This is a genomic window from Sphingomonas sp. Ant H11 (genome assembly GCF_000797515.1).
Classification (GTDB): Bacteria; Pseudomonadota; Alphaproteobacteria; order Sphingomonadales; family Sphingomonadaceae; genus Sphingomonas.
Genome location: NZ_JSBN01000063.1, coordinates 1 through 56,344, shown reverse-complemented (window position 1 = coordinate 56,344; position 56,344 = coordinate 1). Strand labels below are relative to the sequence as shown.

Genomic DNA, 56,344 nt, shown 5'->3' with positions numbered 1-56,344 from the left:
CGATCTGCGTCCGTGACAGGCGCAGCGCGGGCCGCGCAGCGATCGGCCGCATCCCGATCCCTTCGCACACCTCCTGCAACTGCGCCGCAGCCTTGCCCCCGCCATGCCCGCCATAAGATACGATCATGACCGGCTTGTCGGCCCATTCGCGGTAGAGGTGGTCGATCGCGTTTTTTTTAGAGCTGCCGGATAACCCCAATTATATTGCGGTGTGACGAAGATAAACGCAGCCGCGCTGGCGATCTTCCGGCTCCATTCGAGGGTCAATGCCGAGGCGTAGCTGGCGCGCTGCGGCATTTCCGCCTCATCATCCATCGGCAACGGCCAATCGCGCAAATCGACGACTTCGAAGGTGTCGTCGTTTTTGCGACCGGCCCAGCGTGGCGATCCATTGCGCAATCTGCGGGGAGATCCGGCGGGGTCTTACACTGCCGGCGATGACGAGCGTGGGGGATGCGTGTATCATGCAGCCTTTATGCCACTTTGGAGGCTTGAGGTAAAGAGTGTATAATACAGCTAGTATCGATACCGTCGCTCGCGCGCTCGTTGATCTGCTGGGGTTTTTCAGCAGCCCGCAGCGCGTGGACCTGTTGCTGAAAGAGGCGGGTGTGGTGCTCGACCGCGCGCTGGTGCCGCTGTTGGTGGGGATCGCCACGCGGGGCACGCTGAGCGTGGCGGCGCTGGCCGATCAGGTGGGGCGGGACTCGACGACGGTTAGCCGCCAGATTGCGAAGCTCGAACAATTGGGCCTTATCGCAAGATCCCGGCGAAACGGACCGGCGAATCCGGATGGTCACGCTCGCTCCCGCGGGCGAGGCGCTGGCGCGCTCGGTTGCGGCGGCGCGGCAGCGCTTGCTGGCGCGCGCGCTCGCCGCCTGGAGTGAGGATGATTTGGCCGACCTTGGCCGCTTGAATGCGAAGTTCGTGGAGTCGCTTGCCCACGCCGCGCAGGCAGGAAGCGAAGCAGAGCGCGGCTAGAACCGCAGCTCGTCATACACTTTCGACACGTCGCCGTTCCACACGCCGTGATATTTCTCCAGCAGCAATTCGGCGGGCACCTTGCCGCTGCGCACGATCTCGCGCAGCGGATCGAGGAACCCGGTTTCGTTGCTGCCGCTCGAATCGATGCGGCCCCGCGCGGTGAGGCCGGCGCTGGCGATGTCGATCACTTCACCCGCGATCGCGCGCAAGGTGCGCCCGCCTGCGATCGGTGCGTCGAGCCCGAGCTTGGGCACTGCATCGCGCAGCGCCTGGCGTTCCTCGATCGTCCAGTGCTTGACCACATCCCACGCCGCATCGAGCGCACCCTGATCGTAGAGCAGGCCGACCCACAGAGCAGGCAGTGCGCAAATCCGCCCCCACGGGCCGCCATCGGCCCCGCGCATTTCGAGAAAGGTCTTCAGCCGCACTTCGGGGAAGGCGGTGGAGAGGTGGTCATTCCAGTCGTCGAGCGTCGGCTTCTCGCCGGGCAGGACCGACAATTCGCCCTTCAGGAAATCGCGGAAGGACAGGCCCGCAGCATCGAGATAGCGACCGTCGCGATAGACGAAGTACATCGGCACATCGAGCGCGTATTCGGTGTAGCGATCATATCCAAAACCGTCCTCGAACACGAACGGCAACATGCCGGTGCGCGCGGGATCGGTGTCGGACCAGATGTGGCTGCGGTACGACAGCATCCCGTTGGGTTTGCCCTCGGTGAAGGGCGAATTGGCGAACAAGGCGGTGGCGAGCGGTTGCAGCGCCAACCCGACGCGGAACTTCTGCACCATGTCGGCTTCGGAACTGTAATCGAGGTTCACCTGGATCGTGCAGGTGCGCAGCATCATGTCGAGGCCCATGCTGCCGACGCGCGGCATGTGGCGCAGCATGATCGCATAGCGGCCCTTGGGCATGATCGGCAGCTCGGCGCGGGTCTTGTCGGGCCACATGCCGAGGCCGAGGAAACCGATGCCGAATTTGTCGCCGATCGTCTTGATCTGCTGCAGATGCCGCCCGGTCTCGGCGCAGGTCTGGTGCAGATTTTCGAGCGGGGCACCCGACAGTTCGAACTGGCCGGCCGGTTCGAGGCTGATCGATCCGTCGGTGCCGTTCAGCGCGATGACGTTGCCGCCTTCCAGCACGGGTTCCCAACCGAATGCGGTCAACGCGTCCAGCAAATCCCGAATGCCGCCCTTTTCGGTGTAGCTCGGCGCGTGATGATCGCTATCGGCATAGACGAACTTCTCATGCTCGGTGCCAATCCGCCAGCGATCGGGAGCCTTCTCGCCCCGCGCGAAGCTGGCGACGAGCTGGTCGCGCGATTCGATCACGGGAGAGCTCTTTTTGGTTTCGGGGCGCGTGGTCATGATCGCGCCTTAGCGCCGCCTGAGGCCGCCCGCCAGCGCGTTTCGTTTAGCTACCGATGCGCCTCACCAATCGCCGCGCGCGGCCATCCACAGCGCGACCGCCGCCGCCGCTGCCGTGTCCGCGCGCAGAATGCGCGGGCCCAGGCCGATGGCGACAGCACTTGGCACGGCTCGGATCGCGGCGCGTTCGTCATCGTCGAAGCCGCCTTCAGGACCGATCAGGATCGCTGCCGCACCACTTGCCGCGCGCATTGCTGCCAAAGCGGGCGCACCGCCAGTTTCGTCGGCGAAGAACAGCGCGCGGTCTGCGGGCCAGTCGCGCAGCAGGGCGGACAGCTTCACTGGCTCGGTCAGTTCGGGCACCGCCGTGCGACCGCATTGTTCGGCCGCCTCGATCATATGCGCGCGCAGCCGCTCGCCATTCAATCGGTCGACGATCGTGCGGCGGGTCAGCACCGGCACGAGGCGCGCGACGCCAAGCTCGCACGCTTTCTCGGCGACCCAGTCGATCCGACCTTTCTTGATCGGGGCGGCGCACAGCCACAGGTCGGGCACCGTCTCGGCCTCGCGCAGCTTTTGGGTGACGTCGAGCATGAGGTCGCGCTTGCCGACACTGGCGGCGACGCCCAGCCATTCGCCCGATGTGCCGTCGAACAGCTTGACCGGATCGCCCGCTTTCATCCGCATCACGCTGACCAGATAGTGTGCTTGCGGGCCATCGACGCGTAGCGGGCCGAGGCCGAGCGGTGTCTCGACGAACAGCCGCGGGGTCGATTGCGGGGGCCAGGCGGGGGTGGCGGGCATCGCTGCGCCTTAGAGCAGGGGCGTGGGGCCTGGCAAATCGGCGGCGTTCACTTGCGTCCCTGCCACAGCGCCCGCAGCGCCACGGCGAACAGGGCAAGTCCGACCACCCCCAGCAGCGCCCATCCCGCCATTACGCCGACGCCGCGCGCCACCGCCCACAGCAACGCCTCGAAGAACCGCCCGATCGCGACGGAGAGATGGATCACGCTGCCCGCCTTTGGGAAAACTGCGCCCTTATTCGGGTCTTGGCACCGCTATCGGCGCGGAGCGTGGCGAAGTCGAGGCTATGCGCGCCGGGGCTGTTGCGCGGCCGCTGGCTGGTGCATGGAGCGCGCATGACTGCTGCCGATCTTACCCCCGATACCGAACATCGCGGCCTTGTCGGCCTGTTGCCCGCTGCGGTGCGCCCGTTTGCGCTGCTGGCGCGATTCGATCGACGATCGGGTGGTGGCTATTGTTCTGGCCGGGGGGCGTGGGGCGTCGCGCTGGCAGGCGGGGCGGTGTCGCGCTGGGATTTGATCCTGTGGCTGCTGCTCGGCAGCATCGCCATGCGCGGCGCGGGCTGCGTGTATAACGACATTGTCGACCGCGATCTCGACCGGCAAGTGGCGCGCACTGCCGCACGACCTTTGGCGAGCGGGGCGGTCTCGTTGAAGGCGGCATGGGTGTGGCTGGCGGTGCTGTGCCTGCTCGGGTTGCTCGTGCTGCTGCAACTCACCCTGTATGCGGGCGTGGTCGCGCTGCTGAGCCTTGCCCCGGTCGCTGCCTATCCCTTCATGAAGCGCATTACCTGGTGGCCGCAAGTGTGGTTGGGCCTCGTCTTTTCCTGGGCGGCATTGGTCGGGTGGAGCGACATCATGGGCGCGCTCACCGCGCCCGGCCTGCTGCTCTATGCCGGGTCGATTTGCTGGGTGGTCGGCTATGACACGATCTACGCGCTGCAGGACCGTGAGGATGATGCGCTGATCGGGGTGCGCTCCTCGGCGCTGCGGATGGGCGCGCGGGTGCGGTTGGGCGTCGGCCTGTTCTATCTGGCGGCGCTGGTGCTGTGGGCGGGGGCGATCTGGGTGTTGCGGCCCGATTGGCTGGCGCTGGTCGCATTGCTGCCGGTGGCGGGGCATTTCGCCTGGCAAGTCGCGACCCTGTCGCCGGATGATGGTGCGGGGGCGCTGCACCGCTTCCGCTCCAACCGCTTTGCCGGGTTGCTGATGTTTCTCGCCTGTGTGGTGGTGGGCACGCCCTGGCCCTATTGATCGAGGTCGCGCGTGGTTGCGCGGGCGTGTTGCCGCTCCTAAGTCCAAAGGCATGTTGACACCAGACCAAGGGCGCGATCGCGCCGCCGCTATCGTCTCCCGCGCGCGCGCTGCCGGGGCCGATGCCGCCGATGCGGTGTATGCCGCCGACACCGCGCTCGACATTTCGGTGCGGCTGGGCGCGCTGGAGGATGTCGGCCGTTCGGAAAGCGCCGAGCTTGGCCTGCGCGTGTTCGTCGGCAAGCGTTCGGCGAGCGTGTCCACCTCCGATCTGTCGGACGGTGCCCTTGCCGCTTTGGTCGACCGCGCGATCGCGATGGCGCGCGAGGCACCCGAGGATGCCTGGGCCGGTCTCGCCCCGGCCGAGCGGCTGATGCACGGCACCCCCCCCGTTGCTCGATATCGACGATTTGGCGCAGGGTGGCAGCGAGCCCAGCCCCGAGGGGCTGCGCGATGCGGCGCTGGCCGCAGAAGATGCCGCGCGGGCAGTGGCGGGCGTCACCAATAGCGAGGGCGGCTCTGCCAGCGCCTCGCGCTCGATCTGGGCGCTCGCCACCAGCCACGGCTTTGCCGCCGCTTATGCCGCGACCGGTTATGGCCTGTCGGCCAGCGTACTGGCGGGCGAGGGCGGGGCGATGGTGCGCGACTATGCCTATAGCTCGGCGCGCCACTTGCGCGCGCTGGAAGCGCCCGAGGTGATCGGCACGCGCGCGGGCGAGCGCGCGGTCGCCCGCGTCAATCCCGGACGGCTTGCCAGCGGGCCGATGACGGTGGTGTTCGATCCGCGTGTGGGCTCCAGCCTGCTCGGGCATCTGACCGGGGCGATTTCGGGGCAGGCGATTACGCGCAAGACCAGCTTCCTGCTGGAGGCGCTCGGCACGCAGGTGTTTGCGAGCGGCGTGACCGTGCTCGACGATCCGCACCGCCCGCATGGCCTGCGCTCGCGCCCGTTCGATGGCGAGGGGCTGCCGGTGTCGCCGACCGCGATCATTGAGGCGGGGATGCTTGAACGCTGGCTGCTCGACAGCGCATCTGCGCGGCAATTGGGGCTCGAGCCGACCGGCCATGCCGCGCGCGGCGTGAGCGGCGCGCCCGGGGTTTCGACCAGCAATTTGCATATGGCGGCGGGACATGTCCCGCCGGAAACCTTGATCGCCGACATCACCGACGGCGTGTTCGTCACCGAGCTGATCGGCATGGGCGTTAACGGCGTTACCGGTGATTACAGCCGAGGGGCAGCGGGATTCCGGATCGAGCGGGGGGAGATTACCGGGCCGGTTGCCGAGTTCACCATTGCCGGCAATTTGAAGGATATGTTCCTTAACCTGCGCCCGCGAACGACCTGGAATTCCGCTATGGTACCAATGTGCCGACGCTCAGGATCGAGGGGATGACGGTGGCGAGTGGCTGATGCGGGCCTGGCCGACGCAGTGGCAGCGATCGCCGAGGAGGCGGGGGCGCTGGCGCTGCGGCATTGGCGCACCGATTTTCACCGCTGGGAGAAGGGGCCGAACGACCCGGTCAGCCAGGTCGATCTCGACGTCAACGCATTGCTCCACGCGCGGTTGTCCGCGTTGTTGCCCGACGCCGGATGGCTGTCCGAGGAAACCGCCGACAATGCCGACCGTCTCGCCTGCGGGCGGGTGTGGGTGGTCGATCCGATCGATGGCACTCGGGACTTTATTCGTGGGCGGGACGGCTGGGCGGTGTCGGTGGCGCTGGTCGAGCACGGCCGGGTGACGATCGGCATTTTGGATGCGCCTGCCCGCAATGACGTGTGGCAGGCGGTCTTGGGGCACGGGGCGACGCGCAATGGCGCTGCGATCCATGTCGGCGACCGGCGCGTGTTCAGCGGATCGCGCGTGCCAAGCGATGGCCTGCCCAAGGCCGACCGCGATCTGGTCGCGGTGGCGAAGCCCAATTCGATCGCGTTGCGCATCGCGATGGTGGCAGCGGATGAGGCCGATCTCGTGGCGACACTGCGCTGGGGCTATGAATGGGACGTCGCCGCCGCCGCGCTGATCGCGGCGGAAGCGGGGGCAACGGTTACCGATGCCTTTGGCGCGCCGCTTGCCTTCAACACGCCGCGCGCGCAAGCGTTCGGCGTGCTGGCGACCGCGCCCGGCATCCATGCGGCGGCGGTCGAACGCCTGAGCGAACGCGCGCGGACGCTATCGGTCTGAGCAGGCAAGAAGGGGCAACCATAGCAAAGACGGCGTTTGTCCGACCGCGCGGGGTCGTCCTTCAGCAATCCACGCCTTCCCGGGCTAAAGCAGGATGACCTTGTCTTAACCCGCTCGAAACGAACGGATGGGGAGACGATCCGACCAAGGGCCGTTGTGCGCTAAACCTCATCCCGATACTTGATCTCCAGAAACCGGCCACGCGTTTCGAGCGAGTCGAGGTCCCCCTGCGCGATCTGGGCCGACATATCGCCGATCTCGTCGTCGATGAGCTTCAGCGCGTCCGCCAGTTGCGCATCGGGGCTCTTGCCGTTCCGCGCGACGCCGCGCAGGGGCGGGGGGACCTTGGCATAGCCTTTGAGCAGTTCGGGCAATTGCTCGCCGATCAGCTTGCGCACTTCGGCGGCGACGGGTTCGCGTTCGTCGAGCGTGGCGAGTTGCGGCGACAGCGTTTCCAGCTTCACGCCGATGCCGTCGACCAATGTCTGCGCCGGCGCGGGCAGCAGCTTGCGCTGGGTATCGAGCCATTGCTCGGTCATCAGCGGCAGCGCTTTCAGCGGGACTTGCGTCAGTTGCTCGGCGCGCACCGCAGGGGTCAGCGTTGCGAACAACAGGAACAGCGTCACCGCCACCAGCAACGCGCCGACCAGCAGCGCGCCACCCATGCCGAGCGGCACGAACCAGCCGATCGCGATCGCCGCGACGACGATCGCGAGGTCGGCGCTTGCCGCCAGCGTGAGGCGTCGGGCGATGGCGGTGCCTTGCCGCCGCCGCTTGACCAGCGCCTCGCGACCGGCGCGGGTGCGCTCGAGCAATTCGCCGGCGCGTGCGATCTGGCGATCGACATCGGTCACCGCGCGCTACTCCGCTTCCAGCTTGAAGCTGGCGTCGGGGCCGGACAGGCGGTTCTGCGCGGCACCCTCGGCGCGGGCGATATAGCCCTTCGACTTTTCGACTTCGTTGGACAGCGTGCCGACCGTCGCCTTCATCGAATCGAGCGCTTTCAGCTTGAAGCTGTCGATCGCGTCCATCGTGTCATAGATGTTCTGGAAGGCGCGCTGCAGCGTTTCGACCGGGATGGTCGAGGCGGCGGCCTGTTCGTGGATGGTCGCGGTCTGCGACTTCAGCAGCTTGCCCGTCGCATCAATGATGTTCGCGGTGGTCGTGTTGAGCGCGGTGATCTGATCGAGCACCAGTTTCTGGTTGGCCAGCGCCTGCGCCACCGTAACCGCGGTGCGCAAGGCGGAAACGGTGGTGGTGGAGGCGCGATCGACCCCCTTCACCAGCTCGACATTGTTCTTCTTGACCAGATCGAGCGCAAGATAGCCCTGCACCGTCACCGCCATTTGCGTCAGCAGGTCCTGCGTGCGCTGGCGGACATAGAAGAGCGCGCTTTCGCGGATCGCCTTGGCCTTGGCCGGGTCGCTATGGTCGAGATCGTTGGCTTTCTCTTCCAGCCGCGCATCCATTTCCTTGGACAGCACGATCATCTGTTCGAGCCGCCCCATTGCAGTCCACAGATTGGCGCGCTCGGTGTCGATCGCGGCATTGTCCATCAACAGCTCGTCCTTGCCGCGCGCGAGCGTCTTGAGGATCGCCGAAATGTGCGATTGCGAGGAACGATATTTGTCGAAATAGGTGTTGATACCGCCGCCAAAGACCTTGCTCAGCAGGCCGCGGCCCGAAATGAGCTTGCCGTTGACCGACGGATCGAGCTTTTCGATCGTACGGCGCAGTTCGGTAAGGTCGGCACCGATCCCGGTCTCGCCGTCCATCGCCTTGACCGGGCGATCAAGAAAGCGGTTCGACTGATCGGCGGCGGCGCGGATTTCCTTCTGGCCCATCGCCGAGATGGCATCGACGCGCTTGCCGAATTCGGGAGAGTTCACATCCTGCGCGACGAGATCGTCGACGAAATCGGCGACCTTGGCTTGCAGCTTGGTGCGCACGCCTCTTCGACCGGGACGAGACCCACCGCCTTTTCGGGCGCGAGCGCGGGCACCGGGTCAGGTGGGGTCAGCACCAGGGGGGTCGTTTCGCTATCGGCAGCGGTCGCCATGTCGTCACTCCAGCCGGGGATGCCCCTAAATGAAGCGGAATGCTGCGGGGTTCAAGTGTATCGTTTTTATAATACACCAATTGTCACGCAATCGTCACGATAAAGACCCGAATCCGACGCGAGGTGCCGATACCGCACCGCAACAAAGTGTGTAAAACAAAAGGGGTTATCGATGCGTCGTTCCTTCTCGCTCGCGTTTGCGGGCGTTCTCCTCGGTTGTTCGTCAACGGCGGCGCTCGCCCAGTCGGCTACCGCTGCGGAGACGCCCGATGCGCAAGGCGGTGACATCATCGTCACCGCGCAGAAGCGCGAGCAGAAGCTCCAGGACGTGCCGATTACGGTGACGGCAGTGACCGGTGCCAAGATGCAGGAGCTTGGTGTCAATTCGCTCGCCGAAGTCGCGATGTATATCCCGGGCCTGCGTATCCAGGAGCAGAGCGACAATAACCCCGGCTTCGTGATCCGCGGCATCACCTCGGACAGCGGCTCGGCGCAGCAGGGCGCGCGCGTTTCGCTTTATTACAATGGCGTCGATATTTCGCGCACGCGTGGCGCGTATCAGGATCTGTTCGATCTGGAGCGGATCGAAGTCGTGAAGGGGCCGCAGGCAACGCTGTTCGGCACCGCCTCGGCAGTTGGCGCGGTGAACATCATCTCGGCCCGGCCAAGGGCTGGAACCTCGGCCGGGATCATTGCGTCCTACGGCAATTACAATCGCGGCCAGGTCTCGGGCTTCGTCAATGTCGGCAATGACACGCTCGCGGCGCGTCTCGCCTTCGCCTACAAATATCATGACGGCTTTGTCCGCAACATCGCCGGTGACCCCAATGTGCCCAACCAGAATCAGGGCAAGACCAAGCAAGACGATCTCAATGGTCAGGATCAGCGCGGCATTCGCGGTTCGGTGCGCTGGGCACCGACCGATGCGCTTACCGCCACTTTGGTGCTGACCTATGACGGCCAGCGCAACCCCGGCACGGCGTTCCGTTCGCGCGCGCAAGCGCCGACCGGCGGCAATGGCGGCGACTATAGCTACGCCGAACTGTCGGGTTCGCCTTATAGTGCGCAAGTGCTGGGGGGCGCCAAGCTCGGCCTGAAGCGTGACGTCTATGACGCCAACTTCACGCTGACGGCGGAACTGGCCCCAGGTGTCAGCTTCACCACCGTCAACGGCTATCGCAAGTTCAACAGCAACGAAGTGTTCGACGCCGATGGCGGCCCGGCCTGGTATCTGGAGTTTGCCGAGGATGCGCGCGGCGACCAATATAGCCATGAAGGCCGCTTCAACTTCACCGGCGACACCTACCGCGCGTCGTTCGGCTGGAACGCGTTCTTCGAAAACAATCTGCAGCGCGTGCCCTTCTCGACCGAAGAGGGCACCTATCTGACCTGCGCCGGTGCCTTGCCCGCCGGGACGCGCGCCGCCTTGCTCGCGGCTGGCATCCCGAGCGGCCCGGGTTGCGTCCTGCCGAATGGCACCGTTGCCGCGGCGGGGGCGACCGCGCTGTTGACGCGCGGCTCGGCGACCGCAATTCCGTATTCCTCGGTCTTCACCAACTACGGCACCAACGACACCTATTCGGTCTTCGCCGACGGCACCTGGCTGCCGACCCCGCGGCTCGAACTCACCGCCGGTGCGCGCATCCTGATCGAGAAGCGCAAGTCGGGCTACAGCTCGGTGCAGCCCAATTCGGTGCTTGCCGGCGTGCCGTTGTTGCCCACGGTCAGCACGGGCGGCGTCAAGTTCACTGCGCAGCGCAGTTTCTCGGCGATCCTGCCGCGCTTCAACGCGCTGTATCGTTTGACCGATGGCATCAACCTTTATGCCACGATCAGCAAAGGCCGCCGCTCGCCGGTGGTGCAATTGTCCGCGGCGACTTCGGGTGGCGTGGCGGTGCCGAGCCTGCAAGTGGTGCCCGACGAAGTCGTGTGGAATTACGAAGCCGGTATCAAGGCCAAGATCGGCGCGTTCAGCGGATCGCTCGGCGTCTTCTACCAGGATTATAACGGCTTCCAGGTGACCGTTACCGACGGCGCGGGCAAGACCACCACGCAAAGCGCGGGCAAGGCGCGCAACCCCGGCGTCGAGCTGGAGGGCAATTGGCGGGTCAATTCGCTGCTGCAGCTGTTCGGCAACTTTGCCTATGTCGATGGCAAGATCGCCAATAACCCGGCCTATGGCGTCTATTCGGGTGCGCAGTTCCGCCTGCAGCCGAAATATAGCGCTTCGGGCGGCGCGACCTTGCGCGTTCCGGCCGGAAGCATGACCTTCTACGCCACGCCCTCGGCCACCTATCAGAGCAAGGAATATTTCGAGCTGCCCAATTCTGAGGCGATCAGCCAGGGCGGCTATGCACTGGTCAACGTCCGGGCGGGCGTCGAGCTGGCGGGCGGGCGTTATCAAATCGGCGGTTTCGCCCGCAATGCGCTCGACCGTAAATATCTGATCGACGCGGGCAACACCGGTGGCGGTTTCGGTATTCCGACCTATATCCGTGGCGAACCGCGCGTTTACGGCGTCGAAGTCAGCGGCAAGTTCTGATCGCCGCACTTCGTTCAGCTTGATCGAAACGGGCCGGGCAGCACAGTGTGTTGCCCGGCCTTGTTGCACCGCACCGTTTCGGCTAGGGGCACGCGATCCTTTTCCCGATTTTGTAACGAGACAGACATGAGCCTCCGCAACGTGGCCATCATCGCACACGTCGATCATGGTAAGACAACTCTGGTCGATCAGCTCTTCCGCCAGTCCGGCACCTTCCGCGACAACCAGCGCATCGAAGAGCGCGCGATGGATTCGAACGACCTCGAAAAAGAGCGCGGCATCACCATTCTCGCCAAGCCGACTTCGGTCGACTGGACTCCGCCGGGCGAAACCGAGAGCGTGCGCATCAACATCGTCGATACCCCCGGCCACGCCGATTTCGGCGGCGAAGTGGAGCGCATCCTGTCGATGGTCGACGGTGTCGTCCTGCTGGTCGATTCGTCGGAAGGCGCGATGCCGCAGACCAAGTTCGTCACCGGCAAGGCGCTGGCGCTGGGCCTGAAGCCGATCGTCGTGGTCAACAAGGTCGATCGCAACGACGCGCGCATCCAGGAAGTGCTGGACGAAGTGTTCGACCTGTTCGTGTCGTTGGACGCGAATGACGAGCAGCTCGATTTCCCCGTGCTCTACGCCTCGGGCCGCAACGGCTATGCCTCGACCGACATGGACGCGCGCGAAGGCACGCTGATCCCGATGTTCGAGACGATCATCAGCCACGTTCCGCCACCCGCCGTGGAAGTGGCAGGCGTGCCGTTCACCTTCCTCGTCACGCTGCTCGACCGCGATCCATTCCTCGGCCGTATCCTGACCGGCCGCGTCAATTCGGGCACGGTCAAGGTCAACCAGCCGATCCACGCGCTCGACAATGATGGCAAGATCATCGAGACCGGTCGCGCCTCCAAGATCATGTCGTTCCGCGGGCTCGACCGCGTGCCGGTCGACGAAGCCAAGGCAGGCGACATCATCAGCCTCGCCGGTCTGACCGTCGCGACCGTCGCCAACACCATCGCCGACATCACCGTGACCGAGCCGCTGCACGCACAGCCGATCGATCCGCCCACGCTGTCGATGCGCTTTGCCGTCAACGATTCGCCGATGGCGGGGCGTGAGGGCACCAAGGTGACCAGCCGCATGATCCGCGACCGTTTGTTCCGCGAAGCCGAATCGAACGTTGCCGTGAAGGTGGTGGAAGCCGCCGACAAGGACAGCTTCGAAGTCGCCGGTCGCGGCGAGCTTCAGCTTGGCGTGCTGATCGAGACGATGCGCCGCGAGGGTTTCGAACTGGGCATTTCGCGTCCGCGCGTGCTGTTCCAGGAAGATGAGGACGGCAAGAAGACCGAGCCATATGAAACGGTCATCATCGATGTGGACGAGGAATATTCGGGCACCGTCGTCGAGAAGATGAACCTGCGCAAAGCCGAGCTGACCGACATGCGTCCGTCAACCGGCGGCAAGACGCGCATCACCTTCTCCGCGCCGTCGCGCGGGATGATCGGCTATCACGGCGAGTTCCTGTCGGACACGCGCGGCACCGGCATCATGAACCGCCTGTTCGAGCGTTACGGCCCGCACAAGGGCAATATCGAAGGCCGCAAGAACGGCGTGCTGATCTCGAACGGGGCGGGCGAAGCGAATAGCTATGCGCTAGGGCCGCTCGAAGAGCGCGGCATCCTGTTCGTCGGGCACGGCGAGGCGCTGTACGAGGGCATGATCGTCGGCGAGAACGCCAAGCCGGACGATCTCGAAGTCAACCCGATGAAGACCAAGGCGCTGACCAACTTCCGCGCTTCGGGCGGCAAGGACGATGCGATCCGCCTCACTCCGCCGAAGAAGATGACGCTGGAACAGGCGATTGCGTACATCGACGATGACGAAATGGTTGAAGTGACGCCCAAGTCGATCCGCCTGCGCAAGCGCTACCTCGACCCGAACGAGCGCAAGCGCGCGGCGCGGGCGAAGCAGTCGTAAGCGACGCGAGAGCGTGGTAACACCGGGGCCGGGCGCGACAGCGTCCGGCCTTTTTTGTTTGGGGGTATGGCGGGACAGGGCTGACGCGCTGCGCTGCTTTTGGCGCTCAGTGGAAGAAATCGCCGGCGACGGAGCGGCGATGGGGCGATGCCCTAATCGGTGCCCACGCGGCACCCAATAAGTAACTTCCGCAGCTTTCGCTTGCTCCGCCGCAGGGCGCATAGCGCGCGCGGGGGCGCGTCGCCGTCGCGCTGCACTCGCGATGGCGACGGTTCCCGTTGCCAGCGCACGAACACCACAGGAGCACCTATGTCCACCGATCCGAAATCCACCGATTTGTCGCGTCGTCGGCTCTTGTCGCTTGCGGCGGCCGGGGGCGGTGCGTTGCTGGTGGGCGCTGTCGCCGCCGCACCTGCTGCCGCCGCGACCAAGCTGCCGCAAACGGCTGTCCATTATCAGCCCCAACCCAAGGGGAAGGCGCGGTGCGACACCTGCCTCCAGTGGCAAGCCCCCAAGGCGTGCAAGCTGGTTGCGGGCGATATCGCGCCATCGGGCTGGTGCTCGCTTTACGCGCACAAGGCCTGAACGCAGCGAGTGCGGCACGGCTGCCAGACCCCCCCGTTTCGTTCATCCTGCAGCAAGAAACTGTTGCAGATATGTGACGAAACGGGCCGTCAGGACTTTATCCTTGCTGCAGTGCAACTTAGCGTGATGACCCTTGTTGGGTCGGCTGCGGGACACCGACGCGATCGTCGGCACCCCTAACAGTCGAACAAAGGTCATTATTATGCGTACTTTCAAACTCGCCGCCGTCGCCTTGGCGGCTTTCGCCAGCGTCCCGGCTTTCGCGCAGGACGCCGCACCGGCCGCACCGGCAGACACCACGCCGACCGCACCCGACGGCTCGCGCGCGTTTGGCATCGAGCCTTACATCGGCGTGATGGGCGGCTGGGAACAGTTCGATAACGAGCGCAACCACGGTATCCCGCAGGCGCTGAACGCCGATGGCTCGCTGCGCAACAACTACCGTCTCGCAGGCGCGTTGGTACAGGGCGTGGCCGGCATCAACGTGCCGCTGGGGCCGGTGTTCGTCGGTGCGGAAGGCAATCTTGCCAAAGGCGTCTCTGGCAACATCAACTGGGAATATGGCGCAGCCGGTCGTTTCGGCGTGCGCGCCGGTGACAGCGGCATGTTCTACGGCAAGGTCGGCTATCAGTGGGTCGAGTTCGATCATTATTCGACCTACTCGACCGGCAATACCAGCAAGAAGCAGTATGGCGACATCACCTACGGGATCGGCACCGAGTTCGGCCCGAAGGACATCGGCCTGAAGGGCATCACCGGCAATGCCGGCGTCCGCATCCGTGCCGAAGTGAACACTTATGGTGATTTCCACAGCTTCCGCCCGATGATGGGCCTGATCACGCACTTCTAAGCCTTACGGCTTAGCGTGTCGGAAGGGGCGGGGGATGGCGACATTCCCCGCCCTTTTTGCGTGCGGGGGCGCTAGGGGCGCTTCCTCTTAAAGAGGACCATCCCAATTCCGTTCGGGCTGAGCCTGTCGAAGCCCCGCCCCCGGCCCTATGCGAGCCCTTCTCTTGCGGAGAGGGCCCTTCGACAGGCTCAAGGCGAACGGAGGTGGATTCTCCCTCAAAATTAGACTCTAGCGCTTCACGCCTTTGAGCATTTGCCACACCTTGGGCGCACCGGTCGGTTTCGCCACGCCGTCGAGCCGTTCGGCGCGCAGGATCGGGATCGGCTTGACCATCAACTGGCCCTTGAACGCTCCCTCGCCGCCCGGAGAGGTCGGCTCGGCGAGCATCCGCTTGACCACGTCCATGCCTGCAACCACGCGCCCGAAGGCGGCATAGCCGACAAAGCCCGGTCGCGCGTCGAGCGAGGGGTTGGGGCCGACCATGATCGAGAAGTTCCCCGTCGCCGAATCGGTGCGGTCATAGCGCGCCATCGACAGCACGCCGTCGAGATGCTTGATCCCGGTCTGGCTGGTCGGCTCGAGCGGCACCAGACCGAGCATGCGGTGCGCATCGGTGCCGATGCCGCCTTGCACGAAACCCGTTTTGGGCGCGGTCTTGCGGCGTGTCGCGCGGTAGAAGCTGGTGCCTTCGAACCGGCCATCGTCGACATAGGCGAGGAAATTGGCGACCGTCGCCGGGGCATGGCGCGCATCGAGCGCGATCACGATCGGCCCCGCGCCTGTCACCAGCCGCACGCGCACGATTGCGGGTTCGCGGGAAGGGGGCGGGGGCAGGGGGTGCCTTGGCAGCGGTGACGAGCGCGAGCGCCCCGATCAACAGCAACGCGCGAACCCGCATCAAACCCTTACCCTTCACCCAGCGCCAGCAATGTCGTCCATTCGGCGTCGCGCACGGGCGATACCGAAAGCCGCGACTGGCGCAGCATCGCCAGATCGGCAAGCCCCGGCGTTGCCTTGATCGTCGCCAGCGGGACGGGCCGTGGCAAAGCGGCGAGCGGTTTGACCGCGACGGACACCCAGCGCGGATCGTCGCCATCGGGCCGGGCGGTGCGCGCGATCTCGACCGTTCCGACAATCTCCTTGGGACCGCCGCTATGGTAGAAAAAAGGCCCGGTCGCCGACCTGCATCGCCTTCAGATGCAAGGCGGCGGCGGCGTTGCGCACGCCGGTCCATTCGGTGCTGCCCTCGGCCAGCAGATCATCCCAACTGTAGCTGTCGGGTTCGGATTTGAGCAGCCAATAGGCCATCGCGACTTTCCTTCGCTGAACACCGGTTAAACACACCATTCCGCCCGCATTCAGGGCGACTCGCATATTGGTTGCAACAAGCTAGTCCGCCAATGCGTTATAGGGAGATGCATGCAGGGCTGCTGGAGTGAGGAGATTCGAGATGAACAGCCTGTTGAAGAAGATCGGTCTGGCAGCGGCGCTCGGCGCGACGGCTCTGACGGCGGCGGCTCCGGCGGAGGCGCAGCGCTGGGGTGGCGGATGGGGCCATCGCTATTATGGCCATAATGACGGCACCGGCACCGCCATCGTCGCGGGTATCGCTGGGCTTGCAGTGGGTGCCGCGCTCGCGTCGAACCGCAATGATCGCTACCGCGACGACTATTACCGCGAGCGCGGCTACGATCGTTATTATGACGACCGGTATTACCGCAGCCACGGTTACTACCCCAATGACGGCTATTACGCCTATCGCGCGCGTGCGGGCTATGACCGCTGCTGGATCGAGCGGCGCTACGATCGCTATTATGACGATTGGGTCCGCGTCCGCGTCTGCGATTGATCGCGGAGCGATCGGCAACACGGCGCGGGGCTTCGGCTCCGCGCCGTTTTCGTATCTGGCGTACGCGCCCATTTTGCGCCATGAGCCGCAATCATGACCGAGACCGATCTCCCCCCCGACCGCCTGTCTTCCAACCCGCGCAGCCCGCATTATGACGAAGCGGCGCTGTCGCGCGGCATCGGCATTCGCTTCAAAGGCGCACAGCGCCATGACGTGGAGGAATATAGCCGCTCCGAAGGCTGGATTCGCGTTGCCCTGGGCAAGAAGGTCGATCGCCATGGACAGCCGCTGACGCTGAAGCTGTCGGGTGAGGTCGAGGCCTGGTTCGAGCGGCCGGCCGAGGGTGCCGAGACCGACGCTTAACGCAAAATAACCGTCATGCCGGGCTTGTCCCGGCATCCACCGTGCCGCGTGTCCTGCGCGCGCGTGTCATTGGCAGGGGTGGACCCCGGGACAAGCCCGGGGTGACGGAGATTGGGTTCAGTGGACGAAGCGCGCCACCACGTCGCGATAGCTGCGCGACACCTTCACCTGCGCGTTCGACTGCAGCACCAGGAAGCATTCGCCATTGGTGTGCGGCTTTACCTCTTTGACCAAATCGAGGTTGACGATGGTCGAGCGGTGGACGCGCTGGAAGCGGCGCGGGTCGAGGCGGCGTTCGAGATCCTTCATCGTCTCGCGCAGCACCAGCGAATTGTCGCCGGTCTTGATGACCATATAGTCACCGGCGGCCTCGATCAGTTCGATCGTGTCGACGTCGACGCGGAAGATCTGCCCGCGATCCTTGATGTTGATGAGCTTTTCGAAGCGGTTGGATGAAACCTGTTCCCCGCCATCGGTGAGCGTCTCGACCGAGTCCGGCGCGATCTCGGCGATCACTTCCTTCAGCCGGTCGACCTCCTCGATTCCGCGCTTTTCGGTCAGGCGCTGGCGCACACGGTCGAGCGTGTCGGCGAGGCGACTCTCTTCGACCGGTTTCATCAGATAATCGACCGCGTCGGTCTCGAACGCCTTTAGCGCATGGTCGGAATAAGCGGTCACGAACACGAATAACGGTGGTTCTACCTCCATCAGCCCCTGGACGACCGAAAAGCCGTCAAAGCCGGGCATTTGAATGTCGAGAAAAACGAGGTCGGGTTTGTTGGTCTTGATCGAGCGGATGGCCTCGCGGCCATTCTGGCAGGTATCGATGATCTCCACATCTTCATGGGCGGCCAGCCGCAGGGCGAGGCCCTGGGTTGCCAGTTTTTCGTCGTCGACGAGGATGGTGCGGATCGTCATGCGGCCTCTTTCTTCGGTTCCTCGAGCTGGAACGGGATTTCGATCTCGACCCCGAAACCGCCCCCCGGGATCGATCGCGTCTCGAATCTATGGTCCGGCCCATAAGCCTGGGCCAGTCTTTCCCTGATATTGGCAAGCCCGACCCCGGTTGAAAGGGTCTGGCTCGCAGAAACGCTCGGCCGTCCCCTGCTTTCGTTCAAGCCGGGGCCGGTGTCGGATACGACGATCTGCACCCTATCCCCGGCGAGCCGCGCCGTTACCGCGATTTCGGCACCGTCTTCCTGCGGCGTCACCGCATATTTGATCGCATTCTCGACCAGTGGCTGCAGCAGCAACGACGGTAGCCGCGCCTTGGCGACCCGCGGATCGAGCTCGAAGGTCGGCCGCAACCGATCCTCGAAGCGCATCTTCTCGATTTCGAGATAGAGCTTCAGCGTTTCGAACTCTTGCACCACCGTCACATTGGCGGTCGGTTCGTTGGCCAACGTATAGCGCAGGAACGAGGATAGTCGCCCGAGCATGGCGTTGGCGCGCTCGGTCTCTTTCAGCAGCACCAGCGTGGAAATGGAGTTGAGCGTGTTGAACAGGAAATGCGGGTTGAGCTGATAGCGCAGCATCGCCAGCTGCGCCGAGGAAGCGGTGTTCTCGAGCGCGGCGAGCTGGTCGATCTGATCCTCGACGATCAGATAGAAATTGATCCCGAAATACAACGCGGTCCACCCGGCGAGCACGGTGAAGTTGAGGAAGATCGTGCCCAATACCAGCCCGAGGTTAAGCCCGGGGTTGCGCGCGTTGATGAAGGAAAACGAAAAGGCGTCGAGCACCGCATAGACCAGAGTCGCAGCGGCGAGTGTCAGCACCGTCAGGATTGCCATCGCAAAGCGCGGCTGGCGACGGTAATAATGATACAGCGTCGAGAGCAGCAAGGTGATGCTGTATCCCACGATCGATTCGATCACGACCGGCACCATGCTGGTCATGTCGCTGGCGTTCGAAATGCTCGAAACGCTGCGCAGGATCAGATAGCCAGTCCACCCCGCCGCCTGCAGCGTCCAGAAGGCGCGGTTCTTGTCCTCGAAGAAGGGCCGCGAAAGGATCGCGGGTTGGGGGGGAAGCGACATGGGGCAGTCTTAGCCCGGCTGGGAGCGATGCGCAAAGTACGCTATCGTCCGCGCCACCGCGATAAGGCGGGCCCTCGCGCTGCATAACAAGCGGAGGAAGACGAGAGGAGAGAGAGCCGCATGAACCATCAGCCCGACCGCGCGCGCTTCAGCGCGATGGAGCATGGCACCCAGGCCGACTGGAAGATCATCTCCGGCCATTTCGCCGATTTCGCCAAGGGCTTGCCTGCGCGGGTGCTGACGCATTTGCAGTTGCTGGACGGCGATTATGGCGGCTTCCCGGTCGATCGGCTCGAACATTCACTGCAAACCGCGACGCGCGCGTACCGCGATGGCCGCGATGAAGCCTATGTGGTGATGGCGCTGTTGCACGACATTGGCGACACGCTGGGGACCTTCAATCATCCCGAGATCGGCGCGGCGATGTTGCGTCCGTTCGTGTCGGACCAACTGCACTGGATCGCCAACACGCACGGCGTGTTCCAGGGCTATTATTTCTTCCATTACATCGGCGGCGACCGCGACATGCGCGAATCGTACCGCAGCCATCCGCATTTCGAGGCGTGCGCAGAGTTTTGCGAGAAATACGATCAGGCTGCCTTCGACCCGAATTACGACAGCGCGCCGCTATCCTTTTTCGAGCCGATGGTGGGCCGGGTGTTCGCGCGGCCGATCACCTCCATCTATGCGAAGGTGGCGGAAGCAGGGGCGAGCTGACGTTCACGCCGGGCGGGCCGCAGAGTTAAAAAAAAAAAGGCCGCCGTCCCAGGGGACGGCGGCCAACTTTCTTAGGGTAAGAGCGCGTTAGAACTTAAAGCGTGCGCCGACGCGGATGAGGTACAGCGACTGAGCAGTGTTCACCGTTTCGTTCGGCGACTTGAAGCTGCTGTATTGATACTTGGCGCAAGCCCCGGCTGGATTGGTCGCGACCCGACCACACCCGTGAGTGCAGCTCCCGCCGCGTTGAGGCAGGTTACCTGCACCACCGCCGAAGTGTACGGGAAGCCGGTATAATATTGACCGCCCCAGTTCTTGTTCAACAGGTTGGGCAGATTCTCAATGTCGGCAAACAACGAAATCCGCGAATGGAAGACGTAGGCCGGAAGTTCCTGCTCAAGATGGAGGTCGATACGGGTATTAGCGCGTGCCCGGGCGATGTTCTTAGGAGCAATCTTTCCGCGGAAATTCTTCAACTGCGTATTGTTGATGAGGTTGTCGAGCGCGGTCGCAGTTGTCGTATCATTCGCGGCATAGGTGACCAACGGATCGTTGAGGCCGGTCGGCACGTAGAGCAGGTAACGATCATTGTTCCCGGTGGTGCCGAATACCGACGAGCGACCCGTCGAAGTGTCCTGCATCGAGAAGCTGTAATGCTGTCCGGCGCGCGTTTCACCGAACAGTTGCACGACGGTGCGATAGTCGCCGAAGAAGGCGTGATCGAAGCCGACGCTATACTTGAACTGCCACTTTGTTTCGTTGCTGCTGATGCCGTAGCTGGCGTTGTTCGGATCAATCGAGGCTTGGGCGGCATAAAGCGAGCTTGCCACCGAAGACGTCGCGTTGCTGACGTCCTTCACGTCCTGCCAGGTGTAGCTGCCACCCACCGACAGGCCCCATGCAAAGTCTTTGTTAGCGCGCAGCGTGAAAATGTGGCTGCGACCACGCGACGTGTTGCCGATCTGGATGTCCGTGTTGGTATCGGCGGTTTGGATGCCAGCGCCCGGCGTCGGCAGGAAAGTGTAGCGTGGGCGGCCGTCCGGCAGGGTGCCGACAATCTGCGAGCGCAGATCGGTGAAGGTAACGGCCTGATTGACCTTCGAGAATACATAGTCCGCGCCCAGATCAACCCCGAACAGGCGGTAATCGGCCGAGAGCGTTGCGCGGGTCTGCGAAGGCAAGCGGAAGTCCGGTGCTACCGATGCCGTGGGTGCCGTCAGAAGCGACGCCGTATTGGAGGCGAGGAATGTATTGACTGCGCCCGGGATCGACGACCCCGTAACACCGTTGAGAGCAATCGCGCAGAGTGCAGCATTCGCACCGGTATTATAGGGAGCCGCGCACGTTGCGGTCGCCGTGCTCCCCGCCGCAACCGTTGCACGGTTTACAGTCGAGATACGGTTCTGGATGAAACCGCTGTTGCCGTACGAGTTCGAGAAATAGATGTCGGGCGTACCGCCGCTAAAAATGCCGATGCCACCACGCAGGCTAAGCGACGGAAGCGGCTTGTAGCTAAAGCTTACGCGCGGCTGGAACGCGCCCAGACCGTCAAAATTGTTGGTGTTCGAAAAGCCATAGCGATTGTAGAAATTCGGATTGTTAATAACCTGGCTGCGCGATCCATAGAGATCGTACCGGACGCCATAGGTAAGCCGCAGTTCGGGTGTGACGGACCAATCGTCCTGAAGGCCGAAGGTGTAGACGCCATATTTGAAATTGGACGTCGTGTCGTTCGGGTTCAGCGTCAGTGCGTTCTGATAGTCGAAAGAGCTCGCGTTGCGATTCTGGAAATCGGCGATCGAGTCAAAGTAATAGGAGCCAGCGCTATATTGCAGGAAGGCGTTGGTCGTGCGGTTCTCGGCGTATTCAAACAGGCCCTTGAAATCGTGCTGCCCAGCCTTGAAGCGCAGCAGGAAGGAGCCGTCATAAGTGTCCGTGAACAGAGCGTTGGTCTGACGGCTGATGTCCGGGCCAAGCGCGACAACCGGGTTGCCGCTGCCGCAGGAGGTCGCATTGTCGCCGTTACCAGCAACCGGCGTAAGGACGCTGGTCGGGGCGGTGCAGACGCGGAACTGCGCAAAGCCGCGGCCCAATTCAGGATTCTGGCCACGCGTATAGGCCTTGTAAACGAAACGCGTTTCGGTCGAGACCCGGTCACTCCAATCCGAGTTCAACTGGGCAATACCGGTACGCAGCAGTTCGGTCAGCTTGTAACCGTTCGAGGCGAGACCAAGAGCAGGCGACGTCGTCGATCCGCTGCTGTTTTGAAGGTTGTCCTGCGCATCGTATGCGTTGATGTAAGTAAGCGATAGGCGCTGGCCTTCAGTGACGTTCCAGTCAATTTTACCGACGATTTTCTCGTCGAGGTTGTTCGTAATCGCAAGAACCCCGCCGGCGTCGTAGTTATAAACACTTTTTGCGATCGACTGGACCGAGGCTACCTGCGCGTCGGTCAGATTGGGGACCTGGTTTACCGCTCCGGGGCTGAGTGGGCGGGGGTCAGTGTTCTTTTCATACGAAACCATCACGAACAGCTTGTCCTTGATGATCGGACCCGAGGCCGTAACGCCGTAGGTCTCACTCTTATATTTTGGCAAAGCGACGGGCAGCGCGCCGATTTGATTTCCCTGCAGACCGTCGGTGCTCTGCGAATAGAAACCGTTCAGGTGGTAGGAATTTGTGCCCGACAGCAGGGTCGTGTCGATGACGCCGCCCTGGAAATTGCTCTGGCGGATATCATACGGTGCGATCGAAACCGACACCTGACCGATCGCGTCAAACGGAACCGGGCCTCGCTTGGTGGGGCTGGCATCAGGGTTAAGGCCGAAGTTGTCGCCAACCTGCGCGCCGTTGATGGTGAAGCGGTTGAAGCGGGGATTTACGCCAGCGAAGGATACGGCGCTGCCGCCGCCGCTGCTGCGGTCGAACGTCGCGAAGGGGCTGCGACGTTCGATGTCGCGAATGTCTCGATTGACCGAGGCGACTTTGCTGACGTCGCGTTGGTTGAGGACGGTCTGCGGACCATCCGACGTAATGCCGGCTCGTTTGATTGATTTGGCGGTCACGACGATGTCAGCGCCGCTGTCAGATTTTGCGCCGACCTCGATCGGAAGATCGTAAGGAGCACCAACAACCGTGAAGATTCCGGTGATCTGAGTGTTGCCGGCGGCGCTTGTCACGTCGATCGTATAGGGACCGCCAGCGCGCAGGCCGGATGCCGAAAAGCTGCCAGACGAGTCCGTAGATGCGCGTGAAACGGTGCCCGACGAGGTGTCCGTGACCGTAATCGTTGCATTGTTAACCGGAGCGCCGTTGGCGGTGACCGAGCCGCGGATAATCGCTGTCGTTTCCTGGGCGCTTGCCGCAGCCGGAATCATAAGCGCGGCCACGGCCACGCCAAGAAGAAGATTATGTCGCATGATATTGCCCCTGTGTTCCTGATCGCGGAAAACGCGACTGTCTCGTCGCCTGGCGCCCCCATGCGACTTAAATATTTCGGTTAGATGACAATCACGATTCCGCAAGGTACATGAAGCATTCAGTAATGATGCGTTGCAAAATGGCATCACTGGCGGACTTCGGCGTGGCGATCCCCTTTACCCCGCAGCCGCAACAATCTCCGCCCAACCCGCTTCGTCGATGACGGAAATGCCTAATTCTGCGGCCTTTTTCAGCTTCGAGCCCGCACCCGGCCCGGCCACGACCAGATCGGTCTTGGCGGACACCGAGCCCGACACGCGCGCGCCGAGTGCTTCCGCTTGGGCCTTGGCTTCGTCGCGACTCATCGTCTCCAGGCTGCCGGTGAACACGACCGTCTTGCCGCTAACGGGGGATTCGCGGGTTTCGTGGACGATATCGAGCGGCTCGACCTCGCGCAGCAAGGCGGCAATTACGTCCCGATTGTGTGGTTCTGCAAAGAATTCGATCAAGGCATCGGCGACTTCGGGGCCGATGCCCGCCGTTTCGATCGCGGCGGCGAGCGCCTTGCCACGGCGCACGACGAATTTCAGGTCGGTCTCGCCCAATGCGGGGACAAGCTCGGTGCGGACCGCCAGCACGCGCTCGATCATGTCGGAAAAGGCGGCCATGCTGACATAGCGTCGCGCCAGGTCACGCGCGGTAATCTCCCCGACATGGCGGATGCCGAGCGCGAACAGGAAGCGGTCGAGCCCGATCTTGCGGCGCAGGTCGATCGCGGCGAGCAATTTGTCGACGACCAGCTCCGACATGCGCTCGCGCGTGATCAGCGCCTCGCGATGTTCGTGCAGGCGGAAGATGTCGGCGGGGGAGGCGATCAGGCCGTCGCGGAAGAACTCCTCAATGCGCACCAGCCCGAGGCCGCTAATGTCGAAGGCGTGGCGCGAGACAAAATGAATCAACCGCTCGACGCGCTGCGCCGGGCAGATCAGCCCGCCGGTGCAGCGCACGACAACCTCGCCCTCGCCACGCTCGGCGAGCGAGCCGCATTCGGGGCAGATGGTCGGAAAGACGAAGGCCGGGCGCTCCTCGGCGCGGGTCAGCACTTCGACGATTTGCGGGATGACGTCGCCCGCGCGCTGCAACACGACGCGGTCGCCGACGCGCGCGCCAAGCCGCTCGATCTCGTCGGCATTGTGGAGCGTGGCGTTGGCGACGACGACGCCGCCGACGGTGACGGGTTCCAGCCGCGCTACGGGCGTGAGCGCGCCGGTGCGGCCGACCTGGATATCGATCGCGAGCAAGGTCGTCTCGGCGCGTTCGGCGGGGAATTTGTGCGCGATCGCCCAGCGCGGGGTGCGGCCGACGGTGCCGAGCCGCGCTTGCCAGTCGAGCCGGTCGAGCTTGTAGACCACACCGTCAATATCGAAGGGCAAGTCGGCGCGCAGATGTTCGATGCCGCGATAGACGGCGAGCGCATCCGCAGCGGTCGCGGCAGGAGCGAAGCCTTCCGCCACTGGGAAGCCCCAGGCCTTGATCGCGGCGATCACCGCGCTTTGCGTTTCGCCGGGCACCGCGCTCGCCTCGCCCCAGCCCCAGGCGAAGAAGCGCAAGGGCCGCGTCGCGGTGACGGCGGCGTCCTTCTGGCGCAGCGATCCGGCGGCGGCGTTGCGCGGGTTGGCGAACTGGCGCGCGTCCTTGCCGGTCCCCTCGGCCTCGGCGAGCAGGCGCGCGTTGAGGCCCGCGAAATCGGCCTTGGCCATATACACTTCGCCGCGCACCTCGAAGATCGCCGGCGCGTCGGCCGGGAGGCTTTGCGGAATGTCGGCGATGTGGCGGACATTGGCGGTGACATCCTCGCCCACCTGGCCGTCGCCGCGGGTGAGCGCCTGGACCAGGACGCCGTTTTCGTAGCGCAGCGAACAGGACAGGCCGTCGATCTTAGGCTCGGCGGTGAGTTCCACCGGCGCGTCCTCGGGCAACGCGAGGAAGCGGCGCACGCGGCCGACGAAATCGGCGACATCCTCGTCGGTAAAGGCATTGTCGAGGCTGGTCATCGGCCGCGCATGCGCGACCTTGGCGAGGTGGGCGGCGGGGGCGGCCCCGACCTGAACGCTCGGCGAATCGCTGCGAACGAGATGCGGGAAGGCCGCCTCGATCGCAGCATTGCGGCGCACCAGCGCATCATAGTCCGCGTCGGAAATCTCGGGCGCGTCGTCGGTGTGATACAGGCGGTTGTGGTGCGCGATCAGCTCCGCCAGCCGGGCCAGCTCGGTTGCGGCGGTATCATCGGTCGTGGGGAGGGCAGGGGCCATCCCCCTTCGCTAGCGGAGGACGGGTAGCGGTTTCAATCCGCTAATCGTCTTCGCTGGCGTCCATCTCGGCGAGATGCTTGGCCTCTTCGTTGGTCGAACGGCGCTCGGCGGTCTTTTCCGCGCGGCTGGCCATTTCGTCCCAGGCTTTGGCGGCGCGCAGCCAGCGGCCGCGGACATTGTCGAGGGTGGCCGTAGCCGCGTCGGACTCGGCCTGACGGGCGCGGTCGCGATAGAACAGGGCGGTGGTGTTCGTGGGATATCTCCGCAAATAGGAATGGAAACGAGAAAGCGGGGTGCCCCCTGTTGGCGGCACCCCGTATTGGCTCAGGCTTGCGCCAGCCGCACGGCCGAAACCTTGCCGCGACGGTCTTCTTCCAGCTCGTAGGAAACGCGCTGGTCGCGGTCGAGCGTGGCCATGCCGGCGGCTTCCACCGCGCTGATGTGGACGAAGGCATCGCCACCGCCGCCCTCAGGCGCGATGAAACCATAACCCTTGTCGGCGTTGAAGAACTTAACGGTGCCGATAGCCATACCTAATTCCTTACGTGCCGGTGCCGCGCCGCAGCGTCGGTACCGGATGGGGCCGAGATCGAAGACGGATGCGACGTCCGGCCCCGGCCGACGCATCCGATCGCGACGCATCAGCCGTGCGCGGAAGATCCGCAGCGGACAGGCTGTGCAAGAAAGCGGGAAAGGAGAGCCAAGAGTGCGCATCCGATGCCAGGCAAGCGGGAGCGCGGGACGTCTCTCAGCCGCGCGATGCTTGAGAGCGGACTCGCGCGATAGGACGGCTGTAGCAGGTTGTGCGAGGAATGTCGTGGAGATTGCGCGGCGGCGGATTGTGTCGGTGGCAGATGGCCGTTAGCCTTTCCCGAACATCCCGGCAGAGGGGCCGACCATGATCCTGATGATGTTGGCCCTGGCACAGTCTGCACCTCCAGAGGACGAGCGGTCACATCGCGCGAGTGTCGATTTGCCCGCCGCCTGGCACCCGGCCTCTTGTCCCACCGCAGAGTCCGGCAGCGACATCGTTGTATGCGGCAGGCAAGACGTAGCCGAGAAATTCCGCGCGCGTCCGCTGCCGGAAAAATATGCGGAAGTGGGCGGGCCGGGGATCGGCATCGATCTCGGCAAGGGGGTGCGAGGCAATCTATATGCGGGGCAGGGGCGGACCAATGACAAGGGCATCATGTTTACCGTGACGATGCCGTTTTAACAGCCGATCCGCCGTCGTTCCGTCACCCCGGGATGAACTCGGGGTGACGGATTCGGTGCTGGGTTTGCGGGTTGCCGATACGGATGGCTTTACGCCGTCTCCAACAACCTATCGGCTTGCGCGCGCGCCTCGGGCGTGATCGTCGCGCCCGACAGCATCCGTGCGATTTCCTCGCGGCGGGCCGTGTCGTCGAGCGTCGTCACGCCGGTACGGGTGACGGTCCCGTCATGGCTCTTGGCGATCAGCAGGTGGTGCTGCCCTCGCGCCGCGACTTGCGGGCTATGCGTGACCACCAGCAATTGCGTCGCTTGCGCCAGCCGCGCCAGACGTTCCCCGATGGCACTCGCCACGGCACCGCCGACGCCACGATCGATTTCGTCGAAGATCATCGTCGCGGCCCCGCCTTGATCGGCCAGCGCAACCTTCAGCGCGAGGATGAAGCGCGACAATTCGCCACCCGAGGCGATCTTGACCAATGGCGCGAAGGGCGCGCCGGGGTTGGTCGAAATCTCGAATTCGACGCGGTCCTTGCCCGCCGCCGACCATTGTTCGCCGGGCGCTGGCGCGACGACGGTGCGGAAGCGGGCGGCATCGAGTTTCAGCGGGATCAACTCCCCCTTGACCGCAGCGTCGAGCCGCACTGCGGCGGCGGTGCGCGCCTCGCTCAACGCGGCGGCGGCCCTGTCATAAGTCGCGCGCGCAGCGGCGAGCTTCGCTTCGAGCGCGGCGATGCCTTCTTCCCCGGCATCGAGCGCCTCCAGCTTGGCGGTCAGGTCGTCAGCCAACTCGGCCAGTGCATCGGGTTGGACGCGATGTTTGCGCGCCATGCCGCGCAGTTCGAACAGCCGCGCCTCATCCTCCTCCAGCGCGGCGGGATCGAACCACAGATCGGCCTTGGCCTCGCGCAGTTTCTCCTCGGCGACCGCGCCCTCGATCACCGCGCGATCGACCGCTGCCAAAGCCTCGGCCAGTGCCTCATGATCCTCAGCGATTCGTTCGAGCACGCGCGCCGCCTGGCGGAGTTGCGCAAGGCCACCGTCCGATCCCTCCAGCCAGCTTTCGATCGCGGCGAGATCGGCGGCGATCTTTTCCGAACGCTGCATCGTTCGGCGGCGTTCGGCGAGGGCTTCTTCCTCCCCCGGTTCGGGGGCGAGCGCGCGCAGTTCGGCGACGGCGTGTTCCAGCCACTCACGGTCGCGTGCGGCAGTGTCGATCGTCGCGCGCGCCGTCGCCAGCGCAGCTTCGGCATCGCGCCATGCTTTATAGGCGGTCGCCGTAGCGCCCGCGTCGATCCGTCCGAACGCATCGAGCAAGGCACGGTGCCCGCGCGCGTTGAGCAGCCCACGATCATCGTGCTGGCCGTGGATTTCGACGAGATAGGTTGCGAGCTCGCGCAACAGGCCCGCCGACGCAGGCTGATCGTTGACGAAGGCGCGGCTGCCGCCATCGGCCTTGACGATGCGGCGGATCATCAGCGGCTCGCCGGGATCGACGTCGAAGCCGTTCTCGCCCAGCAGCGCGGCGATCGGCCCGGTGGTGTGGGGCGTATCGAAGGTGGCGGTGACCACGGCTTGCGCGGCACCCTGCCGCACCAGCCCGGCCTCGCCGCGCGCGCCGAGCGCCAGGCCCAGCGCATCGAGCAGGATCGATTTGCCCGCACCGGTCTCACCGGTCAGCACGCCCAGGCCCTGCCCGAAGTGCAGGTCCAGCGCCTCGATCAGCACGACGTCACGGATGGCGAGAGAGATCAGCATGGGTCTGCCGCCCGCTTTACCCGAACAATCGATGTTCCGGTATCGTTCTTTTTCGCCGCGCGCGGTCAGCTACCCGGGTTCGGATTGCCTGGGTTGGTCGACGAACCGCCCGAGGTCGGCAAAGCGCGCGCGTCGCGCTTCGGCTCGTGGGTTTTGAGCGGCTTGTCGGGAAGCGATTTGTCGGGCAGCGGCACGATCAACTGGCCCGGCGCGATCGCCGCGACCGCGACGGGCGGGTGTTCCTCCGACAATTTGTAGGCGCGGCTATACCATTGCGTGCCGGGATAATTGGCCCCCAGCACGGCCGCCGCCTTGCGAGCCTCATCGGGCACGCCGAGCGCGAGATAGGTTTCGGTCAGCCGCATCAGCGCCTCGGGTGCGTGCGTGGTCGTCTGATAATCGTCGACCACCTTGCGGAAGCGCATCGTCGCGGCGAGCCATTGGCCGCGCGTTTCGTAGAAGCGACCGATCTCCATTTCCTTGCCGGCCAAATGGTCGCGCACGAGATCGATCTTGAGTCGTGCATCGGCGGCATAGCGCGTGTTGGGGTAGCGGCGCGTCAATTCGCCAAGCGCATCGAGCGCCTGCTGCGTGATCTTCTGGTCGCGCGTGACGTCGCTGATTTGCTCATAATAGCCGAGCGCGACGAGATAATAGGCATAAGCCGCGTCGCGGTTGCCGGGGTGGACCGATATGAAACGCTGTGCGGATTGGATCGAAGCGGTGTAATCATGCGCGAGATAATAGCTGAACGCGCTCATCAACTGTGCACGACGCGCCCATACCGAATAGGGGTGCTGCCGCTCGACCTCGTCAAACAGCGCCGCTGCCAGCTTATATTCCTTATTATCGAGCCGCTGCTTCGCTGCTGTGTACAGCGTGCCGACGTCGCGCGCGACATAGGGTATGTCGCCCTTGGTCCGGTTGCGCGCGCACCCCGTGGAGGTGAGCACGGTCGCGGCGATCAGGCCGACCGCGAGGCTGCGGAAAAGGGGCGAGCGGGTAAGGGGGGTACGCATCGGCGTAAGCCTTAGCCTAACCCCGGATGCGCGAACAATCCTTTTCGACGGCATGCTTGCGACGGCGCGTTTTCAATACGGATCGCTTCGCGCTATCGGAGCGTTGCCATTTTCGGATTCGATTGGAGTACCCCCTGTGACCGCCACCCTGCTTGCCACCAAACGCGTCGAGAAACCCTGGGGTCGCACGCAACTGTGGCCCGGCTTCGCCAATCCGGCACCTGGCGGCGAGAAGATCGGTGAGGTGTGGTTTCAGACGCCGCATGCAGGCGAGCCCGAGCTGCTGATCAAATATCTCTTCACCAGCGAAAAACTGTCGGTGCAGGTTCACCCCGACGATGCGGCAGCGCAGGCGGCGGGCTATCCGCGCGGCAAGGACGAGGCGTGGCTGATCCTGGCAGCCGAACCCGATTCGACGATCGCGCTCGGCACGCTGGAACCGATGACGCACGAGGCGTTGCGCGCGGCGTCACTTGACGGTTCGATCGAGCATCTGCTCGACTGGAAACCGGTAAAGGCGGGCGAATTCTATTATTCGGAAGCGGGGACGATCCACGCGATCGGTGCTGGCATCACTGTGATCGAGGTGCAGCAGAATGTCGATCTGACGTATCGCCTGTACGATTATGGCAGCGACCGCGAACTGCATCTGGATGCGGGCGTGGCGGTATCCAACCCCGTGCCGTTCGTGCCGCTGCCGACCCCTGCACCGGACGGCCGCGACCATCAGGTGCTGGCCGAAGGGCCGAAATTCGTGGTCGAGCGCTTTGCGGCCGGTCACCGCGTAATCGATTTGCCCGAGGGCGTGACGGCGTGGCTGGTGCCGGTCGCCGGTGCCGGTGTCGTCGATGGCGTTGCGTGGCAAGCGGGCGAGTGTCTGACGCTGTCCGGTCGCTGTGAAATTGCGGCGGAGGTCGGAAGCGACTTGCTGCTGGCGTATCCCGGCGACAAACGCATTTAAACCGGCCCCTCCCTGAAAGCCGGGGAGGGAAACGGTAAGTGTTTCGCGCTACATCGCACCGATGCTGCGCGTACTGACCCTTTCGACGCTGTTTCCCGATGCGTCGCGGCCCAATTTCGGCGTGTTTGTCGAACGGCAGACGCTTGGGCTGGCGGCGCATCCAGGGGTCGATCTGCGCGTGGTGGCACCGCTGGGGATACCGCCTTGGCCGCTTGCGCGGCACGGGCATTATGCCCCGCTCGCGGCCTTGCCCGAGCGCGAGACGTGGAAGGGCCTCGACATCCGCCGCCCGCGCTTTCTCGCGCTGCCCGGCACCGGCGGGCGGTTTCATGCGGGTTCACTGGTGCGACGGCTGGTCCCCCTGCTCACCGCGCTCCGCCGCGATTTCGCGTTCGACGTGATCGATGCGGAGTTCTTTTTCCCCGATGGTCCGGCTGCGGTCGCGCTGGGGCGGCATTTCGGCGTGCCGGTGTCGATCAAGCGCGCGGGGCGGACATCCATCATTGGGGGCGCGCGCCCGCGACCGCCGCGCAGGTGATCGCGGCGGGGCAGGCGGCCGACGGGCTGCTCGCCGTGTCGCAGGCAATGCGCCACGACATGGCCGTGCTCGGCCTGCCTGAAGCGGGGATTCGGGTGCACCATACCGGCGTCGATCTCGATCGTTTCGGGGCCCGCGACCGCGCTGCGGCCAAGGCGGCTTACGGCGTCGCCGGGCCGCTGGTCGTCTCGCTCGGCGCGCTCATCCCGCGCAAAGGGCATGACATCGTCGTGTCGGCAATGGCGTCGCTGCCAGCCGCGACGCTGTTGATCGCGGGCGAGGGCCCCGCACGCGCCGCGCTCACCGCGCAGATTGCGACGCTTGGCCTGACGGATCGCGTGCGGCTATTGGGTAGTGTCCGGCACGACGACCTTCCCGCCTTGCTCGGCGCAGCCGACGTGATGGCGCTGGCATCGGCATCGGAGGGGCTCGCCAATGCCTGGGTCGAGGCACTGGCCTGCGGTACGCCGATTGTGATTACCGGCGCGGGCGGGGCGGCGGAGGTGGTGACCGAGCGCGCCTTCGGGCGCATCACCGAACGCAGCGCGTCCGCTTTTGCAGAAGCGATCGGCGATGTGCTCGCCAATCCGCCGAGCGCGCAGGATGTCCGCCGAGGCGCGGAGCGTTTCACCTGGGCGGCCAATACTGCCGCGCTCTACGATCATCTGGCCGGGCTGGTTTCAGCCCGCCGGTGACGGCGGTTGCTTGGCCAGCCACGCCTTGGCCTGCAGGTTGCTCAGCTCGACCAGATTGCCCATCACCACCGGCATGTCGATCAAGTGCAGGCCCCAGTCGCGGAGCGTCATCCCGCCATAAACGATGTCGCCGACGATCGTGCCGGTGCGTTTGTCGGTCGGCTGGGCGTGGATCGTCAGCGCCAGATAATGGGCCTTGCCCGAGCTGGCGCAGGCGGTGCTGAGCAGGCCCGGCACCTTGACGAACGGCGTGGTGACGGGCGCGCCATCGGTCGTCCACGGCCCCATCGGCAAGCTGCTCATGCCAGCGCCCTTTGCGCCGAGATAGGCGTCGGTGGTGGCACCGCCGGTGAGCGCCGCCGGATCGACGCAGGCCGCGACCATGCCGGGCTCGCTGACGATGCCGAAATGGCTGTTGGCGGGCGGCGGCGCATCGGCGCGGAAGGTGACGTAGCTGACAACGCAGCCGACATCCTTGGCGGTGTGGCAGAGCGGGGTCGATTGCAGATCGCCGCCGACGTCCTTGCCCTCCGGCACCGCGACCGTGGTGCCCGGAATCAGCACCGAGATGATCTGCTGCTGCACCGGTGTGCCCTCGATCGCCTTGGCGACCAGGCTCTTCAGGATCCCCGCGCCCTGGCTATGGCCAATCAGCACGACGCCGCGCCCGTGATTGTCGTAGGCGAGATACTCCTCCACGCTCCTTGACGTCGTGATAGGCCATCGCCCGGTCCGACGTGTCGGGCTTGCCGATCAGCTTCGCGCGGAGCGCCGCGATCGTGACCTGGCGATAGAGCGGCGCGAACACGCGGCAATATTTGGCGAAGCGCCCGGCCTGGAAAGCGGCGACCGAATCCTCCTCGGGTCCTGCCACCATGTCGCTATTGGGCGTCGGATCGTTGGAGACCGTTGGGTAGACGTAGAAGCAGTCGAATTTCGGGTCGCTGGTCGCGGAAAACTTCTCGGTGCTGCGCGATCCATCGGCCTTGATGACCGTGGCGTCCTGATTGGCGTCGCACGGATCGACCTTGCCGGGTCGGCACAGCCAGCTTTCGGGTTTGCCGTAATCGGGGGCGGCAGCGGGTGCGGGCGGTGTGTCGGCGGTTTGCGCGCTGGCAAAAACGGGGGTGGTGGCGGCCAGAGCGGCGGCGGCCAGATATACTCTCATCGTCATAACGCGACTCTCCCCAAGCGTTTTCCGAAGAGGATAACGCCGCCTGCGCGCGCGTCAAAGCGGATAGAGCGCGCCTGCGACCTGACGGCCCTCGCCGCGCAGCACGGCCCACGCCCGCGCGGCGGCGCGACTGTCCATCGCCTCGACCCCGACCCCTTGCGCCTCCAGCGCGCGGACGAAGGCGGGCGACGGACGCTGCATGGTGGCTCCGGTCCCGAGCAGCAGAAATTCCGGCCGCGGATCGATCGCCAGCAACGGCGAGACCGCCTCTGCGGTCAGCGCCTCAAGCGCGGGCGGGGCCCATTCGTCCGACCCGTCGGGCCAGATCAGCAGCGCGCGATAGACACCGCGAAACGCGTCGGCCTCGACCTTGAACCCGCCTTGCGAGAAGCCGGTGATGATCGGGCCGACTCCTCGCTCGCGTTCGATCCGCATCAGCGCGCCTTGGGCGTTCCGCCGACCGGGGCATCGTCCAGCTTGGGATCGGGGCGCAGGCCGAGCGAGATGAGCAGTGACGATGACACGTAGATCGACGAATAGGTGCCGACGAAAATGCCGAGGATCATCGCCGAGGTGAAGCCGCGCAGCACATGGCCACCGAAGATGAGCAGGGCAAAGAGCGCGAGAAGGATGGTGACCGAGGTCATAACGGTGCGTGGCAGCGTTTCGTTGACCGACAGATCGACGATCGCCGACATGTCCATCTTGCGATAGCGGCGCATGTTTTCGCGGATACGGTCGTCGATCACGATCTTGTCGTTGATCGAATAGCCGATGATCGTCAGCACGGCGGCGACGATATTGAGGTCGAACTCAAACCAGGTCAGCGCGAAGAAGCCAAGTGTCATCAGCACGTCGTGGACGATGGCGACGACGGTCGATACGCCGAACTGCCATTCGAAACGCAGGATCGCGAACAGGCCGATGCCGATCACCGCGAGCACGACCGCGAGGATGCCCTTGCCGATCAGCTCGCCCGATACCTTGCCACCGACGACGTCCTGCTTGGAAAATTTCGCGTCGGGAAATTGCTTGGTCACCGCCGCCTGGACCTGGGCCACGATGCGGTTCGCGGCACCCTCGTCGGTGCTGTGCGGGGGGGGCAGCTTGATCGAGATGGTCTTGCCGTCGGTGCCGACGCTTTGCAGGCGGACTTCGCCCAGGTTCAGCCGGTCGACCGTGGTGCGGAGCGTGTCGAGCGAGGGCGGTGTATCGAACTTTTCCTCGATCATCAGACCGCCGACGAAATCGACGCCGAGATTGAGGCCGCGCGCGACGACCAGACCAACGGCGGCGATCGACAACAATAGCGTCAGCCCGAACGCCCATTTGCGCAGCGAGACGAACGGGAGGTTGGTGTTATCGGGAACGAGTTTCAGCAGGCGCATATGTCTGGCCGATCAAATATTGATTTCGGTCGGGCGATTCTTGCGAATCCACAACACGACCAGCATCCGCGTGAAGGTGACGGCGGTGAACACCGACGTGACGATGCCGATCAGCAGCACGACCGCGAACCCCTTGACCGGGCCCGAGCCGAGCAACAGCATGATCAGGCCCGAAATCGCATGGGTTGCGTTCGCCTCGAAGATCGTGCGGCTCGCTTCCTTGTATCCCAGTTCGACCGACTGGATCACGCTGCGGCCGCGGCGGCGTTCCTCGCGGATGCGCTCGTTGATCAGCACGTTCGCGTCGACTGCGGTGCCGATCGTCAGCACGAAGCCGGCAATGCCCGGCAGCGTCAGCGTGCCGTTGAGCAACGCCAGCACGCCCATGATGACCATCACGTTGATGACCACGGCGTAGTCGGCATAGAAACCGAAGCGACCGTAAGTGACGATCATGAACACCACGACCAGCGCGACAGCGATGCTCGACGCCAGGATGCCGGCGTGGATCGAGTCGGTGCCGAGATCCGAACCGACGCTATGCTCCTCGATCACCTTCAGCGTGATCGGCAATTTGCCCGAGCTGAGCGCGATCGCCAGGTTGTTGGCGGATTCGACGGTGAAGCGGCCTTCGATATAGCCCGAGCCACCCAGAATTGGCGTGTTGATGCGCGGCGCGGAAATCACCTGGCCATCGACGATCACGGCGAAGGCCTTGCCCGTATTGTCCTGCGTGATCCGTGCGAAGATGCGACCGCCATCCGAATTGAAACCGAAATTGACGATCGGCTCGGTCGAATCCTGCTTGAAGCCCTGGCTTGCGCTCAGCAACTGGTCGCCGGTCAGGATCGCCTTGCGCTTGACCAGGATCTTTGCCTGCGGTCCGCCTTCGGGATACGGCAGTACCTGGCTGCCTGCGGGGACGATCCCGCCCGGCACATAGGGCGTGTCGTCGACCATCTTGAATTCGAGCTTGGCGGTCTTGCCGAGCAAATCCTTCAGCGCCTTGGGGTCCTTCAACCCCGGCACCTGCACCACGATGCGGTCGGTGCCCTGGCGGACGATGGTCGGCTCCTTGGTGCCGAGCTTGTCGATACGCGTGCGCACCACATCGGTGGCGGTTGCCATCGCATCGTTGACGGCCTGTGTGATGCCGGCCTGGGTCGGCGTCATCACGATGCGCTGTCCGTCGATGACGCTCAGATCCCAGTCGCGCTGCCCGGTCATCCCCGCGCCGCCGATATGCTTGTTCAGCAATTCGCGCGCGGCATCGAGCTGGCGGACGTCGCGCAGCAGGAAGCTCAGCTTGCCGCCGTCGGTCGCGATGTCGCCGATCTGGATCGGCGGCGTCGCGCTGTTCATGTCGTTGAGGATTTCCTCGCGCTTCGCCTCGAGCCGGTTCTTGACCAGTTCCTTGGTGTCGGCCTCAAGCAGCAAATAGCTGCCGCCCGCCAGATCGAGACCGAGGTTGACCTTCGGGTGGGGGAAGCGCCCCCAGCTATTGGTCACCGAGTCGGGCAGGAAACTGGGGATCGCCAACGCCATCAGGCAAGCGAGCAGGCCCAGGATCGAAGCGACCTTCCAGCGCGGGAAATCCAGCATCGGATCAGTCGTTCGCGGGCTTGGCGGTGCCGAGCGGGGTCACCTCGGCCAGCGTCGCCTTGACGACCTTGATCTTCAGCGTCGGCGCGATCTCGACCTCGACCACCTTGTCCTCGACCTTGGTCACCTTGCCGAGCACGCCGCCCGCGGTGATGACCGAATCGCCCTTCTTGACCGCGTTGATCGCGGCGGCCTGCGCCTTGGCGCGGGCTTGCTGCGGGCGCAGGATGAGGAAGTAGAACACGACGAACACGAGCAGCAACGGCGCGAAGCTGACGATCATCGGGAGAAAGCCATCGGGCTGCGCAGCGGCACCGGCGGTCTGGGCGAAGGCGGGGGTGGCGAACATGGGCTACCTTGGTAAAGCTGGACCCGCCTGCGCATCTTGGCATGCGGGGATGGCGAGATCTTGCGACCTCGTTACAAGCGGCGGGCGCTATCATCTAGTGTGCGTTCACGCAACATGCGGGTTGGAGACAGACATATGACGATCATCGTAATGGGCCATATCAAGACCGTACCGGGCGATCTGGCAAAGATGACCGAGTTGCTCGCGGCACATGTCGAAAAGGTCCGCGCAGAAGAGGGCTGTGAACTCTACGCCTTCGCCGTCGATGTCGCCGATCCAGACCTGTTGCATATTTCCGAACGCTGGGCCTCGGTCGAGGCGCTGGGCGCGCATGGCGAGGCACCGCACCAGACGGCCTTCGGTCGCGCGCTCGGTGATTTCGGAATCGTTGATTTCAGCGTGAAGGCATGGGACGGCACGTTCTGGAGGACGCTGCGCGGAGAATAGCGCGCCCCGCCGCGCGAGGGAGGATTGCCATGAGACTGTTCCTGGCTGCTACCGTTCTGGTATCGACACCGTTCGCAACACCGGCCTTCGCGCAAGCGCCCAACGGGCGCGAGGCGCTGACTCAGATGGCGTTTTTCGCGCGGGACAAGGCGGTGGCGCTGGCGCAGATCGCCAGCGTCGAAGCGGCGGCGCGGGTGACGCTGGCGCGTGCGCCGACCGATGCCGAGGCGCTGATGACGCTGGCAATGGCGACGAGCTATCGCGCCAAGCTCACCCGCAACCGCGCCGACGCGCTGTCCGCGCGCGATCAGTTCGAGGCGATCGTCCGCCGCAACCCGCGCGATGCCGAGGCGCAGGCGGCATGTGGCGCGTGGCACCTCAATGCCGTCGTGTCGCTCGGCACGCTGATGGCGCGCGGTGCGCTGGGCGCGCGCAAGGCCGACGGCCTTGAGTCGCTCGACCGCGCGATCGCGCTTGGCGGCGACCGCGCGCTGTTCCCCGCGCTGGAAGGGCTGCTGCGACTCGCCATCGACGGCACCGATGCCGGGGCCGCCGCTTTGCTCGCGCGCGCCGCGAAGGGCAGCACGCCGACTCCGCTGGACCGAATCCTGCAGCGCCACGCCGTGCAACTGGCGGTGGTGGTGCAGGGCGGGGACGCCAAATTGATCCAGGCGCTGGCCAAACGCCTGCTGCCGCTCGGCCAGATCAAGCAATAACGGGTGTTCACGCGGAAGTGGCTTGCATCGCGGCGCGCGCCAGCCTAGACGCGCCTCCCTCGGTCGGGGCGTAGCGCAGCCTGGTAGCGCATCACACTGGGGGTGTGGGGGTCGCAGGTTCGAATCCTGTCGCCCCGACCAGAGATTCCTCCCTTGCAAAGCGGTTGCCCAGTGCTCGTTAGAGCCGCGCCACCACCCCGCCCAGCACCACCACCACCAACGGCACGCCCGCCAGCACCCACCGCCAGCGCGGTAGCGCGCGTACGTCGGCGCGGGGGAGCGTCAGCGCGGCGGCGATGCCGATGGCGGCGATTGTCCATAGATGGTAGCGCACTTCGGACGCCACGCTCAGCGGCAGATAGTTGAAGCCGTACAGCACCGCCGACCAGGCCATCGCCGCCGCTGGGTCGAGTGTCCGCACCGCTGGCCGTAGCACCAGCAGGCCGACCCCGAGCGCGAGCCAGCAGATCGGCCAGCCGAACGGCGTTCGCAGCAACGCCTGCGCCGCCGTCGCCACCGCATCGCGCGCGGCATTGGGGGCGAGCGTGAAGCCCCACGGATTGGGATCCGACGCAAGCGACAACCCCGGCAAATCGGCATCGTGAACGAGGAACCGCGAATTGCTGTTGAAATGCGCGAGGCGATGCTCGGCATAAGCCAGCGGATGTGCCAGCACGGCCTTCGCCCACCAGGCATAAGGGCCGTGCCCGGCCCTGAGCGGGGTGCGCAGCGTGGTGAAGCCGATCGCGCACGGATCGGCTCCCCACCAGGCATAGCGATCCCACGATACCGGTGTGTAGCATTGGGCATTGACCGCAACCGGGTCGTCGACCTCGACCGCTGGAAACATGGCGGCACCGCTGAAGCGCCCGATCCCGCCGAGATCGTAAATAACCAGCGACAGCTCGACCCCGCTGCGCTCGGCGTGGAGCGCGGCATTGGCGAGCGGCAGTGCCAGGGCCAGCGGGATTGCGGCGAGCACGCTGGTCATGGCCAGGCGCGGCAGCGACCGTCGCCAGGTCGCTGGGGCCGTCAGCACGAGCAGCGGCAGGCATGCAGGCACGGCGTTGAAGCGCAGCGTCGCCGCTGCCACCAGCACGATCGCGGCGATGCTCCTGCCCCAGCGCTCGCCCGGTCGTGCGGCCGCAATCAGGCCGCTTGCCAGCAGCAGCGCACCGGCGAACAGGCTGTCTTTCAATACCGTGCCGATCAGCACCAACATTACGGGTGACAAGGCCAGCACGGCGATAACCAGCGCAGCACGGCGGTGATCGCGCCGTGTTGCACGCAGCCACAATGCGGTTCCGCTCCAATACAGGGCAAGCTGGAGCACGAGCATCGGTGCCGGGCCGGAGCCGAACACCCGAAATTGCCGCCACAGCCAGCTCATGGCGGGCGGATGCCAATCGTCATATCGACCGCTAAGGGCCTGACCGTATTGCCGAATTGCGTCCCAGGTGAGGATCCCCGGCCAGAAGAGCAGGCCGTGCGCTACGGCGACGAGCAAGACGACCGTAAACGCCAGGGCGATCGACCGCTGGTCGCGGGTACGCCATCGTGTTGAAAGGCCGCTCACTGGCAACGGCTACCATAGCAGCAAATAAATTTCATCCGTCGTCAATCCGTAATATGCGGACTGACGTACTATTAAAAATTACGCTAACATCGTTTGAATGTCTTGAAGTTCCGTAGTATTTTTCGACGGCAGAGGTCGTCTGCCGGTGCGGTGCGGGTTAGCGGCCGCCGCGAAAGGCGATGAAGCAGGGGGAGACAGAGCTTGGCTCGAACGATCTTGATCGCGGATGATCATCCGATGTGTGCCACCGCCTTGGGAATGGCCGCCCAGCAAGTCGAGCCCGAAATCGCTATCGACCAGGTCGGGACGATTTCCGACGCAACTGCTTTGGCGCAGGAGCGCAAATTCGACCTGATCCTCCTCGATCTTGGTTTGCCGGATGTACAGGGTTTGGCCGGTTTGCTGATGTTGCGGCGCTTGCAGCCGCACGCGAGAATCGCAATCGTCACCAGCAGCGATCAGCCCGCCTTGATGCGGCGCGCGGCGCAGGAAGGGGCCAGTGGCTTTATTCCCAAAAGCGAGCCGATGTCCGCGATGGTAAAGGCGATCGCGGCATTGCTGTCGGGCGAAACCTCGTTTCCCCCGGAAATGCTGGAAGGTAGCGATCCGGTCGAGACGCCGTCGTTGATTGGAGAATTGTCGCCGGCGCAATTCCGCGTGCTGCGCGCCGCCGCCGATGGCAGCCAGAACAAGCAAATCGCGTATGAGCTGGGCATCGCCGAAACCACCGTGAAGACGCATTTCGCGCAGATTTTCAAGAAACTGCGCGTCACCAACAGGACGCAGGCGATCTTGGCGCTTCAGGCGCTAGACGTCGCTGCGTGACGGCGCGCCTGGTCGATTGCGGCGACGGTCGCAGTCGCGCACGCGACAATCGGGCCTCCGCTGCGTTCGGTCTCCTGCTCGATCGCGCGGCACTGCTGGGCGAGATCGAGCGCGCCAATCCCGTCTGCCGCGCCGCGGAGCGCATGGGCCTGGGTGACCGCGCGCCGAAAGTCCTCTTCGGCTAGCAGTGTGGCGATCCGGTTGGCGCGCTCGACAATGTCGGTCGCCATCATCGCGAGGAGCGTGTCGGCCTGGGCATAGCCGACGGCAGCGCGCAAATCCGCCAGGCGCGCCATGTCGATCAGCGATGCGCCATCGGTGGGCGGCGGTGGGGTCGCCAGCAACTGTTCGATCTTGTCGATCAACGCGCCCGGATTGAAGGGTTTGCGGACATAGTCATTGGCACCCGCCTCCATGGCGAGCTTCGCATGCCATTCGCTGCGCCGCGCCGTCAGGATCAACACCGGCAACGTCTGGAACATCGCGGACTGGCGGATTTCGCGGAGAATGGCGAGGCCGGTCTTGCCTGGCAAAGCGCAATCCAGAATCGCCAGATCGGGGCCGCATTCCCACAACACGTCCACCGCATCATCCCCGTCGCGGACTGCGACCACCGTGTGGCCGAGCGGTGCCAGCGTACGGGCAACGATGGCGCATAGCAGCTCGTCATCGTCGACCATGACAATCGTCGCCATCTTACACGCTCTCGGCAGCAGCAGCCCGCAATTGCGCTCGTGCAGCCTGCAGAAACGCCGCGGTGCCGATATGATGCCCGGCACCGAGCTGCTCGTCGAGATCGGCTGCGATGGTGCCCAGGTCTGCTTTACCGAAGAAAGCCGCCGTGCCCGCCAGCAGGTGTAAAGCCTCCTGCACGTCATCGATCGCCCGTTTCGGGTCGGTAGTAGGCCCTCCGTTTTCCCCCAACGCAATGTCGAGCGCGGTGAAGGTTCGCTGCACACGCGCTTCGAACTGCGCAATCAGTTCGGGATCCGCGCTTGCGGGAAGCGGTGCTTCGGTTGGCACACCCGTTGGCGGTATCGCCCAGCGCCGCACGGCATGGTCAAGCGCGCTGAGGCGGACGGGCTTGGCCAGATGGTCTTGCATGCCGGCCGCGCGGCAGGCCTCGATGTCGCTGGCATAGGCATTTGCGGTCAGTGCGATGATCGGCAAGGTGGTGGGCGCTATGCCGCCTTGACGGATGCGTTGCGTCGCGACCAGTCCGTCAATGTCCGGCATTTGCATGTCCATCAGTACCAATCCAAACGGATTCCCGTGTGTCGCGGCATCCTGCACCATCGCAATGGCCTCGATACCGCCGCGCGCAATGACCGGATCATAACCGAGTCGTGTCAACATTGCCTTTATGAGAAGCTGGTTGACCTCGTGATCTTCCGCCACCAGCACGCGTGCGCCGGGCACGGGCGGCAAGGTCGCGGCCGGGGGTGGGCTTGATCGCCGGCGCATTAGGGGGGGCCACCGGCAGGGGAACACGCAAGGTGATCGTCGTTCCGATCCCCACCGCGCTGAACAATGACAGCGACCCCTGCATCAATTTGGCCAATTTCGACGAGATCGAGAGGCCGAGCCCAGTGCCGCCATATCGGCGCTCGGTCGAGCTGTCTTCCTGGACGAACTCTCCGAAAATCGCGGCCTGGCGGTCCGGCGCGATGCCGATGCCCGTGTCACCGACCGAAATGGCGACATCGCCATCTACCATCGCGACGCTGAGCGTGATTGCGCCGTGTTCGGTGAATTTTGCGGCATTACCGAGCAAGTTCAGGATAATCTGGCGCAGCCGCAGCCCATCGCCGATCACCATATTGGGAACATCGTCGGCGATTTCCGTCTGCAATTCCAGCCCGCTGCGCATGGCGATCGGCAGGATCAGTTTGGCGCAACTTCGGGCGAGATGGCGCAGGTCGACCCGATCGTGCGCCAGCGTGACATGCCCGGCCTCGATCTTCGACAAATCGAGAATGTCGTTGAGCAACCGCATCATCGCGGTCCCCGATTCGGCGATCATCTGCAGCTTTTGTTGCTGGTCGGGGCGCGGGTCTTCCGCGAGCAGCAAATCCGTAAAGCCAAGCACACCGTTCATTGGCGTACGGATTTCGTGGCTCATATTGGCCAGGAAGCTCGATTTCGCCTGGGCGGCGACCTCGGCATGGCGCCGTGCCGAATCGAGGTCGAATTCGAGCTGTTTGCGCACGGTGATGTCGCGGATCGAGCTGATGATTTCGAGTGGCTGGTGCGTCTCGGGGTCGCGCACCAACCCACTATTGGCCTCCAGCCAGAACCATTTTCCTTTGTGCTCGATCGATTCCCACCGAAAGGTCGTAACCGATCGCTCCATTTCTCCTGCCGCCAGGGCCCGGTGTGTCGCCATGACGGCATCCGAATCCTCGGCATGAAAACGGACGAGGATATTTTGGCCGATCAGTCTTTGTGGATCGATTCCGAGCATGTGCTGGAACGATGGCGACGCATAGAGGCACACCCCGTCCAACGACAGGCGGAACACAGCGTCGGTCGCGTTTTCGGCGAGCAGGCGCAACTGTTCCTCGCTCGCGGCGAGGGCTGCTTCTGCGGCCTTTCGTTCGGTGATATCGATGTCGACGCCGAGGAAGCCGATCCGCTTGCCTTCGGAGTCATATTCATTGACGGCGAGCACCTCGACCCAGCGCTCGACTCCGTCGCGCAGGAAACGAAAATCCATGCGGACTTTTTGGGCACCGCCCACCGCTTCGTTCCAGGTCTTGGAAACGCGTGCCAGGTCGTCGGGATGGATCGCCTTGCTCCAGCCATAACCCATCGATTGTTCGTAGCTCAGCCCGGCAAATTCCATCCAGGCGCGATTGACATAGGTGACACGCCCCTCGGTATCGGTGCGGAAAATACCAGCGGGCGAAAGGTCGGCGAGCGTTTCGAACAAGCGCTTGCTCTCGGCGAGCGCAATCCGTGATTGCCGTTGCTCGGTGATGTCGATGATCGCGCCGATAAAGCCGGTCAGCACGCCATTTTCGTCAAATTCAGGGCTGTTGACGGTCTGGAACCACAATTCCCGTCCATCCGAACCCCGAAAGGCGTTGTCGCGGACCCGCACGTCGCCCGGTTTGAAGTCTTCCCAGGCGGGCTGTTCCAGAAAGGGTGTTGGGTCGACCAGAGCGCGCATCCAGCCGTTGCCCAGCGCATCCTCCATGCTTAGCCCGACCTTGTCGGCCCAAGCGCGGTTGACATAGGTCAGCCCGCCCGTGGCACCTGCGCGGAAAATTCCGACGGGAGCGGTTTCTGCCAGGCGCCGGAAGCGCGCTTCGCTCTCGGTCAGGGCGTGCTGTGTCGCAACCGTCTCTGTAATATCGCGAATGGTACCGATCGTCCCGGCGAAACTGCCGTCCGGCTCGGCGAGGCGGCGCAGCATGGTCTCGATATGGCGGCATTCGCCAGCGGCATTGAAGAAGCGTTGCCGCAGGGTTGCCTCGGTCACCTCGCCGCTGATGATCTTTCTGAAGCGTATGTCGCCTTGGGCGCGGTCTTCGGGCAACAGATATTCGGTTGTCGATCGCCCTAGACTTTCCGCGACACTGTAGCCGGTGATCGTTTCCCAGGCGGGGTTGAGAAAGATCCAGCGCCGCTCGGCATCGGTTCGAAACACGATTTCCTGCATTGAGGAAACGAGGGTTTCCGAAAAGTCACGGCTGCGCTTCAACTCCAGGCGAATGCGCTCGCGTCCCGCGATCGCGGCTGCGAAAGGCAGGCTGATCGCGAAACACGCGGCCAGGAACAGTTGCAGCAGATGGACGCGCGTCGCCAGCGTTCCGCCGATCATATACGCCGGGCCGAGGCCCGACAGCGTTCCCACCGTCCCGATGATCCCGACCACCGTGATCGCGGCCGCAGCCCCGGGAACGCCCAGCCGGAACGAGGCCAGAATGATCAACGGCAGGGAAACGAAGAACATCGGATAGGCGGGTTGCAGAAAGACGATCGCGGCCACCACGGCATTGGCTGCCAAGATCGCCGCGATCTCCAATGTGCGCTCTCGGGTAATGGCGCGGCGCTGGCTCCATGTGTCGATCGCGATCAACGCGATCGGTCCACCGATCAACATGCCCAGGCTATCGGCGAAAAACCAATATCGCCAAATCGACAAGCCAAGCAAAAGGTCGTGCGGATGCAGCCAGAACGTTGCCACCACCCCCGACAAGGCCGGTGCGATGCAGCAGCACCAGAGCGCGAAGCGCAGCAGGTCGCGGAAGTCGGCCATATCGGGTGCGTGCTTCTGCCACCGCATCAGCAGCCAACTTCCGCCCATCGCTTCGGCACAATTGATTGCGGCGAGCACGGGCGAAAATAACGGCGGATCCCCGTTCAAGATGGCGGCAAGGCACAAGGCCGCGAAGGCTGTGGCGACCCAATACCAGGCGTTGCGCCAGCCTGACCGCAGGATGGTCGCGGCAAGGACGGCGTTGGCCAACCACAAGGGCGCGACATAACCGTTACCGCGCGATATCGCGACGCCACCCCCATGCCAATAATAGGATGAGCCCAGCAAACAGCGCCAGCGCAGCATTATGGGGTCGGCGGACGGGCACCACGGGAGAATATGCCGGGAGAGTGATAGGGTCCATTGCGGCCCTGTTGAACCTCTTCGGTTAAGCCGAGACTAACATGCCAGACGGCGCTTGTGATGAACACTGTTTTACGCTTTGTTGCTGGCAAATAGCGACAAGCAAATTCCTATAATTTTGAGGCGTGCTTCTATGATCTTCCGGGGCCTTGCACTCGCCACGGCGACGTTGCTCGCGTCGACCACACTCGCGTCGCTGCCTGCGACGGCGCAAGCGGTTGCGGCCAAAGCGGCCTTTGCCGAACCGAGCCTGTCGCCCGATGGTAGCCTGATCGCCTTCGCCTCGGGCGGCGACATCTGGGAAGTGGCGGCGACCGGCGGCACCGCGCGTCCGCTTGTGACCGATGCCGCGACCGAGGGACGCCCGCTTTATTCGCCGGATGGCACCCGGCTCGCCTTCACCTCGACCCGTGGCGGCAGCCAGAATCTGTACGTGCTCGATCTCGCCAGCGGCGCGGTGACGCGGTTGACCTATGCGGAATCGGCTGAAGAACTCGATGCCTGGTCGCCCGATGGAAAGTATCTCTATTTCGCCTCTGGCGTTGCCGATGTCGGGCGACAAGCGGATATCTACCGGGTGCCAGCCTCGGGCGGCACGCCGATGCAGGTCAGCCGCGAGAAATATCTCGCCGAGTTCCAGGCCGCACCCTCGCCCGACGGCACCACGCTGGCGATCAACGCGCGGGGACTGAGCGGCAGCCAATGGTGGCGCAATGGCACCTCGCATATCGATGAGACCGAGCTGTGGTTGAAGCCCGTGGCCGAGGGTGGCGCGTATCGCCGTCTGTTGCCCGGCGGGGAGAAGCACGCCTGGCCGATGTGGAGCCGTGATGGCCAGAGCATCGTCTATATGAGCGCGCGCGGCGGCACCGAAAATCTGTGGCGCGTCGGGCTGGGCGAGGGGGCTGCCCCCGAACAACTGACGCACTTCGCCGATGGTCGGCTACTCTACCCGTCGATGGCGGCGAATGGATCGGCGATCGTGTTCGAGCGCGATTTCGGCGTGTGGCGCTATGATCCCGCGACCAGCCAGACGAGCGCAGTGCCGATCACGCTGCGCGGGGCGGCCAGCGCGACACCGCGCCGCCATGAACAATTGCAGAGCTTCAGCCGCTTGGCCGTATCGGGCGACGGGCAGAAGGTTGCGGTGATCGGACACGGCGAAGTCTTCGCCGCCCCGGCCAAGGATGGCGGCCCGGCGCAGCGCATCACCAATACGCCGGGGGCCGAGCGGGAAGTGGTGTGGTCGCCCGACAGCCGCCGCGCCTTGGTCATTTCCGAGCGCGGGCTCGACCATGCCTTGGTCGAATATGATGTCGCCAGCGGTCGCGAGACGATGCTGACCACGCGCGGCATTGCTTCGGTGCCGAGCTACGCCCCGGACGGCAAGTCGGTGGCCTATGTGCTCAACGACCGTGAGCTGCACCTGGTCACGCTGGGCACAGGTGGCACCGATCGCACGCTATTCACCGGTGCAATCGCCACCGACGGGCGCGAGGGGCCGCGCCCGACCTGGTCGCCCGATGGGCAATATGTCGCCTTCCCGTTGCGCGATGCGCGGTCCTTCGTGAACGTGCATGTAGTTCCGGCTGCGGGCGGTGCGGCGCGCCCGGTGAGCTTCCTCGGCAATGGCGAAATGGGCGGCATCGCCTGGTCGCCCGACGGCAAGTACATCCTGTTCGACACCGCACAGCGCAGCGAAGACTCGCGCATCGTCCGCGTCGATCTGCTGCCGCACGTGCCCAAGTTCCGCGAGGACAAGTTCAGCGACCTGTTCAAGCCGGGCAAACAGCCCGGTACGCCCGACGCTCCGGCCGATAGCCCCGCGCCCGCCAGGCCAAAGCCGCTCCCGGTCGCGGCCAAGAAAGGTGCCGCGCTGCCGCTCGCGCCCAAGGCCCCACCCGTCGCCATCGTGTGGCAGGGCCTGCGCGGGCGCGCGACGATCCTGCCGCTGGGGCTCAGCGCGGACACACCTGTGATCAGCACCGATGGCAAGACACTGGTGTTTCGCGCATCCGAAAAGGGCCGAGCCAATCTCTACAGCTACACTCTCGACGAACTCGCCGACGAGCCCCCGGTCGCACAGCAACTGACGCAGAGCGATCGTCCCAAGGGCGATTTCGCGCTGTCGGGGGACGGCAAGACGCTGTTCTACCTGGACGGTGGGCGCGTGATCTCGACGCCGATCGATTCCCCCAAGCCCAAGCCGATCAACATCGCCGCCGATATGGACATCGACTTCGCAAGCGAAAAGCAAGTCGTGTTTGATGAGGCGTGGAGCATCCTCAACCGCAAATTCTTCGATGCTGGGTTTAATGGTCATGATTGGACGGCGCTGCGCGCGCGCTTCCAGCCTTATGTCGCAGGCGCGCGCACGCCCGACGAACTGCGCCGGATCATCGGCCTGATGATCGGCGAACTCAACGCCTCGCACACCGGCATCAACCGGCCCTTCATGGGGCCGGGGACGCTGCCATCGGGCCGCGTCGGCGATCTCGGCTTGCGGTTCGATCGTTCCGCCTACGAGGCCGGGCGCGGGCTCGTCGTGCGCGAAGTGGTGACGCTCAGCCCCGCCGCGACCGAGAAGATCGTGCCGGGCGAGCGCATCGTCAGCGTCGGCGGTGTCGCGGTCGGCGCGCACGACAATCTCGATGCGCTGCTGGAAAACACCGTCGGCCGCCGCGTGCGGCTGGGTGTCGAGGGCGCGAATGGTCGTCGCGAGGTGGTGGTGCGCCCGGTATCGGCGGGGAGCGCCGCTGGGCTCGCCTACCGCCAATGGGTCGATGATCGCCGCGCGCTGGTCGAGCGATTGTCGGGTGGCAAGCTCGGCTATGTCCACATTGCCGATATGTCGTCTGAATCGCTCGACCAGCTCTATCTTGATCTCGATGCCGAAAATCAGGGCAAGCAGGGCGTGGTGGTCGATATCCGCAACAACAATGGCGGCTTCATCAACGGCTATGCGATCGACGTGTTCGCACGGCGCAACTATCTGACGATGACGCCGCGCGACCTGTTTTCGTTGCCGGGGCGCCAGGCGCTGGGGCAGCGTGCGCTCGGCAAACCGACCGTGCTCGTCACCAATGAATCCTCGCTGTCCGATGCGGAGGATTTTACCGAGGGCTATCGCTCGCTCGGGCTGGGCAAGGTCGTTGGGCAACCGACGGCGGGCTGGATCATCTTTACCGGGGCTGAGCCGCTGATCGATGGATCTTCGGTGCGCACCCCCAGCACGCGGATTCAGGATGGGCGCGGGCAGGACATGGAAATGCACCCGCGCCCGGTTGACCTGGCGGTGGAACGGCCTTTGGGCGAGACCGCCACGGGCGAGGATGCGCAGTTGCGCGCAGCGGTGGATGTGTTGCTGGCGCAAGTGGGCGCGGGGAAGCCTTAAGCGAGGCGTCATCTTCTCCCCTCCCTGGAAGGGAGGGGAGGAGCAGTGGCTGTCCTACAAAAACCAAATAGGTTACCTCCTTATGCCAGGAGGTGGCCATGACCATAGACAGCTTGATCGACGCCGTGCTGGATCGCGAAGGGGGATACGTCAACCATCCCGCTGATCGCGGCGGTGAGACACGGTTTGGGATTACCGCCGCCGTGGCGCGCGCGAACGGCTATGACGGGCCGATGCGCAGCTTTCCGCTCGAACGGGCGCGGGCGCTGTATCGGCGGCTCTATTGGGAGGCACCGCGCTTCGACGCCGTCGCCGAGGGAGCGCCGCGTCTGGCCGCTGAACTGTTCGACAGCGGCGTCAATATGGGGCCGGCGGTCGCAGCCGCCTTCCTGCAACGCGCCCTCAACGCGCTCAATCGCGGGGCCACCGATTACCCTGACATGCCCGTCGACGGGCGTATCGGCGCGGTGACGCTCGCTGCGCTTGCGGCCTTTCTCAAGCGGCGCGGGGCAGGCGGCGAGGCGGTGCTGCTCAAGGCAATCGAGGCGTTGCAAGGCGAACGCTATGTCGCGCTTGCCGAGCGCCGCCTGGCCAATGAAGCCTTTCTCTACGGGTGGCTCGCCAACCGCATTGGTTAACCCGCGTGAACCCCGAAACTGGGGGGACGTAGCGTGGACTTTGTGGACTTCCGACCTTCAACAGGAGTGAGATCATGGGACTTCTCGACGGCCTGATCGGCCCCATCACCAGCATCATCGACAAGATCATCCCCGACCCCAAGGCGCGCGACGAGGCCAAGCTCAAATTGCTCACGCTGCAGGGCACGCAAGAGATGGAGCAGGTCAAAACGCAGATCTCGGCGATCCTGGCCGAAGCGCAAAGCGCCGATCCCTGGACCAGTCGCGCACGGCCGAGCTTTCTCTACGTTATGTATACGCTCTTGCTGTGGGCGATCCCGATGGGCCTGATCGCGGCTGCGCAACCGCAAATGGCCAGGGACATCGCGGCGGGGATGAATGCGTATCTGAATGGTATCCCGGAGCCGCTTTATGCGCTCTTCGGCACGGGCTATCTTGGGTACACGGCGGCGCGGTCGTGGGGGAAGGCCAAGGGGCTGGAGAAATAGTGGGCGCTTGTTTTTCCCTTCCCCTCCGCTCCCTGTCAGGGAGGGGAGGGGTTTGAGTATCGGGTGCGCTTGGATGGTGCGGAAGAAGAAGCGCGAGCAGTTGCCCCGCCGCAGCACCGTGCTACACCGCTCCATCACCTCGACGGAGCTTTCCTTTCATGCGCCTCACTGTGTTCGCCCTTCTGCTTTCCGCTGTCGCCACGCCCGCGCTCGCGGCACCGGTCCACGGCTATGGCAGCCTCGCGCTGTCGGCAAAGGGCGACACGATTGCGACGGTCGAAAGCGATGCGACGGGTAAAAGCACGATCACGCTGCGCAGCGCCAAGACCGGCAAGGTCCAGCGCAGCTTCGATCCGTGCGCCAGTGCCTGCGGCCTGTCTGGCTTGACCTTCGCGCCCGATGGCAGCCTCGCCTGGCTCGCGCGCGATCGCAAGGCGGGCACGGTCACGCTTGCGCTCGATCACGACGGCAAGGCGCGCACCGTGGCAACGATCAGCGGCATCGCGCAAACCCCGCGCTTCTCGCCCGACGGGACGCGGCTGGCGGTGCTGGTGACAATCGGTGCGGCCAAGGAAGCGGGCGCGGCGCAAGCCGGGGTGCGCCAGATCGGCGAAATTGGCGAAAAGAGCGACGAGCAGCGGATCGCGGTGTTCGACGTGTCGGGCGCGCCGGTCTCGGCGGAGGCGGTGAAGCCGGTGTCGCCGGCCGATCGCTATATCTATGAATATGACTGGACGCCCGACAGCAAGGGGTTCGTGGTCACCTCGGCGCTGGGCAATGGCGATAACAATTGGTGGGTGGCGACGCTCGATGCGGTGGACGCGAAAACGGGCGCGGTCCGCACGATCGCCAAGCCGACGACGCAGCTCAACTTCCCGCGCGTTTCCCCCGATGGCAAGACAGTCGCCTATATTGGCGGGCTGATGAGCGATTTCGGCGCGGTCGGCGGCGATGTGTGGACCGTGCCCTTCGCCGGTGGCGAGCCGCAAAATCTTATGCCGCACAGCACGCTGACGGTTACGTCGCTGGTGTGGAAGGATCGGTTTATCCGCGGCACCGCGCTCAGCGGCGACCGGATGGGTCTGTTCACCTTTGCCGGGGAACGCGCCGACGGTCTCGGCTGGAGCCGCCCCGCCAGTCTCGCCGCGGGCGATGCCAAGGCCGCGTTCAGTGCGGATGGGCTGACCGTCGCCACCGTCGCGCAGGACTTCACGCATGCCCCGGCGATCTTTGCCGGGCCGGTCACAGCACCGGTCCAGATCACCCATGACAATGATGCTGTCCCCGCGGCGATGACCGCGCGCAGCATTACGTGGAAAAATGACGGTTTCACCGTCCAGGGCTGGCTGCTCGCGCCACTTGGGGCCGACCCGGTCAAGAAAGCCCCGATGGTCACGATCGTGCATGGCGGGCCATCCTCCGCGAACGTTCCCTATTTTGGCGGGGGCTTTGGCGATCTGCTGGCGGCGGGCTATTACATCTTCCTGCCCAATCCGCGCGGCAGCTATGGCCAGGGCGAGGCGTTCACCGCCGCCAACAAGCGGGATTTCGGTGGGGGCGACTTGCGCGATATCCTGACCGGGATCGACGCGGTCGAGAAGGTCGCGCCGGTCGATGATGCCCGTCTGGGCCTGACGGGCGGCAGCTATGGCGGCTTCATGTCGATGTGGGCCAACACCCAGACCAATCGCTTCAAGGCGATCGTCGCGGGCGCGGGTCTCAGCAATTGGGTGAGCTATTATGGCACCAACGGCATCGATCAGTGGATGCTGCCGTTCTTCGGCAAGACGATGTACGACGACCGCAAGGCGTATGAGGATGTCTCGGCGGTCAATTTCATCAAGCAGGCGCACACCCCGACCTTCATCTATGTCGGCGAACGCGACATTGAGGTGCCGCCGACGCAGTCGATCGAATATTGGCACGGGCTGCACGATATGGGCGTGCCGACCAGCCTGGTGATCTACCCCGAAGAGGGCCACGGCATCCGCAATCCGGTCAACGCCGCCGATGTGCGGCGGCGCACGCTGGCGTGGTTCGACAAATATCTGGGGGCAGGGAAGTAAGGCGAAAGGACCGCGCCAATTTCGTCACCCCGGGCTCGTCCCGGGGGCCACCGGGCGGCAAATCCTGCAGGTGTTGGAGGAAGACCATGGTAGACCCCGGCACAAGGCCGGGGTGACGCGGAGCTAGCGCAGCGGCTTGCCCGAATCCTTCCAGCGGTCGAGGATTTGCGAGTCGCCTGGCAGCGTATCGGCGGCAGGGCGAGGTGCGACTGGCAGGCTCGCTTGCGCATAGGCGGGCTGGATCGCGGCGCTCGCCGTCTTCGGGGCGGCTGGGGGAGGAGGCGCAGCGGCGATGACGGGCGTCGGGGTGATCCGCGCCAGCGGTCCCGGCACCGGCTCACCCCCGACGTAGCTCTGGCGGAACGCGGCAGGCGTGCCCCACCAGCCTTGCCAGCGGTGAAAGAAATGTGCGCCGATCGCCGCCGTCATCACCAGGCTGCGGTTCCACGCCGGCGTGACGGCATAGGTATGGTAGTGCGTCGCCATCCCGACCTGCGCCATGACATGGCCCCCCAGCGCAGCGGCGGCGACGTTCAGCGCGCGCAGCCACGCCGCCTTGCCAGGTGTCCCGCGTTGCAGCGACCCGTCACAGGCGAAGCTGAACTGGCATCCGGCATGATCGGACCCCTGAAACACCACCCCGCACACTGTCGCCGGAAAGGCGGGATGGCGCACGCGGTTGAGGATGACCTGCGCGACTGCCCGCTGCCCGGCATCGGGCTCGGTCGCGGCTTCATAGTAAATGGCGGTGGTCAGGCATTGTAGCGCCCGCCCGCGATCGGTCGCGCTGGCATAAGCGAGCGAGAAGGGGGCTGCGGGATGGATTGACCCGTCGGGGGCCAGCGTCGCTGCGCCGGGGGGGCAAGGGCAGGTCTGGCAGCGCGATCGTGCCGGTCGCACCGCGCGCCGGGACGGGTGCCTCATCGGCCGTGTAGAAATAGGCAGAACCGGGGAAATGATCCTCGGCTTCATACCCGGTCGGCGGCGCGGCGTTGCGGGACGCCTTGGCCTGCTGATCGACGATCGCGCGCAAGGCGGCGTGTGCCGACACGCCTGCCAGCATCAGCGCGCACAGGCCGACGAGGCCGAGCTTGCTCAGCCGCCGAGTCTGTAACCAACCGAGGATCGTCCACACGCGCACGCGTCGCCCATACCCGATCTCGGAGCCCCGCGATGCCACCGATTTTGCGGCGTCCCGCGGCGAAACACTTGTTGGTTAATGCAAGGGTTTCGCCGCGCGGACCCTATTTGAGCGAAGCGCTGTCGAGCTTCAGCGCATCCGCCGCGATCACTTCCGCGTCGGGATAGGTCTTGCGCAGTTCGGGCAGGAACAGCTTGGCGTCGCCGACCACGACGATGCTCGCCACGCTTGGGTCGAGCAGCTTTGCCGCCGCTGCCTGCACCGCTGCCGGATCGACCGCCGCGACGCGCTGGGTATAGCGCCCCAGCTCGCTCAGGGGCACGCCCTGCACGGTATAGCTGCCGATCGTCCCTGCAATCCCGCCAGTGGTCTCGGTCGCGCGCCCGAAATTGCCGACGAGCACCGCCTTGCGGGTTTCGAGTTCGGCAGCGGTGACGGGTTCCGCGCCCAGCCGCTTCATTTCGGCGAGGATGATCGACACCGTCTCCGGTGCGCTGGGGTTCTTGGTCGAAGTGCGCGCGGCGATGGCACCGGGATCGCGTCCGGCTTGCAGGCTGCTGCCCGCGCCATAGGCCAGCCCGCGCTTGATGCGGATTTCCTGATTGAGCCGCGAAGAGAAGCCGCCGCCCAGCACGGTATTGGCGACCGCCGCCGGATAATAGGCTGCGTCTGTGCGCGCGAGGCCCGGGCGTGCGACGACCACGCCCGCCTGGCCCGAGCCGGGCATATCGACGACGATCACGCGTGGTTTGGGATAGGCGGCGACCGGCGTGACCGCTTCCGGTGGCGCGGCGGGTGCGGTCCAATTGGCGAAATTGCTCTCCGCCAAGGTCTTCGCTTGCGCCGGGGTCACGTCACCGACCAGCACCAGCGTGCTGCGTCCGGGTGCCAGGCCTCGGCATAGGCGCGGCGGATGTCGGCCTGGGTAATCGCCTTGAGCGAGTTCGGCGTGCCCGACAGCGGATGGCCATATTCGGTATCGCCAAGCGCGGCCCGCGCGGCGACGAGCCCGGCAAGCTGGCTCGGATTCTTGATCGCGACCTGCACACCGTCGATCGCCTGCGCCCGTGCCCGTTCGATTTCCTCGGATGCGAACACCGGATTGCGCGCCACATCGGCCAGGATGGCGAGCGCAGGCGCGGCCTGGTCGGATTTCACGGTTACGGTCACGCTCGATCCGTCGAAGCTCGCATCGCTCGAAATCGACCCGCCGAGCGATTCGATTTGCCGCGCGATTTCGGTGGCCGAGCGCGTCTTGGTGCCCTTGGTCATCAAGTCGGCGGTGAGGCTGCCCAATCCGGCGCGATCGGCCGGATCCGCCGCGCCGCCGCCCTGCGCGATCAGCAAGGCGCTCAGCAGGGGGAGATCATGCTTTTCGACCACCACCACGCGCAGCCCGTTGGCGAGCTTGAATTCCTGCGGGGCAGCGCGCTCGCCGCGATGGCGGGGCCAGCCGGTGGCGGGGCGATCCGCTCGGCCGCGCTCGCTGGCGTCACCACCTCAACCGTGCCCGGCACAACCAGCGGCTTGACCACGACGGTATCGGCGACTTCGATCCGGTCGTTCTGTGGCGCAGCGATGGTCTTGTCCTCGGGCAGATACTGGATCGTCGCCGAGCGTTCGTCGCGCAGATATTTGGCCGCAACGCGCTGGATATCGGCGGCGGTGACCTGACCGATCGCGGCGAGTTGCCGGTCGGCGGCGCGCGGGTCGCGATCGATGATCACCGAGGAGGCAATCGTGCGCCCCTTGCCCTCGGCGGTTTCGCGCGATTCAAGCGCAGCGGTCAGGATTTCGTTCTTGGCCTCGGCCAGTTCGGCAGCGCTGACGGGCGTGTTGCGCAAACGGGCGACTTCGCGGCGCAACGCGGTTTCGCCGTCTGCGGCCTTCTTGCCTCCGGCCAGGATCGCGAACACCGCGAGATTGCCCGGCCCCTGTTTGGAATCGAGCACGCTTTCGGCGCTCTGCGCGAGCTGGTCGCGATAGACCAGCGTCTCATACAGCCGCGAGCTTTCACCCTGCGACAGGACCGCGTTGAGCACCGTCAGCGCGGCATTGTCGGGGTCGCTGTCGGCGGGGATCGGGTAGCTGATCATCACCGCAGGCAGCGGCGTATTGGCCTCACGCACGACATAGTGCGTGGCCGAGGTGCGCTCGGGCTCGGTCACCGTCACGCGCGGGATCGGGGTGGGTGGGGCGCTTGATCCCGGCGAAATACTGGTCGACCCAGGCGTCGAGCTGCTTGGGATCGAAATTGCCGGAGACCACCAGCACGGCATTGTCGGGCCGGTAATAGGTCGCGTGGAACGCGCGCACGTCATCGATTTGCGCACTTTGCAGGTTGTCGAGGCTGCCGATCGTGCCGCGTGCATAAGGATGGCGGGTGTAAGAAATCGCCGGGAAATAGAGTGAGAACAGCTTGCCGTAAGGCCGCGCATTGGTGTTTTGGCGCAGTTCCTCCTTCACCACGTCGCGTTCGGAGGCGAAGCTCTTCGGCTCGACGACGAGCGCGGCCATCCGGTCGGCCTCTGCGAACAGCAGGCGCTGCAAGTGGTTGGCCGGGATCGTCTCGTGATATTCGGTATAGTCGTCATTGGTTGAGGCGTTGTTGTTACCGCCGACATCCTCGGTCAGCCGGTCCATCTGCTCCGAGACCAGATTCCGCGTCGCCTTGAACATGAGATGTTCGAACATGTGCGCAAAGCCCGAGCGACCGGCCGGGTCATCCTTTGAGCCGACATCGTACCACACTTGCACCGAGACGTTGGGCGTCGACGTGTCGCGGATGGCATAGACGCGAAGGCCGTTGGCGAGCGTGCGTTCGGTGAAGCCAATCGGCTTGATCGCGGGGGCGGATGCGGGGGGCGTAGGCTTGGCGGCGACGGATGTCAGCGGCAGCAGGGCGGCACCCACTAAGAGGGTGGCACGGAACAAGCGCATTTGGGAAACTCCGAGAGACAAGAGGATGCCGGGTGCCGCCACTGTGTCGCGCGACCCGGCGCTGTGTCAATCGGATGGCACACTTTGCTGGTATTCCCGCGCTCTCGGCGCGGGCGCGAAACCGCCCCGCTACTTCTTGCGATCCCGATTTACGTAGAGCAACACCGCCGCCAAAGCTGCGGACCCGACACCAACGCCGATCGCAATCGGGGTGACCGGCCAATTGCCGCCTTTTTCAGATTTGGCTTCGGCCGCATCACGCACGCGCTTATGGTCGCGGGCGGCAGCTTCGATTTCGTTGATTTCGCTCATTGGTCCCTCTCGCTCTGGCTTCGATACTCCTGCCGGAACGTATCGGCGAAGGATTTGAGCCGTCCTTCGGCGATCGCGCGGCGCAGATCGGCCATCAGCGACTGATAGAACCAAAGATTGTGCTCTGTCATCAACATCGCGCCGAGCATTTCCCCCCGACCGGACCAGATGATGCAGATACGCACGGCTCCAGGTCGCACAGACCGGGCAGGCGCAGGTCGGATCGAGTGGGCCGGTGTCCTCGGCGAACTTCGCGTTGCGGATGTTGATCGGCCCGTTGCGGGTGAATGCCTGGCCGGTGCGGCCGGAGCGCGTCGGCAGCACGCAATCGAACATGTCGATGCCACGTTCGACCGCGCCGACGATATCGGTCGGCTTGCCCACGCCCATCAGATAGCGCGGCTTGTCGGCGGGCAATTGGCCGGGCGCGAAATCAAGGCAGCCGAACATCGCCTCCTGTCCCTCGCCAACCGCGAGGCCACCGACGGCGTATCCGTCGAAGCCGATGTCGATCAGCGCCGCCGCACTGTCGCCGCGCAGTGTCTGGTCTAGCGCGCCTTGCTGGATGCCGAAGATCGCCGCATTTTCGGCATGGGCACCGCCGCTGTCGAAGGCATCGCGGCTGCGCTTGGCCCAGCGCATCGAGCGCGCCATTGCGGCGGATTGCACTTCGGGGGGCGACGTGGTCGGCACCAGTTCGTCAAACGCCATCACGATGTCCGATCCGAGCAGCCGCTGGATTTCGATCGAGCGTTCGGGGCTGAGCGTGTGGCGGGTGCCGTCGAGATGCGACTTGAAGGTCACGCCATTCTCGTCGCGCTTGGTCAGGTCGCTGAGGCTCATCACCTGATAGCCGCCGCTATCGGTCAGGATCGGGCGATCCCAGCCCATGAAGCCGTGCAGCCCGCCCAAGCGCGCCACGCGCTCGGCCCCGGGGCGGAGCATCAGATGATAGGTATTGCCAAGGATGATATCGGCACCGGCGGCGCGGACGTCGGCTGGTTTCACGCCCTTGACGGTGGCAGCTGTGCGACCGGCATGAAGGCGGGCGTGCGGATCGTGCCCCGGCGCATCGCGATTTCGCCGGTGCGGGCTTTGCCGTCGGTGGCGTGGATGGTGAAGGCGAAACGGGGCGGTTGGGTCATCTTGCTTCCTCCCCTCCTGTAAGGGAGGGGCGGGTAGGGGT

50 protein-coding genes, 1 tRNA gene and 7 pseudogenes (1 of these 58 cut by a window edge) are annotated in these 56,344 nt (G+C 64.7%); 24 read left to right on the top strand and 34 right to left on the bottom strand.

The window, feature by feature from the left end:
* Both NW75_RS27400 and NW75_RS27395 read right to left on the bottom strand, forming a co-directional pair.
* Positions 1-127: the 5' portion of a hypothetical protein gene (locus NW75_RS27400; RefSeq protein WP_269430332.1), read on the bottom strand. The gene continues 110 nt to the left of window position 1, outside the view; only the first 127 of its 237 coding nucleotides appear in the window; its start codon is at positions 125-127; its stop codon lies off the left edge, out of view.
* Positions 124-315: an NADPH-dependent FMN reductase gene (locus NW75_RS27395; protein WP_269430331.1), complete on the bottom strand. Its 192-nt coding sequence runs from the start codon at positions 313-315 to the stop codon at positions 124-126. The genes NW75_RS27400 and NW75_RS27395 overlap by 4 nt, the downstream gene beginning before the upstream one ends.
* A gap of 188 nt (positions 316-503) precedes the next feature.
* Here NW75_RS27395 and NW75_RS28275 point away from each other — a divergent pair.
* Positions 504-758, top strand: a pseudogene (locus tag NW75_RS28275) (HVO_A0114 family putative DNA-binding protein); the annotation flags it as partial.
* A gap of 31 nt (positions 759-789) precedes the next feature.
* Positions 790-978: a hypothetical protein gene (locus tag NW75_RS26570; RefSeq protein ID WP_052192389.1), complete on the top strand. Its 189-nt coding sequence runs from the start codon at positions 790-792 to the stop codon at positions 976-978.
* Here the strand turns inward: NW75_RS26570 and NW75_RS12855 are convergent.
* From NW75_RS12855 to NW75_RS25185, 3 genes are all read right to left on the bottom strand, one after another.
* Entirely contained in the window at positions 975-2,348 is a 1,374-nt protein-coding gene (locus tag NW75_RS12855; protein WP_033965593.1) for a glutamate--cysteine ligase, read from the bottom strand. The genes NW75_RS26570 and NW75_RS12855 overlap by 4 nt on opposite strands.
* 63 nt (positions 2,349-2,411) lie before the next feature.
* Entirely contained in the window at positions 2,412-3,152 is a 741-nt protein-coding gene (locus NW75_RS12850) for a 16S rRNA (uracil(1498)-N(3))-methyltransferase (RefSeq protein ID WP_033965591.1), read from the bottom strand.
* 47 nt (positions 3,153-3,199) lie between these two features.
* Positions 3,200-3,358 carry a hypothetical protein gene (locus NW75_RS25185; protein ID WP_033965590.1) on the bottom strand — a complete coding sequence of 53 codons (159 nt, stop codon included), beginning with the start codon at positions 3,356-3,358 and terminating at the stop codon, positions 3,200-3,202.
* Positions 3,359-3,487: 129 nt separating this feature from the next.
* Between NW75_RS25185 and ubiA the strand changes: the two are divergent.
* From ubiA to NW75_RS12830, 3 genes and pseudogenes are all read left to right on the top strand, one after another.
* Positions 3,488-4,405, top strand: a pseudogene (ubiA, locus tag NW75_RS12840) (4-hydroxybenzoate octaprenyltransferase).
* 52 nt (positions 4,406-4,457) lie between these two features.
* Positions 4,458-5,816, top strand: a pseudogene (locus tag NW75_RS12835) (TldD/PmbA family protein).
* Entirely contained in the window at positions 5,809-6,588 is a 780-nt protein-coding gene (locus NW75_RS12830) for a 3'(2'),5'-bisphosphate nucleotidase CysQ (RefSeq protein WP_033965589.1), read from the top strand. Before NW75_RS12835 ends, NW75_RS12830 begins: the two are co-directional and overlap by 8 nt.
* 161 nt (positions 6,589-6,749) lie before the next feature.
* Here the strand turns inward: NW75_RS12830 and NW75_RS12825 are convergent, their stop codons facing one another.
* Positions 6,750-7,442: a hypothetical protein gene (locus NW75_RS12825; protein WP_033965588.1), complete on the bottom strand. Its 693-nt coding sequence runs from the start codon at positions 7,440-7,442 to the stop codon at positions 6,750-6,752.
* Between the two features lie 6 nt (positions 7,443-7,448).
* Positions 7,449-8,647: pseudogene (locus NW75_RS12820) on the bottom strand (toxic anion resistance protein).
* A gap of 172 nt (positions 8,648-8,819) precedes the next feature.
* Between NW75_RS12820 and NW75_RS12815 the strand changes: the two are divergent.
* The 4 genes from NW75_RS12815 (at position 8,820) to NW75_RS12800 (ending at position 14,592) form a co-directional block, all read left to right on the top strand.
* Complete coding sequence (locus tag NW75_RS12815) at positions 8,820-11,189, top strand: TonB-dependent receptor (protein ID WP_033965587.1); 2,370 nt, start codon at positions 8,820-8,822, stop codon at positions 11,187-11,189.
* 126 nt (positions 11,190-11,315) lie between these two features.
* Positions 11,316-13,157 (top strand): translational GTPase TypA, encoded by a 1,842-nt coding sequence (typA, locus tag NW75_RS12810; protein WP_033965586.1) that lies wholly within the window; start codon positions 11,316-11,318, stop codon positions 13,155-13,157.
* A 309-nt stretch (positions 13,158-13,466) separates the two neighbouring features.
* A complete protein-coding gene (locus tag NW75_RS12805; protein WP_033965584.1) occupies positions 13,467-13,742 on the top strand; it encodes a hypothetical protein in 276 nt (91 codons plus the stop codon).
* Positions 13,743-13,944: 202 nt separating this feature from the next.
* A complete protein-coding gene (locus tag NW75_RS12800) occupies positions 13,945-14,592 on the top strand; it encodes an outer membrane protein (RefSeq protein ID WP_033965583.1) in 648 nt (215 codons plus the stop codon).
* A gap of 228 nt (positions 14,593-14,820) precedes the next feature.
* Here NW75_RS12800 and NW75_RS12795 read toward each other — a convergent pair whose 3' ends face one another.
* Positions 14,821-15,393, bottom strand: a complete 573-nt coding sequence (locus tag NW75_RS12795) for a peptidylprolyl isomerase (protein WP_443024470.1) — start codon at positions 15,391-15,393, stop codon at positions 14,821-14,823.
* Positions 15,394-15,497: 104 nt separating this feature from the next.
* Positions 15,498-15,900 (bottom strand): annotated as a pseudogene (locus tag NW75_RS12790) (EVE domain-containing protein).
* 142 nt (positions 15,901-16,042) lie between these two features.
* Here NW75_RS12790 and NW75_RS12785 point away from each other — a divergent pair.
* Positions 16,043-16,441, top strand: a complete 399-nt coding sequence (locus NW75_RS12785; protein ID WP_033965581.1) for a hypothetical protein — start codon at positions 16,043-16,045, stop codon at positions 16,439-16,441.
* A 93-nt stretch (positions 16,442-16,534) separates the two neighbouring features.
* Entirely contained in the window at positions 16,535-16,804 is a 270-nt protein-coding gene (locus NW75_RS12780; protein WP_033965580.1) for a DUF3297 family protein, read from the top strand.
* A gap of 117 nt (positions 16,805-16,921) precedes the next feature.
* On the opposite strand, the gene NW75_RS12775 is transcribed toward NW75_RS12780, so the two are convergent.
* Both NW75_RS12775 and NW75_RS12770 read right to left on the bottom strand, forming a co-directional pair.
* The gene (locus NW75_RS12775; RefSeq protein WP_010404257.1) at positions 16,922-17,722 is read right to left on the bottom strand and encodes a LytR/AlgR family response regulator transcription factor; all 801 of its coding nucleotides are present in this window, start codon (positions 17,720-17,722) and stop codon (positions 16,922-16,924) included.
* Entirely contained in the window at positions 17,719-18,843 is a 1,125-nt protein-coding gene (locus NW75_RS12770; RefSeq protein WP_033965578.1) for a sensor histidine kinase, read from the bottom strand. Before NW75_RS12770 ends, NW75_RS12775 begins: the two co-directional genes overlap by 4 nt.
* Positions 18,844-18,963: 120 nt before the next feature.
* Here NW75_RS12770 and NW75_RS12765 point away from each other — a divergent pair, with 120 nt between their 5' ends.
* Positions 18,964-19,560 carry an HD domain-containing protein gene (locus NW75_RS12765; protein ID WP_033965577.1) on the top strand — a complete coding sequence of 199 codons (597 nt, stop codon included), beginning with the start codon at positions 18,964-18,966 and terminating at the stop codon, positions 19,558-19,560.
* Positions 19,561-19,700: 140 nt separating this feature from the next.
* On the opposite strand, the gene NW75_RS12760 is transcribed toward NW75_RS12765, so the two are convergent.
* The 4 genes from NW75_RS12760 to NW75_RS12745 all read right to left on the bottom strand — a co-directional run bounded on the left by NW75_RS12760 (position 19,701) and on the right by NW75_RS12745 (position 25,823).
* The gene (locus tag NW75_RS12760; RefSeq protein ID WP_231565192.1) at positions 19,701-22,979 is read right to left on the bottom strand and encodes a TonB-dependent receptor; all 3,279 of its coding nucleotides are present in this window, start codon (positions 22,977-22,979) and stop codon (positions 19,701-19,703) included.
* A 177-nt stretch (positions 22,980-23,156) separates the two neighbouring features.
* Entirely contained in the window at positions 23,157-25,292 is a 2,136-nt protein-coding gene (gene ligA / locus NW75_RS12755; RefSeq protein WP_033965576.1) for an NAD-dependent DNA ligase LigA, read from the bottom strand.
* 40 nt (positions 25,293-25,332) lie between these two features.
* The gene (locus NW75_RS12750) at positions 25,333-25,560 is read right to left on the bottom strand and encodes a hypothetical protein (protein ID WP_231565191.1); all 228 of its coding nucleotides are present in this window, start codon (positions 25,558-25,560) and stop codon (positions 25,333-25,335) included.
* Positions 25,561-25,616: 56 nt separating this feature from the next.
* Positions 25,617-25,823, bottom strand: a complete 207-nt coding sequence (locus NW75_RS12745) for a cold-shock protein (RefSeq protein WP_010185321.1) — start codon at positions 25,821-25,823, stop codon at positions 25,617-25,619.
* A 367-nt stretch (positions 25,824-26,190) separates the two neighbouring features.
* On the opposite strand from NW75_RS12745, the gene NW75_RS12740 reads away from it, so the two are divergent.
* Complete coding sequence (locus tag NW75_RS12740; protein WP_033965575.1) at positions 26,191-26,508, top strand: hypothetical protein; 318 nt, start codon at positions 26,191-26,193, stop codon at positions 26,506-26,508.
* Positions 26,509-26,597: 89 nt separating this feature from the next.
* Here the strand turns inward: NW75_RS12740 and recN are convergent, their stop codons facing one another.
* Both recN and NW75_RS12730 read right to left on the bottom strand, forming a co-directional pair.
* Entirely contained in the window at positions 26,598-28,262 is a 1,665-nt protein-coding gene (gene recN / locus NW75_RS12735; protein WP_033965574.1) for a DNA repair protein RecN, read from the bottom strand.
* A 65-nt stretch (positions 28,263-28,327) separates the two neighbouring features.
* Complete coding sequence (locus tag NW75_RS12730; RefSeq protein ID WP_033965572.1) at positions 28,328-29,281, bottom strand: outer membrane protein assembly factor BamD; 954 nt, start codon at positions 29,279-29,281, stop codon at positions 28,328-28,330.
* Positions 29,282-29,417: 136 nt separating this feature from the next.
* Here NW75_RS12730 and NW75_RS12725 point away from each other — a divergent pair, with 136 nt between their 5' ends.
* Together NW75_RS12725 and NW75_RS12720 are read left to right on the top strand one after the other, a co-directional pair.
* Positions 29,418-30,242 (top strand): class I mannose-6-phosphate isomerase, encoded by an 825-nt coding sequence (locus NW75_RS12725; protein WP_033965571.1) that lies wholly within the window; start codon positions 29,418-29,420, stop codon positions 30,240-30,242.
* 61 nt (positions 30,243-30,303) lie between these two features.
* Positions 30,304-31,475 (top strand): annotated as a pseudogene (locus NW75_RS12720) (glycosyltransferase).
* Here NW75_RS12720 and NW75_RS12715 read toward each other — a convergent pair.
* From NW75_RS12715 to yajC, 6 genes are read right to left on the bottom strand one after another with little or no spacing between them, the layout of a single operon-like run.
* Positions 31,461-32,174: a DUF3089 domain-containing protein gene (locus NW75_RS12715; protein ID WP_269430330.1), complete on the bottom strand. Its 714-nt coding sequence runs from the start codon at positions 32,172-32,174 to the stop codon at positions 31,461-31,463. The pseudogene NW75_RS12720 and the gene NW75_RS12715 overlap by 15 nt on opposite strands.
* Entirely contained in the window at positions 32,116-32,643 is a 528-nt protein-coding gene (locus tag NW75_RS27390) for a DUF3089 domain-containing protein (RefSeq protein ID WP_269430329.1), read from the bottom strand. Before NW75_RS27390 ends, NW75_RS12715 begins: the two co-directional genes overlap by 59 nt.
* Positions 32,644-32,703: 60 nt before the next feature.
* Positions 32,704-33,084: an Mth938-like domain-containing protein gene (locus NW75_RS12710; protein ID WP_033965569.1), complete on the bottom strand. Its 381-nt coding sequence runs from the start codon at positions 33,082-33,084 to the stop codon at positions 32,704-32,706.
* A complete protein-coding gene (gene secF / locus NW75_RS12705; protein ID WP_033965568.1) occupies positions 33,084-34,037 on the bottom strand; it encodes a protein translocase subunit SecF in 954 nt (317 codons plus the stop codon). Before secF ends, NW75_RS12710 begins: the two co-directional genes overlap by 1 nt.
* 12 nt (positions 34,038-34,049) lie before the next feature.
* Positions 34,050-35,639: a protein translocase subunit SecD gene (gene secD / locus NW75_RS12700; RefSeq protein WP_033965567.1), complete on the bottom strand. Its 1,590-nt coding sequence runs from the start codon at positions 35,637-35,639 to the stop codon at positions 34,050-34,052.
* A gap of 4 nt (positions 35,640-35,643) precedes the next feature.
* Complete coding sequence (gene yajC, locus NW75_RS12695; RefSeq protein ID WP_033965566.1) at positions 35,644-35,988, bottom strand: preprotein translocase subunit YajC; 345 nt, start codon at positions 35,986-35,988, stop codon at positions 35,644-35,646.
* Between the two features lie 135 nt (positions 35,989-36,123).
* On the opposite strand from yajC, the gene NW75_RS12690 reads away from it, so the two are divergent.
* From NW75_RS12690 to NW75_RS12680, 3 genes are all read left to right on the top strand, one after another.
* Positions 36,124-36,435, top strand: coding sequence for a putative quinol monooxygenase (locus NW75_RS12690; protein WP_033965565.1), 312 nt, complete (start codon positions 36,124-36,126; stop codon positions 36,433-36,435).
* Positions 36,436-36,464: 29 nt separating this feature from the next.
* Positions 36,465-37,151 carry a hypothetical protein gene (locus NW75_RS12685; protein WP_033965564.1) on the top strand — a complete coding sequence of 229 codons (687 nt, stop codon included), beginning with the start codon at positions 36,465-36,467 and terminating at the stop codon, positions 37,149-37,151.
* Positions 37,152-37,215: 64 nt separating this feature from the next.
* A tRNA-Pro gene (locus tag NW75_RS12680) sits at positions 37,216-37,292 on the top strand.
* Positions 37,293-37,329: 37 nt separating this feature from the next.
* Here NW75_RS12680 and NW75_RS12675 read toward each other — a convergent pair.
* Positions 37,330-38,727, bottom strand: a complete 1,398-nt coding sequence (locus NW75_RS12675) for a hypothetical protein (RefSeq protein WP_231565190.1) — start codon at positions 38,725-38,727, stop codon at positions 37,330-37,332.
* A 201-nt stretch (positions 38,728-38,928) separates the two neighbouring features.
* Between NW75_RS12675 and NW75_RS12670 the strand changes: the two genes are divergently transcribed.
* Positions 38,929-39,552 carry a response regulator transcription factor gene (locus NW75_RS12670; protein ID WP_033965563.1) on the top strand — a complete coding sequence of 208 codons (624 nt, stop codon included), beginning with the start codon at positions 38,929-38,931 and terminating at the stop codon, positions 39,550-39,552.
* Here the strand turns inward: NW75_RS12670 and NW75_RS12665 are convergent.
* From NW75_RS12665 to NW75_RS12660, 3 genes are read right to left on the bottom strand one after another with little or no spacing between them, the layout of a single operon-like run.
* Complete coding sequence (locus NW75_RS12665; RefSeq protein WP_033965562.1) at positions 39,528-40,247, bottom strand: response regulator transcription factor; 720 nt, start codon at positions 40,245-40,247, stop codon at positions 39,528-39,530. The genes NW75_RS12670 and NW75_RS12665 overlap by 25 nt on opposite strands.
* Before the next feature lies 1 nt (position 40,248).
* Positions 40,249-40,908: a response regulator gene (locus tag NW75_RS26565; protein ID WP_052192386.1), complete on the bottom strand. Its 660-nt coding sequence runs from the start codon at positions 40,906-40,908 to the stop codon at positions 40,249-40,251.
* Positions 40,886-44,122: a PAS domain S-box protein gene (locus NW75_RS12660; protein WP_052192385.1), complete on the bottom strand. Its 3,237-nt coding sequence runs from the start codon at positions 44,120-44,122 to the stop codon at positions 40,886-40,888. Before NW75_RS12660 ends, NW75_RS26565 begins: the two co-directional genes overlap by 23 nt.
* Before the next feature lie 190 nt (positions 44,123-44,312).
* Here NW75_RS12660 and NW75_RS12655 point away from each other — a divergent pair, with 190 nt between their 5' ends.
* The 4 genes from NW75_RS12655 (at position 44,313) to NW75_RS12640 (ending at position 50,765) form a co-directional block, all read left to right on the top strand.
* A complete protein-coding gene (locus tag NW75_RS12655) occupies positions 44,313-47,573 on the top strand; it encodes a S41 family peptidase (protein WP_033965561.1) in 3,261 nt (1,086 codons plus the stop codon).
* A gap of 98 nt (positions 47,574-47,671) precedes the next feature.
* A complete protein-coding gene (locus NW75_RS12650; RefSeq protein WP_033965560.1) occupies positions 47,672-48,211 on the top strand; it encodes a glycoside hydrolase family 108 protein in 540 nt (179 codons plus the stop codon).
* 74 nt (positions 48,212-48,285) lie between these two features.
* Positions 48,286-48,699 (top strand): holin family protein, encoded by a 414-nt coding sequence (locus NW75_RS12645; RefSeq protein WP_033965559.1) that lies wholly within the window; start codon positions 48,286-48,288, stop codon positions 48,697-48,699.
* Between the two features lie 158 nt (positions 48,700-48,857).
* Positions 48,858-50,765 carry an alpha/beta hydrolase family protein gene (locus NW75_RS12640; protein ID WP_033965558.1) on the top strand — a complete coding sequence of 636 codons (1,908 nt, stop codon included), beginning with the start codon at positions 48,858-48,860 and terminating at the stop codon, positions 50,763-50,765.
* A 123-nt stretch (positions 50,766-50,888) separates the two neighbouring features.
* On the opposite strand, the gene NW75_RS12635 is transcribed toward NW75_RS12640, so the two are convergent.
* Positions 50,889-51,689, bottom strand: coding sequence for a cell wall hydrolase (locus NW75_RS12635; RefSeq protein ID WP_231565189.1), 801 nt, complete (start codon positions 51,687-51,689; stop codon positions 50,889-50,891).
* A gap of 31 nt (positions 51,690-51,720) precedes the next feature.
* Here NW75_RS12635 and NW75_RS26560 point away from each other — a divergent pair, with 31 nt between their 5' ends.
* Positions 51,721-51,879: a hypothetical protein gene (locus NW75_RS26560; RefSeq protein WP_231565188.1), complete on the top strand. Its 159-nt coding sequence runs from the start codon at positions 51,721-51,723 to the stop codon at positions 51,877-51,879.
* A 130-nt stretch (positions 51,880-52,009) separates the two neighbouring features.
* Here NW75_RS26560 and NW75_RS26555 read toward each other — a convergent pair whose 3' ends face one another.
* The 6 genes and pseudogenes from NW75_RS26555 to tgt all read right to left on the bottom strand — a co-directional run bounded on the left by NW75_RS26555 (position 52,010) and on the right by tgt (position 56,303).
* A complete protein-coding gene (locus NW75_RS26555) occupies positions 52,010-52,774 on the bottom strand; it encodes a M16 family metallopeptidase (RefSeq protein WP_231565187.1) in 765 nt (254 codons plus the stop codon).
* On the bottom strand, positions 52,756-53,292 hold the full coding sequence (locus tag NW75_RS26550; protein ID WP_231565186.1) for a M16 family metallopeptidase: 537 nt from the start codon (positions 53,290-53,292) through the stop codon (positions 52,756-52,758). Before NW75_RS26550 ends, NW75_RS26555 begins: the two co-directional genes overlap by 19 nt.
* Positions 53,259-54,080: a M16 family metallopeptidase gene (locus tag NW75_RS27385; protein WP_269430328.1), complete on the bottom strand. Its 822-nt coding sequence runs from the start codon at positions 54,078-54,080 to the stop codon at positions 53,259-53,261. Before NW75_RS27385 ends, NW75_RS26550 begins: the two co-directional genes overlap by 34 nt.
* Positions 54,028-54,846 carry a M16 family metallopeptidase gene (locus tag NW75_RS27380; RefSeq protein ID WP_269430327.1) on the bottom strand — a complete coding sequence of 273 codons (819 nt, stop codon included), beginning with the start codon at positions 54,844-54,846 and terminating at the stop codon, positions 54,028-54,030. Before NW75_RS27380 ends, NW75_RS27385 begins: the two co-directional genes overlap by 53 nt.
* Before the next feature lie 129 nt (positions 54,847-54,975).
* Positions 54,976-55,158 carry a hypothetical protein gene (locus tag NW75_RS12620; RefSeq protein WP_033965556.1) on the bottom strand — a complete coding sequence of 61 codons (183 nt, stop codon included), beginning with the start codon at positions 55,156-55,158 and terminating at the stop codon, positions 54,976-54,978.
* Positions 55,155-56,303: pseudogene (tgt, locus tag NW75_RS12615) on the bottom strand (tRNA guanosine(34) transglycosylase Tgt). The gene NW75_RS12620 and the pseudogene tgt overlap by 4 nt, the downstream one beginning before the upstream one ends.
* Between the last annotated feature and the right edge of the window lie 41 nt (positions 56,304-56,344).

Excerpts from the sequence above, each read along its gene's own strand:
- NW75_RS27395 (WP_269430331.1), bottom strand. The coding sequence starts at position 315 with ATGGATGATGAGGCGGAAATGCCGCAGCGCGCCAGCTACGCCTCGGCA.
- NW75_RS26570 (WP_052192389.1), top strand. The coding sequence starts at position 790 with ATGGTCACGCTCGCTCCCGCGGGCGAGGCGCTGGCGCGCTCGGTTGCG.
- NW75_RS12855 (WP_033965593.1), bottom strand. The coding sequence starts at position 2,348 with ATGACCACGCGCCCCGAAACCAAAAAGAGCTCTCCCGTGATCGAATCG.
- NW75_RS12850 (WP_033965591.1), bottom strand. The coding sequence starts at position 3,152 with ATGCCCGCCACCCCCGCCTGGCCCCCGCAATCGACCCCGCGGCTGTTC.
- NW75_RS12815 (WP_033965587.1), top strand. The coding sequence starts at position 8,820 with ATGCGTCGTTCCTTCTCGCTCGCGTTTGCGGGCGTTCTCCTCGGTTGT.
- typA (WP_033965586.1), top strand. The coding sequence starts at position 11,316 with ATGAGCCTCCGCAACGTGGCCATCATCGCACACGTCGATCATGGTAAG.
- NW75_RS12805 (WP_033965584.1), top strand. The coding sequence starts at position 13,467 with ATGTCCACCGATCCGAAATCCACCGATTTGTCGCGTCGTCGGCTCTTG.
- NW75_RS12800 (WP_033965583.1), top strand. The coding sequence starts at position 13,945 with ATGCGTACTTTCAAACTCGCCGCCGTCGCCTTGGCGGCTTTCGCCAGC.
- NW75_RS12785 (WP_033965581.1), top strand. The coding sequence starts at position 16,043 with ATGAACAGCCTGTTGAAGAAGATCGGTCTGGCAGCGGCGCTCGGCGCG.
- NW75_RS12780 (WP_033965580.1), top strand. The coding sequence starts at position 16,535 with ATGACCGAGACCGATCTCCCCCCCGACCGCCTGTCTTCCAACCCGCGC.
- NW75_RS12775 (WP_010404257.1), bottom strand. The coding sequence starts at position 17,722 with ATGACGATCCGCACCATCCTCGTCGACGACGAAAAACTGGCAACCCAG.
- NW75_RS12770 (WP_033965578.1), bottom strand. The coding sequence starts at position 18,843 with ATGTCGCTTCCCCCCCAACCCGCGATCCTTTCGCGGCCCTTCTTCGAG.
- NW75_RS12765 (WP_033965577.1), top strand. The coding sequence starts at position 18,964 with ATGAACCATCAGCCCGACCGCGCGCGCTTCAGCGCGATGGAGCATGGC.
- NW75_RS12760 (WP_231565192.1), bottom strand. The coding sequence starts at position 22,979 with ATGCGACATAATCTTCTTCTTGGCGTGGCCGTGGCCGCGCTTATGATT.
- ligA (WP_033965576.1), bottom strand. The coding sequence starts at position 25,292 with ATGGCCCCTGCCCTCCCCACGACCGATGATACCGCCGCAACCGAGCTG.
- NW75_RS12745 (WP_010185321.1), bottom strand. The coding sequence starts at position 25,823 with ATGGCTATCGGCACCGTTAAGTTCTTCAACGCCGACAAGGGTTATGGT.
- NW75_RS12740 (WP_033965575.1), top strand. The coding sequence starts at position 26,191 with ATGATCCTGATGATGTTGGCCCTGGCACAGTCTGCACCTCCAGAGGAC.
- recN (WP_033965574.1), bottom strand. The coding sequence starts at position 28,262 with ATGCTGATCTCTCTCGCCATCCGTGACGTCGTGCTGATCGAGGCGCTG.
- NW75_RS12730 (WP_033965572.1), bottom strand. The coding sequence starts at position 29,281 with ATGCGTACCCCCCTTACCCGCTCGCCCCTTTTCCGCAGCCTCGCGGTC.
- NW75_RS27390 (WP_269430329.1), bottom strand. The coding sequence starts at position 32,643 with ATGAGAGTATATCTGGCCGCCGCCGCTCTGGCCGCCACCACCCCCGTT.
- NW75_RS12710 (WP_033965569.1), bottom strand. The coding sequence starts at position 33,084 with ATGCGGATCGAACGCGAGCGAGGAGTCGGCCCGATCATCACCGGCTTC.
- secF (WP_033965568.1), bottom strand. The coding sequence starts at position 34,037 with ATGCGCCTGCTGAAACTCGTTCCCGATAACACCAACCTCCCGTTCGTC.
- secD (WP_033965567.1), bottom strand. The coding sequence starts at position 35,639 with ATGCTGGATTTCCCGCGCTGGAAGGTCGCTTCGATCCTGGGCCTGCTC.
- yajC (WP_033965566.1), bottom strand. The coding sequence starts at position 35,988 with ATGTTCGCCACCCCCGCCTTCGCCCAGACCGCCGGTGCCGCTGCGCAG.
- NW75_RS12690 (WP_033965565.1), top strand. The coding sequence starts at position 36,124 with ATGACGATCATCGTAATGGGCCATATCAAGACCGTACCGGGCGATCTG.
- NW75_RS12685 (WP_033965564.1), top strand. The coding sequence starts at position 36,465 with ATGAGACTGTTCCTGGCTGCTACCGTTCTGGTATCGACACCGTTCGCA.
- NW75_RS12665 (WP_033965562.1), bottom strand. The coding sequence starts at position 40,247 with ATGGCGACGATTGTCATGGTCGACGATGACGAGCTGCTATGCGCCATC.
- NW75_RS26565 (WP_052192386.1), bottom strand. The coding sequence starts at position 40,908 with ATGTTGACACGACTCGGTTATGATCCGGTCATTGCGCGCGGCGGTATC.
- NW75_RS12660 (WP_052192385.1), bottom strand. The coding sequence starts at position 44,122 with ATGCTGCGCTGGCGCTGTTTGCTGGGCTCATCCTATTATTGGCATGGG.
- NW75_RS12655 (WP_033965561.1), top strand. The coding sequence starts at position 44,313 with ATGATCTTCCGGGGCCTTGCACTCGCCACGGCGACGTTGCTCGCGTCG.
- NW75_RS12650 (WP_033965560.1), top strand. The coding sequence starts at position 47,672 with ATGACCATAGACAGCTTGATCGACGCCGTGCTGGATCGCGAAGGGGGA.
- NW75_RS12645 (WP_033965559.1), top strand. The coding sequence starts at position 48,286 with ATGGGACTTCTCGACGGCCTGATCGGCCCCATCACCAGCATCATCGAC.
- NW75_RS12640 (WP_033965558.1), top strand. The coding sequence starts at position 48,858 with ATGCGCCTCACTGTGTTCGCCCTTCTGCTTTCCGCTGTCGCCACGCCC.
- NW75_RS12635 (WP_231565189.1), bottom strand. The coding sequence starts at position 51,689 with ATGAGGCACCCGTCCCGGCGCGCGGTGCGACCGGCACGATCGCGCTGC.
- NW75_RS26560 (WP_231565188.1), top strand. The coding sequence starts at position 51,721 with ATGATCCTCGGCTTCATACCCGGTCGGCGGCGCGGCGTTGCGGGACGC.
- NW75_RS27380 (WP_269430327.1), bottom strand. The coding sequence starts at position 54,846 with ATGCGCTTGTTCCGTGCCACCCTCTTAGTGGGTGCCGCCCTGCTGCCG.
- NW75_RS12620 (WP_033965556.1), bottom strand. The coding sequence starts at position 55,158 with ATGAGCGAAATCAACGAAATCGAAGCTGCCGCCCGCGACCATAAGCGC.